Source organism: Sphingobium sp. SCG-1 (genome assembly GCF_002953135.1).
GTDB lineage: Bacteria > Pseudomonadota > Alphaproteobacteria > Sphingomonadales > Sphingomonadaceae > Sphingobium.
The window spans coordinates 4,222,127-4,276,307 of record NZ_CP026372.1; the positions used below are offsets into that span (position 1 = coordinate 4,222,127).

54 protein-coding genes (1 of these 54 only partly in view) are annotated in these 54,181 nt (G+C 61.6%); 31 read left to right on the plus strand and 23 right to left on the minus strand.

Translation table 11 applies throughout. The features are described from left to right. From C1T17_RS19465 to queA, 4 genes are all read left to right on the plus strand, one after another. Nucleotides 1-580, plus strand: partial view of a polyprenyl synthetase family protein gene (locus tag C1T17_RS19465; protein ID WP_104955376.1) — the 3' portion only. It extends 302 nt beyond the left edge of the window; the window shows 580 of its 882 coding nt (coding positions 303-882); its start codon lies off the left edge, out of view; the stop codon is at nt 578-580. Then, nucleotides 577-1,095 carry a pantetheine-phosphate adenylyltransferase gene (coaD, locus tag C1T17_RS19470; protein WP_104954858.1) on the plus strand — a complete coding sequence of 173 codons (519 nt, stop codon included), beginning with the start codon at nt 577-579 and terminating at the stop codon, nt 1,093-1,095. Before C1T17_RS19465 ends, coaD begins: the two co-directional genes overlap by 4 nt. 87 nt (nt 1,096-1,182) lie before the next feature. Further along, nucleotides 1,183-1,932: a peptidylprolyl isomerase gene (locus C1T17_RS19475; RefSeq protein ID WP_104954859.1), complete on the plus strand. Its 750-nt coding sequence runs from the start codon at nt 1,183-1,185 to the stop codon at nt 1,930-1,932. A gap of 43 nt (nt 1,933-1,975) precedes the next feature. Next, a complete protein-coding gene (queA, locus tag C1T17_RS19480) occupies nt 1,976-3,007 on the plus strand; it encodes a tRNA preQ1(34) S-adenosylmethionine ribosyltransferase-isomerase QueA (RefSeq protein WP_104954860.1) in 1,032 nt (343 codons plus the stop codon). On the opposite strand, the gene C1T17_RS19485 is transcribed toward queA, so the two are convergent. After that, nucleotides 3,004-3,684 carry a GNAT family N-acetyltransferase gene (locus C1T17_RS19485; protein ID WP_104954861.1) on the minus strand — a complete coding sequence of 227 codons (681 nt, stop codon included), beginning with the start codon at nt 3,682-3,684 and terminating at the stop codon, nt 3,004-3,006. The genes queA and C1T17_RS19485 overlap by 4 nt on opposite strands. Before the next feature lie 157 nt (nt 3,685-3,841). Here C1T17_RS19485 and C1T17_RS19490 point away from each other — a divergent pair, with 157 nt between their 5' ends. Further along, nucleotides 3,842-5,815, plus strand: a complete 1,974-nt coding sequence (locus tag C1T17_RS19490; RefSeq protein WP_223262712.1) for a putative bifunctional diguanylate cyclase/phosphodiesterase — start codon at nt 3,842-3,844, stop codon at nt 5,813-5,815. Between the two features lie 51 nt (nt 5,816-5,866). Beyond that, nucleotides 5,867-7,009, plus strand: a complete 1,143-nt coding sequence (gene tgt / locus C1T17_RS19495; protein WP_104954862.1) for a tRNA guanosine(34) transglycosylase Tgt — start codon at nt 5,867-5,869, stop codon at nt 7,007-7,009. Here the strand turns inward: tgt and C1T17_RS19500 are convergent. From C1T17_RS19500 to C1T17_RS21085, 3 genes are all read right to left on the minus strand, one after another. Then, nucleotides 7,006-8,511: a sensor histidine kinase gene (locus tag C1T17_RS19500; protein ID WP_104955378.1), complete on the minus strand. Its 1,506-nt coding sequence runs from the start codon at nt 8,509-8,511 to the stop codon at nt 7,006-7,008. The genes tgt and C1T17_RS19500 overlap by 4 nt on opposite strands. Nucleotides 8,512-8,597: 86 nt before the next feature. After that, a complete protein-coding gene (locus C1T17_RS19505; RefSeq protein ID WP_145959038.1) occupies nt 8,598-8,858 on the minus strand; it encodes a NepR family anti-sigma factor in 261 nt (86 codons plus the stop codon). Nucleotides 8,859-8,909: 51 nt separating this feature from the next. Continuing rightward, a complete protein-coding gene (locus C1T17_RS21085; protein ID WP_145959039.1) occupies nt 8,910-9,149 on the minus strand; it encodes a hypothetical protein in 240 nt (79 codons plus the stop codon). 21 nt (nt 9,150-9,170) lie between these two features. On the opposite strand from C1T17_RS21085, the gene C1T17_RS19510 reads away from it, so the two are divergent. From C1T17_RS19510 to C1T17_RS19515, 3 genes are all read left to right on the plus strand, one after another. Beyond that, nucleotides 9,171-9,965: a response regulator gene (locus C1T17_RS19510; protein ID WP_104954864.1), complete on the plus strand. Its 795-nt coding sequence runs from the start codon at nt 9,171-9,173 to the stop codon at nt 9,963-9,965. Between the two features lie 105 nt (nt 9,966-10,070). Further along, nucleotides 10,071-10,202: a hypothetical protein gene (locus C1T17_RS21950; RefSeq protein ID WP_262982712.1), complete on the plus strand. Its 132-nt coding sequence runs from the start codon at nt 10,071-10,073 to the stop codon at nt 10,200-10,202. Between the two features lie 108 nt (nt 10,203-10,310). After that, nucleotides 10,311-10,961, plus strand: a complete 651-nt coding sequence (locus C1T17_RS19515; RefSeq protein ID WP_104955379.1) for a sigma-70 family RNA polymerase sigma factor — start codon at nt 10,311-10,313, stop codon at nt 10,959-10,961. Nucleotides 10,962-10,977: 16 nt separating this feature from the next. Here the strand turns inward: C1T17_RS19515 and C1T17_RS19520 are convergent, their stop codons facing one another. Then, nucleotides 10,978-11,115, minus strand: coding sequence for a hypothetical protein (locus C1T17_RS19520; protein WP_223262713.1), 138 nt, complete (start codon nt 11,113-11,115; stop codon nt 10,978-10,980). 150 nt (nt 11,116-11,265) lie between these two features. Here C1T17_RS19520 and C1T17_RS19525 point away from each other — a divergent pair, with 150 nt between their 5' ends. The 6 genes from C1T17_RS19525 to C1T17_RS19550 all read left to right on the plus strand — a co-directional run bounded on the left by C1T17_RS19525 (nt 11,266) and on the right by C1T17_RS19550 (nt 18,058). Next, the gene (locus C1T17_RS19525) at nt 11,266-13,965 is read left to right on the plus strand and encodes a bifunctional [glutamine synthetase] adenylyltransferase/[glutamine synthetase]-adenylyl-L-tyrosine phosphorylase (protein WP_411269250.1); all 2,700 of its coding nucleotides are present in this window, start codon (nt 11,266-11,268) and stop codon (nt 13,963-13,965) included. Beyond that, a complete protein-coding gene (bcp, locus tag C1T17_RS19530) occupies nt 13,965-14,432 on the plus strand; it encodes a thioredoxin-dependent thiol peroxidase (protein ID WP_104954866.1) in 468 nt (155 codons plus the stop codon). Before C1T17_RS19525 ends, bcp begins: the two co-directional genes overlap by 1 nt. A 327-nt stretch (nt 14,433-14,759) precedes the next feature. Next, nucleotides 14,760-15,497, plus strand: a complete 738-nt coding sequence (locus C1T17_RS19535) for a M23 family metallopeptidase (protein WP_411269202.1) — start codon at nt 14,760-14,762, stop codon at nt 15,495-15,497. 101 nt (nt 15,498-15,598) lie between these two features. Beyond that, nucleotides 15,599-15,925, plus strand: a complete 327-nt coding sequence (erpA, locus tag C1T17_RS19540; RefSeq protein WP_104955382.1) for an iron-sulfur cluster insertion protein ErpA — start codon at nt 15,599-15,601, stop codon at nt 15,923-15,925. A gap of 64 nt (nt 15,926-15,989) precedes the next feature. Continuing rightward, nucleotides 15,990-16,760: an exodeoxyribonuclease III gene (xth, locus tag C1T17_RS19545; RefSeq protein ID WP_104954867.1), complete on the plus strand. Its 771-nt coding sequence runs from the start codon at nt 15,990-15,992 to the stop codon at nt 16,758-16,760. 317 nt (nt 16,761-17,077) lie between these two features. Further along, nucleotides 17,078-18,058, plus strand: a complete 981-nt coding sequence (locus tag C1T17_RS19550) for an alpha/beta hydrolase (protein ID WP_104955383.1) — start codon at nt 17,078-17,080, stop codon at nt 18,056-18,058. A 232-nt stretch (nt 18,059-18,290) separates the two neighbouring features. Here the strand turns inward: C1T17_RS19550 and kdgD are convergent, their stop codons facing one another. Beyond that, on the minus strand, nt 18,291-19,217 hold the full coding sequence (gene kdgD, locus C1T17_RS19555; protein WP_104954868.1) for a 5-dehydro-4-deoxyglucarate dehydratase: 927 nt from the start codon (nt 19,215-19,217) through the stop codon (nt 18,291-18,293). Between the two features lie 175 nt (nt 19,218-19,392). On the opposite strand from kdgD, the gene C1T17_RS19560 reads away from it, so the two are divergent. Both C1T17_RS19560 and C1T17_RS19565 read left to right on the plus strand, forming a co-directional pair. Next, the gene (locus C1T17_RS19560) at nt 19,393-20,826 is read left to right on the plus strand and encodes a glycoside hydrolase family 28 protein (protein ID WP_104954869.1); all 1,434 of its coding nucleotides are present in this window, start codon (nt 19,393-19,395) and stop codon (nt 20,824-20,826) included. 43 nt (nt 20,827-20,869) lie between these two features. Then, nucleotides 20,870-21,766, plus strand: a complete 897-nt coding sequence (locus C1T17_RS19565) for a LysR family transcriptional regulator (protein WP_104954870.1) — start codon at nt 20,870-20,872, stop codon at nt 21,764-21,766. A gap of 22 nt (nt 21,767-21,788) precedes the next feature. Here C1T17_RS19565 and C1T17_RS19570 read toward each other — a convergent pair whose 3' ends face one another. From C1T17_RS19570 to C1T17_RS19580, 3 genes are read right to left on the minus strand one after another with little or no spacing between them, the layout of a single operon-like run. Then, the gene (locus tag C1T17_RS19570) at nt 21,789-23,642 is read right to left on the minus strand and encodes a hypothetical protein (RefSeq protein WP_104954871.1); all 1,854 of its coding nucleotides are present in this window, start codon (nt 23,640-23,642) and stop codon (nt 21,789-21,791) included. Next, nucleotides 23,639-24,967, minus strand: coding sequence for an MFS transporter (locus C1T17_RS19575; protein ID WP_104954872.1), 1,329 nt, complete (start codon nt 24,965-24,967; stop codon nt 23,639-23,641). Before C1T17_RS19575 ends, C1T17_RS19570 begins: the two co-directional genes overlap by 4 nt. Next, nucleotides 24,967-25,152, minus strand: coding sequence for a hypothetical protein (locus tag C1T17_RS19580; protein WP_104954873.1), 186 nt, complete (start codon nt 25,150-25,152; stop codon nt 24,967-24,969). Before C1T17_RS19580 ends, C1T17_RS19575 begins: the two co-directional genes overlap by 1 nt. A gap of 153 nt (nt 25,153-25,305) precedes the next feature. Between C1T17_RS19580 and C1T17_RS19585 the strand changes: the two genes are divergently transcribed. Both C1T17_RS19585 and C1T17_RS19590 read left to right on the plus strand, forming a co-directional pair. Beyond that, a complete protein-coding gene (locus C1T17_RS19585; RefSeq protein WP_104954874.1) occupies nt 25,306-28,161 on the plus strand; it encodes a TonB-dependent receptor in 2,856 nt (951 codons plus the stop codon). Nucleotides 28,162-28,273: 112 nt separating this feature from the next. Next, a complete protein-coding gene (locus tag C1T17_RS19590; protein ID WP_223262714.1) occupies nt 28,274-29,530 on the plus strand; it encodes a family 43 glycosylhydrolase in 1,257 nt (418 codons plus the stop codon). 728 nt (nt 29,531-30,258) lie between these two features. Here the strand turns inward: C1T17_RS19590 and C1T17_RS19595 are convergent. The 9 genes from C1T17_RS19595 to coxB all read right to left on the minus strand — a co-directional run bounded on the left by C1T17_RS19595 (nt 30,259) and on the right by coxB (nt 38,759). After that, entirely contained in the window at nt 30,259-31,128 is an 870-nt protein-coding gene (locus C1T17_RS19595; protein ID WP_104954875.1) for a class I SAM-dependent methyltransferase, read from the minus strand. Nucleotides 31,129-31,136: 8 nt separating this feature from the next. After that, entirely contained in the window at nt 31,137-32,537 is a 1,401-nt protein-coding gene (thrC, locus tag C1T17_RS19600; RefSeq protein WP_104954876.1) for a threonine synthase, read from the minus strand. Between the two features lie 43 nt (nt 32,538-32,580). Next, a complete protein-coding gene (locus tag C1T17_RS19605; RefSeq protein ID WP_104955385.1) occupies nt 32,581-33,222 on the minus strand; it encodes an SURF1 family protein in 642 nt (213 codons plus the stop codon). 136 nt (nt 33,223-33,358) lie between these two features. After that, nucleotides 33,359-34,189 carry a cytochrome c oxidase subunit 3 gene (locus C1T17_RS19610; RefSeq protein WP_104954877.1) on the minus strand — a complete coding sequence of 277 codons (831 nt, stop codon included), beginning with the start codon at nt 34,187-34,189 and terminating at the stop codon, nt 33,359-33,361. Between the two features lie 68 nt (nt 34,190-34,257). After that, entirely contained in the window at nt 34,258-34,827 is a 570-nt protein-coding gene (locus C1T17_RS19615; protein WP_104954878.1) for a cytochrome c oxidase assembly protein, read from the minus strand. Next, nucleotides 34,827-34,955: a hypothetical protein gene (locus tag C1T17_RS21955; protein ID WP_262982713.1), complete on the minus strand. Its 129-nt coding sequence runs from the start codon at nt 34,953-34,955 to the stop codon at nt 34,827-34,829. Before C1T17_RS21955 ends, C1T17_RS19615 begins: the two co-directional genes overlap by 1 nt. Beyond that, entirely contained in the window at nt 34,952-35,884 is a 933-nt protein-coding gene (locus tag C1T17_RS19620) for a heme o synthase (RefSeq protein WP_223262715.1), read from the minus strand. Before C1T17_RS19620 ends, C1T17_RS21955 begins: the two co-directional genes overlap by 4 nt. Nucleotides 35,885-36,004: 120 nt before the next feature. Continuing rightward, nucleotides 36,005-37,681: a cytochrome c oxidase subunit I gene (gene ctaD, locus C1T17_RS19625; RefSeq protein ID WP_104954879.1), complete on the minus strand. Its 1,677-nt coding sequence runs from the start codon at nt 37,679-37,681 to the stop codon at nt 36,005-36,007. A 19-nt stretch (nt 37,682-37,700) separates the two neighbouring features. Beyond that, the gene (gene coxB, locus C1T17_RS19630; RefSeq protein WP_104954880.1) at nt 37,701-38,759 is read right to left on the minus strand and encodes a cytochrome c oxidase subunit II; all 1,059 of its coding nucleotides are present in this window, start codon (nt 38,757-38,759) and stop codon (nt 37,701-37,703) included. Nucleotides 38,760-39,000: 241 nt separating this feature from the next. On the opposite strand from coxB, the gene pyrE reads away from it, so the two are divergent. From pyrE to C1T17_RS19655, 5 genes are read left to right on the plus strand one after another with little or no spacing between them, the layout of a single operon-like run. Beyond that, nucleotides 39,001-39,579 carry an orotate phosphoribosyltransferase gene (gene pyrE / locus C1T17_RS19635; RefSeq protein WP_104954881.1) on the plus strand — a complete coding sequence of 193 codons (579 nt, stop codon included), beginning with the start codon at nt 39,001-39,003 and terminating at the stop codon, nt 39,577-39,579. 54 nt (nt 39,580-39,633) lie between these two features. Beyond that, nucleotides 39,634-40,389: a pyridoxine 5'-phosphate synthase gene (locus tag C1T17_RS19640; RefSeq protein WP_104954882.1), complete on the plus strand. Its 756-nt coding sequence runs from the start codon at nt 39,634-39,636 to the stop codon at nt 40,387-40,389. Then, entirely contained in the window at nt 40,386-40,787 is a 402-nt protein-coding gene (gene acpS / locus C1T17_RS19645) for a holo-ACP synthase (protein ID WP_104951647.1), read from the plus strand. The genes C1T17_RS19640 and acpS overlap by 4 nt, the downstream gene beginning before the upstream one ends. A 45-nt stretch (nt 40,788-40,832) precedes the next feature. After that, nucleotides 40,833-41,759 (plus strand): signal peptidase I, encoded by a 927-nt coding sequence (lepB, locus tag C1T17_RS19650; RefSeq protein WP_104951648.1) that lies wholly within the window; start codon nt 40,833-40,835, stop codon nt 41,757-41,759. Further along, the gene (locus C1T17_RS19655; protein ID WP_104951649.1) at nt 41,756-42,838 is read left to right on the plus strand and encodes an AI-2E family transporter; all 1,083 of its coding nucleotides are present in this window, start codon (nt 41,756-41,758) and stop codon (nt 42,836-42,838) included. The genes lepB and C1T17_RS19655 overlap by 4 nt, the downstream gene beginning before the upstream one ends. A gap of 244 nt (nt 42,839-43,082) precedes the next feature. Here the strand turns inward: C1T17_RS19655 and C1T17_RS19660 are convergent, their stop codons facing one another. After that, nucleotides 43,083-44,252, minus strand: a complete 1,170-nt coding sequence (locus tag C1T17_RS19660; RefSeq protein WP_223262716.1) for a serine hydrolase — start codon at nt 44,250-44,252, stop codon at nt 43,083-43,085. A gap of 173 nt (nt 44,253-44,425) precedes the next feature. Between C1T17_RS19660 and C1T17_RS19665 the strand changes: the two genes are divergently transcribed. Next, nucleotides 44,426-45,274, plus strand: a complete 849-nt coding sequence (locus tag C1T17_RS19665; RefSeq protein ID WP_104951650.1) for an alpha/beta fold hydrolase — start codon at nt 44,426-44,428, stop codon at nt 45,272-45,274. Nucleotides 45,275-45,352: 78 nt separating this feature from the next. Continuing rightward, nucleotides 45,353-45,781, plus strand: a complete 429-nt coding sequence (locus C1T17_RS19670) for a hypothetical protein (protein ID WP_104951651.1) — start codon at nt 45,353-45,355, stop codon at nt 45,779-45,781. A gap of 6 nt (nt 45,782-45,787) precedes the next feature. Here the strand turns inward: C1T17_RS19670 and C1T17_RS19675 are convergent, their stop codons facing one another. The 3 genes from C1T17_RS19675 to C1T17_RS19685 form a co-directional block, all read right to left on the minus strand. After that, nucleotides 45,788-46,480, minus strand: coding sequence for a Crp/Fnr family transcriptional regulator (locus C1T17_RS19675; protein WP_223262717.1), 693 nt, complete (start codon nt 46,478-46,480; stop codon nt 45,788-45,790). Further along, nucleotides 46,477-48,081: an L-aspartate oxidase gene (gene nadB / locus C1T17_RS19680; protein ID WP_104951652.1), complete on the minus strand. Its 1,605-nt coding sequence runs from the start codon at nt 48,079-48,081 to the stop codon at nt 46,477-46,479. Before nadB ends, C1T17_RS19675 begins: the two co-directional genes overlap by 4 nt. 145 nt (nt 48,082-48,226) lie before the next feature. After that, the gene (locus tag C1T17_RS19685; protein ID WP_104954888.1) at nt 48,227-49,162 is read right to left on the minus strand and encodes an ABC transporter ATP-binding protein; all 936 of its coding nucleotides are present in this window, start codon (nt 49,160-49,162) and stop codon (nt 48,227-48,229) included. 83 nt (nt 49,163-49,245) lie between these two features. On the opposite strand from C1T17_RS19685, the gene C1T17_RS19690 reads away from it, so the two are divergent. Continuing rightward, nucleotides 49,246-49,473: a zinc-finger domain-containing protein gene (locus C1T17_RS19690; RefSeq protein WP_104951653.1), complete on the plus strand. Its 228-nt coding sequence runs from the start codon at nt 49,246-49,248 to the stop codon at nt 49,471-49,473. Between the two features lie 9 nt (nt 49,474-49,482). Here the strand turns inward: C1T17_RS19690 and C1T17_RS19695 are convergent, their stop codons facing one another. Beyond that, nucleotides 49,483-50,889, minus strand: coding sequence for an HlyD family type I secretion periplasmic adaptor subunit (locus tag C1T17_RS19695; protein ID WP_104951654.1), 1,407 nt, complete (start codon nt 50,887-50,889; stop codon nt 49,483-49,485). 87 nt (nt 50,890-50,976) lie between these two features. Between C1T17_RS19695 and C1T17_RS21450 the strand changes: the two genes are divergently transcribed. From C1T17_RS21450 to C1T17_RS19710, 4 genes are all read left to right on the plus strand, one after another. Continuing rightward, the gene (locus C1T17_RS21450; protein ID WP_189338436.1) at nt 50,977-51,372 is read left to right on the plus strand and encodes a hypothetical protein; all 396 of its coding nucleotides are present in this window, start codon (nt 50,977-50,979) and stop codon (nt 51,370-51,372) included. Next, nucleotides 51,357-53,237 carry an ATP-binding cassette domain-containing protein gene (locus tag C1T17_RS19700; protein WP_189338437.1) on the plus strand — a complete coding sequence of 627 codons (1,881 nt, stop codon included), beginning with the start codon at nt 51,357-51,359 and terminating at the stop codon, nt 53,235-53,237. Before C1T17_RS21450 ends, C1T17_RS19700 begins: the two co-directional genes overlap by 16 nt. 95 nt (nt 53,238-53,332) lie before the next feature. After that, nucleotides 53,333-53,662, plus strand: a complete 330-nt coding sequence (locus C1T17_RS19705) for a hypothetical protein (RefSeq protein WP_104954884.1) — start codon at nt 53,333-53,335, stop codon at nt 53,660-53,662. Nucleotides 53,663-53,743: 81 nt separating this feature from the next. Then, entirely contained in the window at nt 53,744-54,058 is a 315-nt protein-coding gene (locus C1T17_RS19710) for a hypothetical protein (RefSeq protein ID WP_104954885.1), read from the plus strand. Nucleotides 54,059-54,181: the final 123 nt, after the last annotated feature.

Here is a 54,181-nt window from a genome sequence, read left to right on the forward strand (position 1 = left end):
CAAAGCGTTTGACGATGCGACGGCCATTCTTGCAGGCGATTGCCTGCACGACTTGGCATTCGAGGTTCTGGTCGACCCGCGCACGTACGCCGATCCCTTCGTGCGCTGTGAATTGGTCCAAGCACTGGCGGCATCGAGTGGGCCGTCCGGTATGGCGGGCGGGCAGATGATGGATCTCGAAGCGGAAAAGTCGGGATTCGATCTGCCCACGGTGACGCGGCTCCAGCAATTGAAGACCGGCGCGCTTATCGGCTTCTGTGTCGAAGCGGGTGCGATCCTCGGTCGCATTCCGCCCGAAGGTCGCACGAGCCTGCATGGATACGCCCGTGATATCGGCCTTGCCTTCCAGATTGCCGACGATCTGCTCGATGTAGAGGGAGACGCAGCTCTGGCAGGCAAGGCGCTGGGCAAAGACGCAGCCGCGGGCAAAGAAACCTTTGTCTCATTATTGGGCATCGACCGTGCACGCGAGCAGGCACGACTGCTAGTCGATCAGGCGAAAGCGCATCTGCATGGCTATGGTGCTGAAGCGAATCTGCTGCGCGCAATTGCGGACTATGTTGTGGAGAGGGACCGATGAGTGAAGCGCGGCCAGCACGGGTAGGTGTGTATCCTGGCACGTTCGACCCCGTGACTTTGGGACATATGGACATCATCCGCCGTGGTGCGAAGCTGGTGGACCGGCTCGTCATCGGCGTCACCACCAACCCCAGCAAGTCGCCTATGTTCACGCTCGACGAGCGGATGCAGATGGTGAAGCGCGAATGTGCCGATATCGACTCCGAGATACACGTGGTGGCGTTCGACGCGCTGTTGATGACATTTGCCGAACGCGAAGGGGCGAGCGTCATTATCCGGGGCCTCCGCGCGGTGGCGGACTTCGAATATGAGTATCAGATGGCCGGCATGAACCAGCAGATCAATGCGTCGATAGAGACGGTGTTCCTGATGGCGGATGTCTCGCTGCAACCGATCGCCAGCCGCCTGGTGAAGGAGATCGCCCTGTTCGGCGGTCCCATTCATAAATTCGTGAGCGCAAAGGTTTGCGAGGAAGTCGCCGAGCGCGTAGAGCGCCTCGGTCGAAAGGGTTCCTGAGCGGTCGCTCATGGTCCGTTCATATCATCATTCCTAACCGCGGGGCATTGCGGGCAGATGCAATCCTCTGCTGGAGACGAGGCGATCATGGCGTTGTATAAGAGTTTCAGGACGATGTGCGCGGCGGGTACGATGATGCTCGCATTGGCGGTCGCTTCGCCTGCAATGGCACAAGGCGGTGGCGGGGGCCGTGCCGACGAGCTTAAGAAGGCTGAGTCGGCCGCAATCGCCGCCGAAAATGCCAAGAAGCTGGGTCAGCACGGCGTTCAGAAGATCCCGCCTGCCGTGGTCCCGGTCGAGGCCGAAAATGTATGGGATCTCGATCTGTCGACTGGCGGTCGCGTGCGTATCCAGTTGCGTCCCGACATTGCGCCCAATCATGTCGAGCGGATCAAGACGCTGACGCGCCAGGGCTTTTACAACGGCCTCAAATTTCATCGCGTGATCCCCGGTTTCATGGCGCAGGGCGGCGATCCCAAGGGTGACGGCACCGGTGGGTCGAGCCTTCCGGACCTGAAGGCCGAATTCAACGTGATGCCGCATCTGCGCGGCACCGTATCGATGGCGCGCGCGGCGAGCGAGGACAGTGCAAACAGCCAGTTCTTCGTCGTCCTGCTGCCCCGCATGCAACTTGACAAGAAGTACACCGTGTTTGGCCGCGTGATCGAAGGCATGCAATATGTCGACAGCATTGCGCAGGGCGAACCCCCGGCGAACCCGTCCGTGATTGTGCAGGCATCGATCGAGAGTGATGGCAAGCCGCGCCCGGCCGTGTTGCCCCAACCTGCACCCACAGTTCCCAGCGCTGCCGAATTGAACGCGCCGATCAAGAAGTAAATGCTGGATCTGCGCGCCTGATGACGGCGCAGGATATGTACCGATGCGCGTAGACCTTTTCGATTTCGATTTGCCGCCCGAACGGATCGCCCTTCGCCCGGCCGTACCGCGCGATGCTGCGCGTATGCTGGTTGTCGAAGGCGCGGAAGGTCTGCACGATCACCGCGTATCTGATCTTCCTTCTCTATTGCGCGCAGGCGATTGTCTTGTGTTCAACGATACGCGCGTCATTCCTGCACAGCTTGAAGGGACGCGTGGCGAGGCGCGCATCGGCGCTACCCTGCACAAGCGGTTAGGACTTCGGAGTTGGCAGGCCTTCGTTCGCAATGCCAAGCGCGTGCGGACCGGTGATCGCATTGATTTTGGTGCGGGCGTCGCCGCTATAGCAGGATCGCGCGATGCGGACGGCACGATTACGCTGGATTTCGAAGGCGATGAAGCCGTCGAAGTCTTGCTGGAGCGGGCCGGGCGGATGCCGCTGCCCCCTTATATCGCAGCCAAGCGTCCGACGGATGAAAAGGACCGCAGCGATTACCAAACCATGTTCGCGCGAGAGGACGGCGCCGTTGCCGCCCCCACTGCTGCCCTGCATTTCACGCATGGCCTGATCGAAGCACTTTCTCAGCGAGGTGTCCTAAGCGAGACGCTGACCCTCCACGTCGGGGCGGGTACGTTCCTCCCGGTCAAGGTCGACGACACCGCCGAGCATCGTATGCACGCTGAATGGGGAAGGATCGAACCAGCAGCAGCGGACCGCTTGAACGCGGTGCGCGCCAATGGCGGACGCATCATCGCCGTGGGGACGACCAGCCTGCGCCTTCTGGAAAGCGCGGTGGATGCCGATGGCATGATCCGCTCGTTCGCGGACGACACACGTATCTTCATCACGCCGGGATACCGTTTCCGTGCTGTGGACGGACTGATGACCAACTTCCATCTGCCCCGATCGACGCTGTTCATGCTCGTTAGCGCCCTTATGGGACGCGAACGGATGCAGGGCGCCTACGCCCACGCTATCGCGCAAGGGTATCGGTTCTACAGCTACGGGGATTCCAGTCTGCTGCTGCCAGGCTAACGCGCAACGATCTTGAGGTGCATGGATCGGCGGAACACGAAACCGAGAGACTCGTACAGTCGTATCGCCGACAGGTTGCTGGCATAGCAATGCAGGAAGGGCGTTTCGCCTAGGGCCAACATGTTTTGCGCCACGGCTCGCATCAATGCCGCCGCATAGCCTTTCCCGCGATGATCGGGATGCGTGCACACGCCGCTGACTTCCGCATATCCAGGAAGCCGCATCCGCTCGCCGGCCATCGCCACCAGCCTTCCACCTTCCTTAACGCCTAGGAAGCGGCCAAGCTGATAGGTGCGCGCGGCGAAAGGGCCGGGCACGGTCAAATGAGCCAGCGCGATCATGTCCGGCGCGTCATCGGCGGTAAGTAGTACGATTTCGGAAGAAGCTGGCGACACAGTGATAGTCGAAGCCGTCATCTGATGAAGCGTCGCTTCCCGGCGTATCTTCAGACCTGCCGGGAGGGCTGGCGGATCGGCTTCCACCAGCCACAACTCCTCCTCACCGGACAACAAGGATGAAAGCCTGGCGGCATTATGCGGCGAACCATCGACCGCAGCAGCAAAGGGACCAAAATCGCCATGCAGCCGCATCGCGTAATGATCTCCCACGGCCATTGACGCCCAGCCCGATTGCAGCGCGGACCACACCGGTCGGTCAAGGGAGTGATGTTCTGTCATAGTCAGCCGGCATCATAATTGCGTCGGCGTAACAAAGGCAATGCCGGTTGCATCGTTGCGCTGCATATAATCGGTCCGGAACATGAGCTGCGGCCAACAGAAATTTACGAAAAGACAATAGGTTCGCGTGCATGGAGGGTAAGAACGGAGCATCTGCTTGAGGCAACTGGCAAAGCATTGGCTAACACAGCTACTGGGTGTATCGGCGATCGACGCCGGTGCGCGAAGAAGCCTTGCTGCCTCGCTCACAGCGTCAACAGGCACAATAGCCCTAGGCGCCATCGTCAGCGTCACGCTCAGCTTTGTCATTGCCCGGCAGTCGCACGACTCCCTCCTCCTGACGCTCGTTGGCGGTTTCGCCTTTCTGTCGGCACTGCGAATCGGCCTCAGGTCATGTCTCAAGCCAGATCCCGATCCCCGCTCACGCTACAAAGAGAAATTGTTCGAGGCAGCTTCCTGGTCTTTTGCCGCGCTGACTGGCTTATTCACCTTTCTCACGCTGACGCGCGTGGATGACGCAACACTGCACGTACCCGCCGTCGCGCTTGCAGCGGGTTACGCGAGTGCAACTGCTTGCCGCAACGCCGGTCGGATCAGGGTGCCGATCGGCCAGCCGTTGCTCTGCATCGTGCCAGCCGCTCTGGGATTGTGGATGGTAGGTGCACTTGCCTATCAACTGCTGGCGCTCGCGTTAGTAATAATGCTCGTAGGACTTGTCGAAATCAGTGCAGGCACGCATCGCATCGTGGGGAACGCGTTACGAGAGGAGCATGAAAAGTCTCTGCTCGCGACGAAGTACGAGCGGCTTGCCCGGTTCGACAGCCTGACGGGCGTCGAGAATCGGATGGCCATGCAGATTCGTCTGCGTGAGATATTCGAAAATAACCGTCGGAGCAGCGATGCTGTCGCGATTCTGTGGATGGATCTGGATAGATTCAAGGAAATCAATGACTCGATAGGACATCTCATTGGCGACTATTTGCTGTGCGCGGTGGCGGAGAAGCTGTCCGAAGCGCTCGATGGCCGCGGCCATGTCGCCCGGTTCGGGGGTGACGAGTTCATCCTGATCTGCCCTGGCGTCAATCGCGCTGGCGCGCAGGCCATCGCGGCCGACGTCCTCGACTACTTCAGGGACAGCTTTGAAATCGCCGAACATACGCTGTCCGTCACCGCTTCCATCGGCATAGCCGTTGCGCCACAGGATGGACGCGACGTTGATGAGTTGATGCAGCACGCCGACATGGCGCTATACGAAGCCAAGGGAAGCGGCCGAAATCGCGCCACAAGTTTCACTTGGTCGATGAAGGACCGATTCAGCCGCATTCATGACCTGGAAACCGGCCTTCGCAAAGCGATCGCCAATCGGGAGTTCTCGCTCCAGTTTCAGCCGATCTTCGACTACACTTCCGGCAAGGTGGTCGCCTGCGAAGCGCTGATCCGCTGGGTTCATCCCAAGCTCGGCTCCATTCAACCAAAGGAATTCATCCCGATCGCCGAGAACATCGGCATCATTACGGAGCTGACTGACTGGGTATTGGCCCACGCCTGCGCCGCAGCTCTCGATTGGCCCGAGGACATACGCCTCACCGTCAATATGTCGCCTGCACTGTTTCAGTCCACCGATTTGCCGCGCATGATTATCAGTCATCTGATGGCCACAGGGCTCCCCGCCCGGCGCCTTGAACTGGAGGTGACGGAAAACGTCTTTCTTGTCGACCAGCCCCGTACCAGCGCGATGTTGCTCGACTTGCGCAAGATCGGCTTGCGGCTGGCGCTCGACGATTTCGGGACAGGGTATTCATCGCTCAGCTATTTGAGCGCCTATGCCTTCGACACTATCAAGGTCGACCAGAGTTTCATGCGCGACGTCCGAACCAGCGCAGAAAATCAGGCCGTCGTTCAATCGATCATCTTCCTCGCAGAGAAGCTCGGCATGGATACCGTGGCGGAGGGGATCGAGACGGAGGATCAGCAAGCTTATACCCGCGAAACGGGCTTCAACTTCGCACAGGGATTCCTGCTCTGCCAGCCGGTGCGTCGTGAGGAAATCGCCCGGCTGTTGCGCGAGGAGATGGAGATCGACACTCAGCGCAGCCGCCGCCCATCCAAGATAATGCGCCGGATCGCCTGACGCCTTTGGCAGGGGCTGACAAGCGGCTGGTAAAGCGCCTATTGGCCCCGCATGACAACTCGACCGCGCTTCTCCTTCCATATTGCTGCCACTGACGGGAAAGCCAGGACAGGCACTCTCTCGATGCGCCGCGGCGATATCCGCACGCCCGCCTTCATGCCGGTCGGAACGGCGGCAACCGTAAAGGCGATGCGTCCGGCCGAAGTACGCGCTGCGGGTGCCGACATCATCCTGGGCAACACCTATCATCTGATGCTGCGTCCGGGCGCGGAACGCATGGCGCGGCTGGGCGGTTTGCATCGGTTCATGGGCTGGGACCGGCCGATCCTGACCGACAGCGGCGGCTATCAAGTGATGAGCCTTTCGGCATTGACGAAGATGAGCGAGCAGGGCGTCGCCTTTTCCAGCCACATTGACGGCTCAAAGCATATGCTGACGCCGGAGCGGTCGATGGAGATACAAAGGTTGCTGGGCAGCGACATCGTCATGGCGTTCGACGAATGCACCAAAAACAATGCGACGCGGGACGAAGCGGCATCATCGATGGAGCGGTCGATGCGATGGGCGCGCCGCTCCCGCGAAGGTTTCGATGCGGGTGAAGATCATGCGGAACGGTCCGCATTGTTTGGCATCCAGCAGGGTTCTCTCGACCAGGATCTGCGCCTGCGGTCCGCACAGCAGCTCATGGATATCGGCTTTGACGGCTATGCGGTAGGCGGGCTGGCCGTTGGCGAGGGGCAGGAGGCGATGTTCGCGACGCTCGACTTCGCGCCGGGTCAACTGCCTGCGGACCGGCCACGTTATCTGATGGGTGTCGGTAAGCCCGATGACATCGTGGGTGCGGTAGAACGCGGGATTGATATGTTCGATTGCGTGCTGCCCACTCGCTCAGGTCGCAATGGCCAGGCGTTTACCTGGACAGGTCCACTCAACATCCGCAATGCCCGTTTCGCTGAGGACCAGACACCGTTGGACGGACGCTGTGAGTGTCCTGTGTGCATGACATGGAACCGCGCCTATCTGCATCATCTGGTGAAGGCAGGCGAAATGCTGGGTGCCATGCTGATGACGCAGCATAACATCCACTTCTACCAGGCGCTGATGCAAGCCATGCGCGATGCCATAGCCGAAGGCGTGTTCACGCCATTCGCGCGGCAGTTCCGTGCGGACTATCTCGTCGGCAACCGCGCTTAATCGAGCACGGCGATTTCAATACAGAAGACGCCCTCTTCTTCATCTCGATCCAGCGGTGCGCGCAATTGACGGGACAGGCCGGTCAGTACTCGGTCGAATCGTCCGTTGAGGCGCTCCTGCAACTCGGACGTGGTGCGCAGGGCGGAGGAGGAAACGCAAAGTTGCGCCCGGTGTGGCGGCTCGGCAACGCGTTGGACAGAGATGCGCACGATGGCATTGGGATCGCTCAGCATCGCCAGCTCCACCAATTCCGTAGTCAGAAAAGCGACCGGGACCGCGACATCCTGGCTGACGTGTAGATCCGCGCTATCGATCTGGATATTCAGCCTTGCTCCGTTCGCTGGAGCGCTGGCCCGCAGGCTGGCAGAGAGTTCGCTGACGAGCGCCCTGATACCTACACCACGGTTTTCTTCCAATTCGGCGTAGTGGTTGCGATGAACGACGGAAAGCGCATCGACGCGCCGCTGAATCGAGCCATAGGCTTCCGTCGCATCCGGCGTCGCTGCGGATCGGCTGTGGAGATTGATGAGGCTGGATATGATCTGGAGGTTGTTCTTGACGCGATGATGGACCTCGCGAGTCAACTTGCGCTGGCGGACCAGGCTTTCCGCCATTTCCGCCTCATGCGTCGCGACATCCTCGCTGATCGCATGAAAGGTCTCGCCAAGGTCGGTGATCTCCTGCGCCGGGGTACGCACCTTTTCCAATGGATGTAAGACAATGCCCGGCTGGTAGGTAGCGACCACTCGGCGCAGCATCACGAGCGGCTGGATCAGGAGGCGATTGACCACAAACCACCCAATTGCCGCTGCGGAGAACCACATCAGGATCGGCAGGAGTAACAGCAGGACGCGCGCAAAAGTCCGGGGCGGCTGCTGCGCGGTCAATTTAAGTATGAGGTTGGTTCGATCGAGTGAGGTGGAAACGCTCTCGACCGTCCCTCCTCCGCGGTTGGCCCGCTCCGGATCGAGCGCAAGTTCCTTGCTGCCCTGCGTCAGGGCGATCCGATGATTGGGCTTGGTTGCCGTGGAATGGACGATCTGCCGCAGGTGGTCGCGACCATAATAGACGACAGCGACAAGCGCTCCATTCTGCGCTGGTCTGCGGACCATGAGCATGTTGCGCTCTGGAAGGAGGTCAACCGAGGACGAGGCGCTGTCGCTATCCCGGGGAAGGTTGGGAATGGACTTCCCGAAGCTGGTGCAGACATGATCGCCGTCGTTCGAATATACGGCAAAACGTGTGTCGAGTGGCGTGTGGGGACGCATTATCGCTTCGAGACGCGGGCAACTCGCAGCAATGCTCCCTGAAAACGCATTGACCCCGACCTGAAGCGCCATCTGGTCGGATGCGATCAGCGATGCCAGCGTACGCGCGCTCTGTACCGAGTCGATCTGGAGAACCGCCCGGCGTTCCGCGTCGGCGGTACGAATGGCCTGAACCGACGCCATCAGCGCCACCAAACCAAGCGGCAATAACGCAAGCGCCAAGATGAGGAACATCTTGACGTCCGTCGAGCGTATCGGAAAAGATCCTATCGACTGCTTACGCGCCGATACTTCGGCGGTGTCATCCACATCTGTGCCGATCAGTCCAGTTTGCTTAGCAGATCGAGCATTTCTGTCGGAATGTCTTCTTGCACTGCGGTCTGGTATACGGAACGCAGGACATTGCCGACATTATGATCGCCCGTCCGTCCGCCGCCCTGGCCCCGGCGTGCGCCCTTAGTATTCGTGCGCCGTTTAGCTGTCGTCGGTGCTCCAGATACTGCCTCCACCGACACTTCTCCCGCTGTCGCCGGCGCGTCCAGTGGTGCAATGGCATCCGGCCGCATGTCAGAAGAACCCAAAACTCGCCCCTTTTACCTAATCAACAATCAACCACACGGAAGACGTTTGCGTCATTCAGTTGCCGCGTCAACGAAAAAGCCCGCGAAATATTGTCCAACAAAAAACTTACCGGCTGTGAAACAAATCGCTTTCTGGTTGGTTCCGGCAATCAGATATTTTTTCACCGGCTCGCCATCGGGAGGCGATGCCGTGGTGTGGCGCGGGAACGTTTTGGGGGGCGGGGTTGCAATAATGCAGCCGGGTATCCATCCTTTGAAACGCGTCTTGCCTACATTGCGGGCCGGTCGCACTTAAGGGAGACACCATAGATTATGTCGCTAGGCCAGCAATTGCATCCGCACCTACCCTTTCTCCGCCGTTATGCGCGCGCGCTGACGGGAAGCCAGGCGCATGGCGACGCCTATGTCCGCGCTACCTTAGAAGCGATCGTCGCCGCGCCGGATGAGTTCCCCCGCGATGTCGATGCGCGGCTGGGCCTTTACAAGACATTTCATGCCATCTGGTCATCCTCTCATATCGAGGATTCACCCGTGTCCGTCTCTGGCGACGATCATGAAGCCATTGCACGCGCGCGTCTTGCACGCATTACCCCATTGCCGCGTCAGGCTCTATTGCTGACTGCCATGGAGGGCTTCACCACGGAGGACACTGGCTATCTGATCGAGATGGACGCCACGGACGTGGAAACTCTGGTGAATGAAGCATTGGCCGAGATCGAAGCGCAAACGCGGGCCAAGGTCCTGATAATCGAAGATGAGCCGATCATCGCAATGGATATCGAGACGATCGTTCGCGATCTGGGGCATGATGTAACGGCCATCGCGGTGACCCGCGACGAAGCCGTGCGGGAAGCCATGGCTGAACGGCCGGGGCTGGTACTTGCGGATATTCAGCTTGCCGATGATTCCAGCGGCATCGACGCCGTCAAGGACATCCTAGCCGAATTCTCGGTCCCGGTGATCTTCATCACGGCCTTCCCCGAGCGCCTTCTTACGGGCGAGCGGCCTGAGCCGACATTCCTCATCACAAAGCCGTTCCAGCGTTCAACAGTCAAAGCCGCGATTGCGCAGGCGCTGTTCTTCGATGAGGCGACTGCACCAGCTTAGGATAATGTGAGCGGTCCATCTTGCCGCTATCGGTCCAATCGTGTTCCTCTGGGAACATCGTCCGGCGGCAGGTGTTATTGATGCGTAACGAACGGGAGAATCCATATGCCGGACAACCAGCAGCATGTTGATACGGACAATGCAAGATCCGGGTCCACGCCGCATATCGTCCGCTACGTCCTCGCAATATCCCTTATTCTTGTTATTCTCGGCATGGGTTTGATATTGCTGCTGTGAATTTATCGCTGTTCTGCCGCTGTCTGGCGTTTTCAGGAAGTCTGTTTTGAACCAGTTGAGTATGTGTTCCGCGGCACCGATCATTTATCCTACGGAAGTCCGCGCATGATGGCTGCTGCGAATAGTCCCGTTGGAGAAGTCGTGGAGATTGACGAGATCGCTATTCCCGAAGAGCGGGAGGCGCTTTCCGACGCCGACTTCAAGAAGGAGTTGGCGGCGGTTATCCCGCATCTCCGTGCCTTCGGCAGATCGTTGTCGGGCAATCGTGATCTTGCCGATGACCTCGTTCAGGAGACCTTGTTGAAAGCTTGGGCGGCGCGTTCGCGCTTTCAGGCCGGGACCAACATGCGCGCGTGGACCTTCATCATCCTGCGCAATCACTATCTGTCGCAGATGCGCCGTTCGCGGTTTCGCGGAGAGTGGGACGATCTCACCGCGGATCGCCTGCTTGCAGCACCCGCAGGTCAGGATAAGCATATTGAGCTGGCCGACATGCAACGGGCATTGCTCCAACTACCGCAACCCCAACGCGAGGCTCTCATTCTAGTGGGCGCTGGCGGCTTCGCCTATGAAGAAGCAGCCGAAATCTGTGGCGTAGCCGTCGGTACGATCAAGAGCCGTGTGGCGCGTGGCCGCGCAGCCCTTGAGCAGATGATGGACAGCGGCGACCTCCCTACTCGTCGCGGACAGATCACTTCGCCCAGCGGAGTGCTGGATGAAATAATGGGTGACGTGGATAAGCTCAGCCGGGGCCGATAAGAGTCGGACGAGGACTTTAGTTGCGGTCCAGCTTGCTCAACAGACCGAGCATGTCGTCAGGCAAGGATTGGCTACGCGCGTCGAAGACCGACCGTAAAGCGCGTGCGACGCCGTCCTTTGCGGACGGCATCTGAACAGTCACAAAGCGCGACACAGGAGCATATTCCTTCTGTTGCAACAATTTGCCGTTGTATCTCATATCAATGTAAACGGTTCGAGTTCACAAAGGTTGCGCATTGTTTTGACAGGCTGTGTCCAGCCATGTTGACAGGCCAAAGATACAACGGTGGCGGAACAACATAGCGTGACAAAATGCATCGACACATCAGCAGCATTGGTGCGTGCGCACGCGCACTCGCCATTTCTAGCTCGAATGCTCACGCGATATCCTCATATTGCGGCCTCGCTTTCAGAGGGTGACGTCGATGCAGCGATGGGAATGGCCCATGCCGAAGGCGTCCAGACCGAAGTGGTGGCGCAGTCACTACGGCGACAACGCGGCGCTCTTGCTCTTGTAACGGCAATTGCCGATCTGTCCGGCGCCTGGAATCTCGACACGGTAACGCAGACGCTGTCCGATTTTGCAGACATAGCCCTCGAACGGGCGATAGACGCGGCGTTCGCCGAACGGTTTCCAGGCGAAGCGCCGCGCGGATTCGCCGTGATTGCACTTGGCAAGCATGGGAGCCGGGAGCTGAATTACAGCTCCGACATCGATCCGATCCTGATCTTTGACCCCGAAACCTTGCCGCATCGGTCTCGGGAAGAACCTGTCGACTCTGCCGTTCGTCTGGCGAAGCGCGTGACAGAATTACTCAGTGCGAGAGATGGCGACGGCTATGTCTTCCGCGTCGACTTGCGCCTTCGCCCATCGCCCGAGGTGACGCCGATCGCGTTGCCCGTGGAGGCGGCGATCGGATATTATGAGTCCATGGCGGTTGGTTGGGAGCAGGCCGCGTTCATTCGCGCACGCGTCGCAGCCGGAGATGGCCCTCTGGGCGATTATTTCCTTCGCTCCATCCGGCCATTCGTCTGGCGACGCTCACTCGATTTCGGCGCGATCGATGCGATCACCGATATCTCCCGGCGTATTCGCGACCATTATGCGCAGGGACAGGCATTCGCACCGGGCTATGACCTGAAGCGCGGACGTGGCGGTATCCGTGAAGTTGAGTTTTTTGCCCAGGTGCATCAGCTTATCCATGGCGGACGCAACGCAGCCTTGCGATCCGGCTCGACGCGTGAAGCAGTGAAGGCTCTGGCAGACCATGGCATCATCGAAGCGGAAACGGCGCAGCGGCTCGACGAGGCTTATGTGCTGCTGCGCACGATCGAACACCGGTTGCAAATGGTGGACGACCGGCAGACGCACGAATTGCCAGCGAGCATTCCGCAGCTGGATAACGTGGCGCACCTGCACGGCCTTGCCGATGGCGGCGCGTTGCTGGCACTGCTTGCGCCGCACGTCACCTGGGTTGGCGGCAACTACGACAGGCTCGTTCGCGAAGACGCTGCCGAACAATTGTCGCAGAACGGCACCGTGTTGGAAGGGCAGTTACGCGACATGGGTTTTGCGGACCCAGCCGTTCCTCTCGCGCGTATCGCCCATTGGCGCGAAGGAACGATCCGCGCGCTCCGTAGCGCACCGGCACGCAAGGCGCTGGAGGAGCTGCTGCCGGTATTGATGAAAGCGCTGGCCGACGCGCCAGATCCGGCCACGGCACTCAATAGGCTCGACAGCATGGTCGCGCGTTTGCCGAGCGCCATCAATTTCTTCAAGCTGCTCACGACGCGGCCCGCCGTGGTGCAATTGCTAACCGAGATATTAAGCCATGCGCCCACGCTTGCCGAAGCTTTGGCTCGTCGGAGCGAATTGCTCGATGGACTGATCGATGCCAGCGCTTTCGATCCGCCGCCATCGGTGCCTGAACTGGCAAAGCAACTGGGCGCGCTGGAGCCGGGCGACGATTATCAGATGTTGCTCGACCGCGTACGGCAACGCGTTGGGGATAAACGCTTTGCTTTGGGCGCCCAGATTGTGCGGGGCCATAGCGATCCGCTGAAGGTGGCGGCAGGCTATTCGCGCCTTGCGGAATCCGCGATCGACGTGCTTGTGCAGGGCACCGTCGCGGAGTTCGAGGCGGCGCATGGCCAGGTTCCGGGCGGCGAGCTCGCCATATTGGCGCTGGGGCGGCTCGGCGGCGGGGCGCTGACACATGCGTCGGACCTTGATCTTATCTATCTGTTCTCCGGAGACTTCGCGGCGGAATCCGCTGGCCCCAAACCGCTAGGGGCAACGCAGTATTTCAATCGCCTCGCGCAACGCATCACCAATGCACTCTCCGTGCAGACAGGGTCCGGGCCATTGTACGAGGTCGATACCCGCCTGCGTCCGTCCGGTGCGCAAGGCCTACTCTGTGTCAGCTTCGAGAGCTTCGCCCGTTATCAGCGCGAGGCGGCATGGGCGTGGGAGCATTTGGCGCTGACGCGTGCACGCCCGATCTATGGATCCGATGTTGCCCGCACTTCCCTACGGAAGATCATCGCCGAGACGCTGGAAATGCCCCGCGATGGAGAGGCGCTTGCCCGCTCCGCCGTGAAGATGCGGAGCGAAATCGCAAAACATAAGCCGCCGGCGGGTCCTCTGGACGTCAAGCTGGTGGAAGGCGGCCTGATCGATCTTGAGTTTCTGATCCACGTCACGCAGTTCCTGACGCAGAGCGCCTTCACGCCGGATTTGCGCGAGGCGCTGCGGCAATTGATCGCATCGAGCCATCTCCCAGCTTCGCTGCTTCCCGCGCATGATCTCCTTGCGCGCTTTCTCGTCGTCTCCCGCCTCGTCTCACCCACATCGGCGGAACCGGCTCCAGCCACCCGTCCGCTGGTGGCGCGCGCCTGCCAGGTCGCAGATTGGGATGCACTGCTTGCAAGCTACATGGCGGCAAGGCAGGAGGTATCTGAACGGTGGAGCGCCATCGTGGATCGCTACGCAGGGGAAGTCTGATGTTGAACGCAGGTGATAAAGCGCCGGACGCCGCATTGCAGACCAGTTCAGGCGAGAGCTTTACGCTCAAGAATTATGCTGGAAAGCCCCTCGTCCTCTATTTCTATCCCAAAGCGGACACGCCCGGTTGCACCAGCGAGGCGCAGGCGTTCACAGAACTTGCCGACGACTTTGCAGCGGCAGGTCTGGCCGTTATCGGCGTGTCCAAAGACAAGCCCGCCAAGCTCAAGAAGTTTGCGGACAAATACGGTTTGAAGGTCGTTCTCGCTTCCGACGAGACTGGCGACTTTTGCGAGGCGTTCGGCACCTGGGTCGAAAAGTCGATGTATGGTCGCAGATATATGGGGATCGAACGGTCGACTTTCCTGATCGACGCAAATGGCACCGTCGTCCGGGTCTGGCCGAAGGTGAAAGTGAAGGGGCATGCAGAAGAGGTTCTGGATGCCGCTAAAGCGCTTTCGTCATAGCCGCGACCATTGCTGTCCCGAATCGTTACAAGGGCGTTCTTTGATCTGAACATGACAAATGGCGTCATCATAGCGACGAAACGAGTGCCATTCCGTGACGCAAATCACTAAGAAAGGCTTAAAAACCGCCATTTTCGGGCTTAGGTTAACCCTCAGTTCAACGCTTCAACCCGTCATGGGGCCGGTTGGACGCGCTAAAATGTGACAACGCTTGCTTAATGCGCCGCGATTTGCAGACATGATGAACGGGGGCAGTTCAATCTGCTTTTAAAAATAGGATTTACGTCTCGCTGCCACCGGCCGTGCGACGGCAAAGTCGGGGTTCGCATGTCGCATCGTCAAGTAAGCAACGATACCAACAATCTTTTGTTCCAACGTTTTCCTTCGTCGTTTGCAAAAACGGCTTTCATCGCAGCAGCAGCCCTGATGGCTTGTGCCGCTGCCCCCGCGTCTGCCGCTGAAGAAGATGGCCCCTATGCCGATGTAACGGCTGCGGACCTCGCACCTGCTGCCAAGGCAACAAACGATGCGGGCTTCTCTTCCCTGTTTTCCAGCTGGAAGAAGATGGACAATGTCGCACAGTCGTCGGTGTTCATCCCTTCAGGCCGTCCTGTCGCGAAGCTCAGCCTGACGAGTAACTTCGGCGTCCGCTCCGATCCGTTCAACGGCTCGGCCCGGATGCATAAGGGCATCGACATCCCCGGCCCTTCAGGGACTCCGATCTATGCGACCGCCGACGGCATCGTCAGCCGCGCCGGATGGGCCAGCGGCTATGGCAATCTCGTTGAAATCTCGCACGGGAACGGCATGGAAACGCGCTATGGCCATATGTCGAAGCTGATCGTTGCGCCTAACACGCATGTGCGTCGTGGCCAGCTCATCGGCCTGATGGGTTCGACGGGTCGCTCGACCGGCAGCCATCTTCATTATGAAGTGCGGGTCGCGGGTAACGCCGTCAATCCGCTGCCTTTCGTGGCGGGTGCCGATTATCTGATGGCGTTGAATACCAAGCCGCCGGTCGCCATGGGTGGTCCGACGCTGCGCGAAGAAAAAGACGCCGATTAATGGGCGATGATCGCGGCGTGAGCCGTGATTAGAACGCTACCTTTGCAAAGGCCCGGAGCGAAAGCTTGCCGGGCCTTTTGCTTGTCCCTATCTATAGCGGCATGACAGAGATTGACCTTACACCATCCGCAGCGTCCCGCGTTGCCGCTATCGCCCAGCGTCAGGGCAAGGCGGCGATATTGCGGCTCGCCGTCGAAGGTGGAGGCTGCTCGGGTTTCCAGTATCGCTTTGGCCTGGCCGATGGCGTGGATGCGGAGGATGTGTCGGTGGAGCGTGATGGCGTGACGCTGGTGGTCGATCCGATGAGCCTTGATCTGGTGCGCGGCGCTGCCGTCGATTATGTCGAGGACCTGGTCGGCGCGGCATTTAAGGTGACGAACCCCAATGCCACGGCTGGTTGCGGCTGCGGGTCCAGCTTCTCGGTCTGACGAATTTCAAAGCAAGTGCGGCTTTAGCTGGCCCGGTGCGCCCAGCTTGGCTAACAGTGTCGTCATGCGTATCGCGACTTTCAACATCAATGGCATCAAGGCCCGCCTGCCGCGGCTGATCGAATGGCTGAACGAGACACAGCCGGACGTCGCCTGCCTTCAGGAAATCAAGACCTCCGATGAGACCTTCCCGGCGAAGGATATCGAAGCGGCGGGCTATGGCGTGATCTGGCATGGGCAGAAGGGGTTCAACGGCGTTGCGATCCTGGCGCGGGGGCAGGTGCCGCAGGAAGTCCGGCGCGGGCTGGAGGGCGAACCAGAGGACGAACATAGCCGCTATCTGGAAGCCGAGGTGGGCGGCGTGCGCATCGCCAGCATCTACCTTCCCAACGGCAATCCGCAGCCGGGGCCGAAGTTCGATTACAAGCTGCGCTGGATGAAGCGCCTCCGTACGCGAGCGGCGGAAATCTGGGCGGAGGAAGTCCCTGCGGTGCTCGCAGGCGACTACAACGTGATCCCGCGCGACAAGGACACCTATTCCGTGAAGGCCATGGCCGACGACGCGCTGATGCAGCCCGAAAGCCGCGCCGCCTATCGCCGCCTATTGGCGGATGGGTGGACCGATGCGCTGTTGAGCCGCCACCCGCAGGGCGGCGTCTGGACCTATTGGGACTATCAGATGAACGCATGGCCGCGCGACGCGGGCTTTCGCATCGACCATCTGCTGCTGAGCCCCGCCGCCGCCGACCGCCTGTACGATGCGCAAGTGGACAAGGACTTCCGCGGCCGCGAGAAGGCGAGCGATCATGCGCCGGTGTGGGTGGAATTGCAGTAGCTTTGGAGCGGTAAATCTGGTCCACGCGTTGCGTCTTCCATTCAGTACGCTTTAAAGGAAGCGGAAAGCGCCGTCCGATACAAGACGGCTGCGGACTAATCGGATTTGGCCGAAAACCTTGGTGTAAGACTCTCCGTTGCAGAACGGCGCTTTACGCTCTTTGATCTTCTAATTGACCATAGCGGTTTAGGACAGCGCAGTCCTATACGCAGCGCATCCCTCCTTGCAGACGGATGCTTGACAGCAATCGGGAACTGCTACACTTCCAACATGACACCGGTTTCCAAAGCCGTCTGTATAATGAGGATGCCAGCTTCATGGACATCGACCGCAGAACCCTGTTCGTTGGGGGGCTTTCTTTCGCCGCAACTCTGCCAGTTCCGGCGCATGCAGCGATGGCATCAATCATCAATCCCCGAAGTCCCAATGAGATCATCGATCTGTGGCCCAATATCCCCCCAGGCGCGCCGAGAACCATGCCGGTGGAGACGATCGAGGAGCGGTCGGCAGTGGCGGACCGACCGGATCGCATAATTACCGGCGTCGCTCGCCCGCGTATGTACCTCTTTAAACCCGACCGCCCAAATGGCGCGGCGGTGCTCATCATGCCGGGGGGCGGCTATAGGCAGGAGGCCTTCGACAATAGCGGCTTTCAGATCGCCCATTGGCTCGTCACCCATGGCTACCACGCCTTTGTGCTGATCTATCGCCTCCCCGGCGAAGGGTGGGCAGACCGCACAAACGCGCCTCTGGCCGACGCGCAGAGAGCGATGCGCCTGATCCGGCAGAAAGCAGGCGCACTCGCCATTTCACCAGAGCGAGTAGCGGCAATGGGCTTCTCGGCTGGCGGCCATGTCTGCTCCGACCTTTCCACGCGCTTTGCTACGTCCAGCTACACCCCGGTTGACGCGGCAGACAGCCTGTCGGCCCGCCCTCACTGCGCGGCACCCATCTATCCTGTGGTCAGTATGGACCCGGCGATCGCCCATGCCGGATCACGTGACAAGCTGCTCGGCCCTAACCCCACCAAAGCAATGGAAGTGGCTCATTCCTCGGACCGCAACGTCTCCTTACAATGCCCGCCGCATTTCCTGGTCCACGCTGCGGATGACGAAACCGTGCCTGTGGAAAACACGCTGCGGCTGAGTGCCGCGTTGCGGGCTGCGGGCGTGAAGGTCGATACTCACATCTTCGCTGAGGGAGGGCACGGCTTTGGCGTGTCCAGAATCGCAGGCATGCCGGTTGCTGCCTGGCCTGAGCTTTGGCTCGGCTGGGCGCGGCGAACCGGCCTTGCGTGACAGCATCCTTACGATACGTTCCGTCTCTCAGGTCCGGCCTCGCTTCTGCCCTGTCGCCTGTCTGTCAGAATGCCTGCCAGCCCGCCGACGCACGCGAGAATTCCACTCTAAATGCGGGATTGGCGATCGCCAGCCGCACCGACATCTCGACCCGCCTGAAGTATGGTCAGACATCGAACCGGATCAAGAAAAGCGTGAGCGGCAGGGGTCGGCCAAGTCCTCGCCGCAATTTTCAGGCTGCTGCCTTCAGCCCCGCGTTAGCGCCTTCAATGAGCGCTGTCAGTTCCTGCAGTTCGGCATCGTCCAGATCGGTGAGTGGCGGACGCACCGCGCCGGCCGGTCGGCCAATCGCAGTCATGCCCGCCTTTACGATGGACACGGCATAGCCCGCACCGCGATTGCGAATGCGCAGATAGGGGAATACGAAGCCGTTAAGCATGTCGAGAATGGTCGCCTTGTCCCGCGCCCGCACCGCCGCATAAAAGGCCAGCGCCCATTCCGGCATGAAGTTGAAGATTGCGGAGGAATAGGTGGTGACGCCCATTTCCAGATAGGCTGGCGCGAACGTTTCCGCTGTCGGCAGGCCGCCGACATAGGTCAGTCGGTCACCCATCTTGGCATAGATGCGCATCATCAGTTCTACATCGCCCACACCGTCCTTGTAGCCGACCAGATTGGGGTTGCGATCGCACAGCCCGGCCAGCGTATCTTCATGCAGGATGGCATTGTCGCGATTATAGACGATGATACCGAGCGATGTCGCCTTGCATACGGTTTCGATATGCGCGGCGAGACCCTCTTGCGTCGAATGGGTCAAGTAGGGTGGCAGCAGCAATATACCTTTGGCGCCCGCCTGCTCGATGGCCCTGGCGAGGTCTGTGGCTATCGCCGTGCCATATCCACACCCTGCCAGCACCGGCACCGCATCCCCTGCTTCTTCCACCGCAGCCCTGACGATTGTCGGCACTTCCTGCGGGCGCAGCGAGAAGAACTCGCCCGTACCGCCTGCTGCGAACAGGCCAGCGACGTCATAGCCGCCCAGCCATGCCAGATGCTCACGATAGGCCGCCTCGTCGAAATCATGATTCTGGTCGAAATGCGTCACCGGAAACGACAACAGACCTCCACCGATACGCTTGGCCATTTCCTCAGGCGACATCGAACCCTCCCAACTAGATCGTGTATCCTGGGTAGCCGTCCGGGCGCACCATACCCACCGCTCAGAGTGGATCGATTCATGTCCACGCGGCATCGATTTTGCCGGGCAAGGCCATGCTATAGCTGGCAGAACCAACGGAAAAACGAGCCATAATGTAGCAAGGAGAGACAAGATCATGCACGAACATCCGCCATTCTCCCGCCGCGACCTGATGCGTTCTTCGGCCGGCGCGGCGATCGCCACCGTGGCGGCCGACCGCGCCATGGCAGCGACTGCGCCCGATCCCTGGACGCGGGGGACGTCGATCGCCCAATCGATCAAGCCCACGCATTTTCCAGATGCGGATTTCCCGATAACGCGCTTTGGAGCGCGGGCGCGGGCGGGCCATGACAACAGCGCGGCGATCGCCGCTGCCATCGCTGCCGCCCATGCCGCCGGCGGCGGCCGCGTCATCGTGCCGCCGGGCATATGGGAAAGCGGTGCGATCCACCTCAAGTCAGACGTCAACCTTCACGTCGAGGCAGACGCAACGATCCGCTTTTCCACCAACCCCGGCGACTATCCGATCGTCTTCACTCGCTGGGAAGGCATCGAACTCATGAACTACTCTCCGCTCGTCTACGCCCATGGGCAGAGCAATGTCGCCCTGACCGGCGGCGGCACGCTGGATGGCCAAGCCGATGCCGCCCATTGGTGGAGCTGGAAAGGCCCATGGGGCGGCACTGTCGATCATGGCTGGAAAGAAGGAATGCCCGACCAGCGCCCCGCCCGCGCCAAGCTGTTCGCGATGGCAGAAGCGAACGTGCCCCCGTCACAGCGCATCTTCGGTGACGGCCACTATCTGCGGCCTGCCTTCGTACAATTTTACGCCTGCGACCGCGTGCTGATCGAAGGGGTTAAGCTGCGCCGCTCTCCCTTCTGGCAGGTACACCCGGTGCTGTGCCGCAACGTGGTCGTACGTGGGCTGGATATTCACGGACTTGGCCCCAACAATGATGGCTGCGATCCGGAATCGGTCGACATGATGCTGATCGAGGATTGCACATTCGAAACCGGTGACGACTGTATTGCCGTCAATTCGGGGCGCAACGCCGACGGACGCCGGCTTGCTGCGCCGTCGCAGAACATCCTCATCCGCAATTGCCATATGAAGGAAGGGCATGGCGGCGTGGTTGTGGGCAGCCAGATCTCGGGGGGCGCCCACCACATCTTTGCGGAAAACTGCACCATGGACTCGCCGGACCTCTGGTACGCCCTGCGCTTCAAGAATAATGCCCTGCGCGGTGGCTTGCTGGAACATTTCTACTTCCGCGACATCACCGTGGGGCAGGTTGCGCGCGCCGCCATTGCCTGCGACTTCAATTATGAGGAAGGCGCAAACGGGCCGTTTAAGCCGGTCCTGCGAGATGTCGTGGTTCAGCGGCTCAAGGTCACGAAGGCACGCCGCGTACTGGATAGTCAGGGCTTGCCCAATGCGCCGATCGGCACACTGAGACTGGAGGATTGCAGCTTCGACGGTGTGACCGATCCGTCGATTCTCGTTCATAGCCCCGACCTCAACCTGTCGCGTGTTCGTGTGAACGGCGCTGCTGTCGATCGGCTGACATAGCTTGCCGCTTTTCCCGCCGCTCGATAGCCTGTAGATATCGACAATGTTCGAATTGACCCATCTGCGCTGCTTCGTGGTCTTGGCCGAGGAACTTCACTTCGGTCGGGCCGCAGAGCGCCTGCATATGACGCAGTCACCGCTCAGCCGCCAGATTCAGGTGCTGGAACGGATATTGGGAGTCGAGCTGTTCAATCGCACGAGCCGCAGGGTTACGCTGACACTGGCAGGCGAAACCTTCCTGCGCGAGGCCCGGAGGATCGTGCGCCTATCCGAGAGCGCAGCGCTCGCCGCGCGCCGGGTGTGGAAGGGCGAGACGGGGCGCATCTCCATCGGCTTCACCGCTGTATCGGGCTATGTTCTGCTACCCCGCATCGTAAAGCGCGCTGCAATCGAATTGCCGGGGCTTGAACTCCAATTGCACGAGCTGGTTTCGGGCGACCAGTCCGAAGCGCTGCACACCGGCCTGATCGATCTGGCGCTCGTGCGGCCGCCGCTCGACCGGGTACAGTTCGATTCCGCCCCTCTGCTTCTCGAAAAACTACTTGTCGCCTTGCCGGAAAATGACCCTCGGTTGGAACAGGACGGCTTTGTGCCTCAGGATTTCGACGGTCAGGATCTGGTCATGTACACACAGCGGGGCGCGGGCTATTTCCACCAGCTGCTTACCCATCTGTTCGAGCGGGCGGGCGCGGCGCCCAACTATGTTCAGCATGTCACGCAGATCCATTCGCTGCTGGGACTGGTCGGCGCGGGCCTGGCAGCAGGGATCGTGCCGGAAGCGGCGGCTGGTCTTCATCCACGGGGCGTCATCTTCCGTCCCTTCGCCAGCGAGCCAGAGACGCCCGTCGAGTTGCATCTTGCGTGGCGCCGCGAAAGTGAGAACCCCGCTCTGCCCGCCTTTCGCGAACTGTGCCTTAATGCAGTCGAAGAAGCTGGCTGAGCCAATGACTACGGTAAAGCGATCAGCTCATTCCGTCCGGCCATGCCAAGCTTGGCTGTAAGCTAAAGCACTGCATCTCAAGCGTGATGCGCGCCCCTGACCCCGGCTCCAGCCGGATCGCGACATCGCGGTTGCCCACCAAGATGCGCCGGTCACCTAATCGAACCGCCTCGATCCGATGTTCCCCATAGCCCCCGCCTCGCACGATAAGGCGTCGGGTCTGCGCAGGATTGATGTTGACCAGCGATAGAGTCGTGCTGTTCCTGCTGAGCTTTTCGACCAGCAGGGCTACGTCGTCCGGCAGCCCCGGCCGTCTGGCGTCGGCATCGAAATGGCGCAGCCGCGCGAAAAGCAATGTGCCGCCCTGATTGGGTGAATTCTTCGACCATGGCGGGCGGGCGACATGGATCGCACCCATCGTCTGGTGGAGCAGCGCCGTCACGGATACCGGGTTGCGCTCAATGGGATTGTCGGCCAGCCGCGTCTGCGCGGTCGTCTTGTCCTCACGCACGCGCACCATCTGTGTCCGCACGCGGTCCATGTCGTCCATCAGCGCCTGCTCGGCCCAGTCCGGCGACTTGCCATCGAGGAAGTCTGTCCAGGGCGTCGCGGCCATGGCAGCCCTGTCGCTCTCCCGCATCGAGAGATACCAAATCTCGCCCGTGTTGTACCGATAGGGTCCAGGCTTGAAGCTGTACCAGCCTTGCTTGCCGAACATGGTTGGCGCGCTGTCCACGCCATCGATTTTTTTCGATGCGGCATTGATCCGGGCATTCTGGTCGCGCCAGACCTGAAGATACCGGTCGTCACCTGTTGCCAGATAGGCGTTCATGAAGCCCATGATGGCGCGCGGAATGCGGTTACGGTCCTCGCGCTTTCCAGTCACCGGCGAGACGGGGCTGAAGCCCCAGCCATAGGCGCCGCCGTACCAACGCCCGCCCGCGCCTCCGCCAATCCTGCCATCGGGACCGATGTTACTGGGCAATATGCCGCCATTAGCCTTGGCGCGGCTCATCCATGCCTCGACATATTCGAGCATCCAGTCGCGGAATCGCGCCTCGCCGGTAAGCATCCAGGCATTGAACCCCAACGCCGTCGAGTGAAGGTTCAGCGGATTGTCACCAACCGTCTCGGTATATTCGCGATAATGTTCCAGCGTGTCAGCATAACTCGATTCGCCGTGCACCATCTCGAACGGCTTGGTATCGAACGGGTCGCCGGCCCAGTCCAGCATCGTCGCGGGCCGCATCAGCGGGCCGATACTGCCATTGAACATGGACCGGATCAGCTTCAGCTTCGTATCATAGTTCCTGGCGATCGGGTCGCGCCCGGTATAGAAATCCGCAAAGCGCCGTGTCCGTTCGATCAGCTTGGCGTCCTTGGGCGTGCACAGGCCCAGTTGGTTGAAGGTCGTCAGCCCCTCGCTGATATGTTGCCAGTCCATCTGCGGTGGGAACTCGCGCACATACATGCCGTTGCGGCCCATCGGCACATCGCGCGTCCGGGCAGCCGAATATTGCAGGAAATGCGCCTCCTGCACTGCCCTCGCCAGGTCGAGCAGCCCGGCATCGGCGCCGATCAGGTAGAGATAAGGCCAGTCGTTAATCGCCTCTATTGCATCGTCCGGTCCGTCGTTCGCTCCCCAACGAAGGAACGCCTCGATTTCATGCCGCGCGTTGAAATAGCGGTCATGGAAGGCACGGGCCGCGTCGCCCTGCATCGCGATCAGGTGCCGTTGGAGCACAGCCCAGCGGGGCGCTGCCATCGGCGTATCGACCACGATCTCGGACTGCGCGGCCCGCGCAACTCCCGGCAGGCCAGTGGTCAAGGCCAGCGCGCCACTACCCACCAAAAGGGTGCGCCGATCCACCTTCATGCCGTAAGCTCCAGACGTTCGAGTTTCTGTACCACTACGAAATAAGCCACGATCGTCAGCAGGCAGTGGATGCCAACGAACAGGAGCGCCGTGTCGAAAGATCCCGCCTGCGCGACTAGCAGGCCCACAACGATGGGCGTTACGATGCCGGCCGCGTTGCCGAAGGTGTTGAACACCCCTCCGGCCAACCCGGCAAGCTGACGTGGCGCGACGTCGGACATCACTGCCCAGCCCAGCGACGCCACGCCCTTGCCGAAAAAGGCAAGGGACATCAGCAGGATCACGCCCCATTGGCTTTCGACATAGGCCGCCGCCATTATCAAGCTGGCGAGCAACATGCCGCCCAGCAACGGCGCCTTCCGCGCCAGGGTGATCGATCCGGTTCGCGCCAGGAGCCGGTCGGACACGATACCGCCGACCAGCCCGCCCAGGAACCCGCAGATCGCCGGGACAGCCGCGACAAAGCCCGCATGCAATATGTCAAATCCCCGATCGCGCACCAGATAGATCGGGAACCAGGTCACGAAGAAATAGGTGAGCACGTTGATGCAATATTGGCCCAGATATATGCCGATCATCATGCGGTTGGCGAGCAACTGGCGCACATTATTCCAAGTGAATGTCTTGTCCCGCGCCTTATCAGACGGTGTGTCCAGCTCGACCAGCCCGCCTCCCTCACGGATCAAGTCAATTTCCGCTCGGTTGACCCAAGGGTGGTTGACCGGGTTGCGGATGAACGCGGCGAAGGCGATCGCAGCCAATATTCCCAGCGCTCCCATGACGAAGAACACACTGCGCCAGCCGAAGACATGAACGATCCAGCCCATTAAAGGCGCGAAGGCAACGAGCGAGAAATACTGCGCAGAATTAAATATCGCCGAAGCAGTCCCTCGCTCGCGCGCCGGGAACCATGCCGCAACGATCCGTGCATTGCCGGGAAAGGAGGGCGCCTCGCAAAATCCAACGAGGAAGCGCAGCACGAAAAGCTGCACGATTACCGACGCGCCAGTCAGGAAGCCCACAAAGCCTTGTACCGCTGTGAAGGCCGACCATGCGGCGATGGCGGCGATATACACCGGGCGTGTGCCGAAGCGGTCCAGCAACGCGCCGCCCGGAATCTGCGCAGCCGCGTAGGCCCATGCGAAGGCGGAGAGGATGAAGCCGGTCTCAATGGTGGTCAGCCCCAACTCGTCGGAGGCTGACGCGCCTGCGATCGAAAAAGTCGAGCGATCCGCATAGTTCAGCGACGTGATGACGAACACCAGCGCGATGATGAGATACCGCACCCTGGTCGGTATTGCGGCTGCTTGCGGTCCACCGGACATCAACTGGCTCTCCCCACCGCCATTATGGCTTCTTGATTGCTTGATACGCTGGCCAAGCTGTCCGCTTCCATGCCGCAAAGCCAATCGATCGATGCCAGTACAACATCATAGCGAGAAAGACGGACGATCTTGCCGATTTTCCTTCGAATTGATGCCTGATCGCCCGACCGATGCAGCAACGGCATCGATCAAGCCCTTTTTCTTGGAGGAAGCCGCCGACGGCTTCTGCGTAGGTACAAGACAATGGTTGTCATCTATTGATACCGGTGTCACGCAAGTGTGGGTTGTTCACGGAACGTCGTGAATGCCTTTATAAACAAAGATGGGGAGGTCTAGAAATGCAGCCTTATACAGTCTCGATCCGTCATCGCTTGGCCTGGAGCGTTTCAACCGCGGTGCTCGCCATCGCGGGGGTGACACCTGCCATAGCACAGGATGCCGCCGCGCAGGACAGCGACCCGGGCGTCGCCGACATCATCGTTACGGGTTTCCGCAATTCGGTGGAAAGCGCGCAGCTTGAAAAGCGCGAAGCTTCCGGTGCGGTGGATGTCATCAAGGCCGAGGATATCGCCAAATTTCCCGACAACAACCTCGCCGAGTCGCTTCAGCGCATCCCGGGCGTCGCCATTTCGCGTGAGGGCGGCGAAGGTCGCGCCATTTCCGTGCGTGGCCTGGGGCCGGAATATACCCGTGTGCGCATCAACGGCATGGAAGCGGTAGCGACGACTGGCGGATCGGACGCAGGGGGCGGCGTCAATCGCGGCCGCGGCTTCGACTTCAACGTCTTCGCCTCGGAACTGTTCAACTCCCTGACGGTGCGCAAGACGGCCTCGGCGTCAGTTGAGGAGGGTTCGCTTGGTGCAACCGTCGATCTGCAGGCCGCCCGCCCTCTCGACTACAAGGATCGCTTCGTGGTCGCCGGATCGGCCCGCGGCGGTTATAATGACCTGTCGAAGAAGTGGGACCCGCGCGTGGCCGGCCTTGTCAGTTGGCAGAATGATGCCGGCACGCTGGGCGCGCTCTTCTCCGGCGCCTATTCTACCCGCACGATCAACGAAAAAGGCCACTCGACTGTGCGCTGGAGCCCGGCAGGGGCGAATGGCGGCTTCAACGCCGCCTCCACCCTGCCCGGCTACACTGCCGCGCAGCTCAATACAGTGCCCGCCGCCAACGGCTCGAACTGGGGCGACCTCGTTTATCACCCGCGTATTCCGCGTTTCGATAGCTGGTCGAACGACATCAAGCGCCTTGGTCTGACCGGCGCCATCCAGTGGCAACCATCGGACCGCACCGAGATCATCGTCGAGGGTCTCTATTCCAAGTCCAAGACCAAGCGCGATGAAAACTATATCGAGGCGATATCGTTCAGCCGCACCGGCGCCTCCGGAAAGGCGCAGAGCATCATCCGCACGGGCGAAGTGAACGACGAGAACGAGCTTGTCTATGGCGTGTTCGATGACGTGGACATGCGCATAGAATCGCGCCACGACGAATTCAGCACCACGTTCTATCAGTATAACACCGTGCTCAAACAGGAGTTGAGCGACCGCTTCCGCGTGAACGGCTATGCGGGTTACTCCAAGTCCAAGTTCGATAGTCCCGTCCAGACTACGATTGTCCTCGATCGACTTAATTCGGACGGCTACAGCTGGGATTATCGCGACAACGAACGCTCGCCAGTCGTCAACTGGGGCTTCGATCCCAGCAATGCAGCCAACTGGTCCTTCATCAACGGTCAGTCGGATGTCCGCCTGCGTCAGAATGCTGTGACCAACGACTATCTGTCGACCAAGCTGGGCGGTGAATGGGACGTCACGGAAGGCTTCAAATTGTCCTTCGGCGGTGAATATCGCCGCTTCCGCTATGAAACCTTCGAATCACGGCGCTTCGTGGCGGAAACAGCGTCCGGCACCTTAACACCGGCACAGATCGTTTCGCTCACCTCCCCGTTCAGTGGCGTGACGGGCGATCCGGCGTATAGCGGCTATGTCGTACCCAGTCTTCAGGGCTTCATCGACACCCTCGACATCTACTGCAACTGCGTGACCAACATAAACGGCCAAGCAGTCGATTTCCGCGTGAACGGTCGCGACGTTGCGGGGACCAACCCCAATGTCACTGCGGCGGGCAATACCGGCAACATCAAGGAAGTCGACAAGGCGCTGTGGTTCCAGATCGATTTTGAACGCGAACTGGGCGGCATCACCTTCCGTGGCGACGCAGGTGTGCGCTATGTCAAGACCAGGCAGACCTCGTTCGGCTATGGCCTCGCGAGCGGCACCGCCGTACCGATCACAGTCAAGCGCTCGTATGAGAACTGGTTGCCGTCGATGAACCTGGTCGCGGAAGTGACGCCGGACTTCCTGCTCCGCTTCGGCGCGGCGCAGGTCATCACCCGGCCCGGCCTGGGCGCCCTATCGCCTGGCGGCAACCTGACGCTTCAGGCGGCGAACCAGGTCTTCAATCAGGGCAATCCGTTCCTGAACCCCACGGAAGCCTTCAACCTCGATGTTTCGGCAGAGTGGTATTTCGCAAAGGGTTCGCTGCTGGGCGTCAGCCTGTTCCAAAAGGACATCGGATCACTTAGCGGCACGCAGATCTCCACACTGGTTCCCTTCAACCAGCTTGGCTTCCCGCTCAACCTGGCGACCGATCAGGGGCTGGCGCCCGACGTGCCCGTCACCGTGCGCCGCACGATTAACGGCGAAGGTGGCAAGCTCAAGGGCTTCGAAGTGAATTACCAGCACCAGTTGTCGTTCCTGCCGGGCTTCCTCAAGAATGTCGGCATCCTGGCGAACTACACCTATGTGAAGGCGGACCTCAAATATCCCGGCCCCGGTGGCTTTGGAACCGTTGTCGGCCCGCTCACCAACCTGTCAAAGCACACGGCCAACGGCACGCTCTTCTACGAAGACAGGCTACTCAGCCTGCGCAGTTCGGTCTCCTACCGTTCCGGCTACGTAGAGGCGTTTGGCGGCGGTGCGCGCGATCAGAACAGCGAAGAAGGCGTGAACAGCGCGATCAACGTCGACGCCTCGATCGGCATTAACGTCAACGATAATCTGACGCTGACAATCGAAGGCAACAACCTGACGAACGAGCGCAAGGATCAGTATATCGATGCGAACGATCGCGTCGTGCTGAACCACACATTCGGACGCCAGTTCTACTTCGGCGTCCGCTTCAAATACTAACAGCAACGTTCAGGGCCGTTCCGCACACAGACTGAAATGTGCAGGACGGCCCTGCCGCCTGAATGCTCTGCGTCCGGATGGTGAAGGCAGAGTCAAACGAGGAGAGACAGGCTTGACCTCAAGTCCTTATTTCAGCCGCAGGACAGTTATTGCGGGGAGCGCGGCCTTGCTTGGCACAGGCAGCAATCTGTTCGCGCAGTCGGCATCTCCTACGCGCAGACCTCCCTTCCCGCTTGAGGACGACAACGGCCGGCCCATCGATCCGCCGCCGCCCGGCTATTACACGATCAATGGCCGCAGTGGCCCTGGCCTGCCGGTCACGAAGGAAACCGAACGAGGCGGCTGGGTTACCAGCGAAGCCGCCGTGGATCGCAAGGGCGTGCGCTTCAAAGGTCCAGGCCGACCGCCCGCCAATGCGCTTCCCTGGGGCGATTCCGACTCTGGCCGCGTGGTGACGCAGGGCCTTATCCCACCGGTTAAGCCTCTACTTCACCTCCATCTTCGCGACACGATCATCTGTCTCGGCGGCGACGGTAATTACTATATGACCGGGTCGACCGGGGATGACATCTGGAAGACGACCGACGGCATCGAACTGTGGCGCTCGCCCGACCTGAAGCGCTGGGACTATCTCGGTCTCATATGGAGCATGGAGAAGGACGGCGGCTGGGAAAAACAGTGGACCGTGCGCAAGGGCGACTATTTTCGCGCCATCTGGGCGCCGGAAATCCACTTCATCAACGGCAACTACTATATCTGCCATTCGGTCAGCCGATCGGGCATTGCAGTGCTGCGCAGCACGAGCGGTAAGGCGGAAGGCCCCTACGTCCATGCGTTCTCACCCGACAAGCCGCTGCGCAATGGTATCGACGCGACGCTGTTCGGGGACGATGACGGCGCGGTCTACCTCACTTATGGCGGTGCATTCGAAATGGTGCGGCTGAAACCCGACCTGTCCGGCTATGGTGGCGAGTGGACGCCTGTCACCCTGGACACGCCGGACCTGAACCCCGTGCATCACAACAAGAAATGTGTACGCCACGGCTACAGGGACATCGGCTTCGAAGGCGCGACGATGTTCAAACATGCCGGTAAATATTATCTTGGCGCAGTCGATCGGTTCGAGAACAACCGCTATTCCTTTGCCCTCGCTACCTCGGACAAGCCCTTCGGGCCTTACCGCGACCGGTATGAAAGCGTGCCCTGCGGCGGCGGCGGAAATATCTTCAAGGACAAGGAAGGCCGCTGGTGGTGCACCATCTTCGGCAATGACGACGAAGCCCCTTTTCGCGAAAAGCCCGGCATCGTGCCCGCGCGCATGGATGAAAAGGGACACCTGGTCGCCGATTTCCGCCCGCGTAAATTATAGCTTCACTGCAATGTGGACGCAGGTTCTGGGTAGTCGCTGCGGACATCTCATTTCGCGCATCGGCTGGCTTCAGGATGAACAAACAGCGATCTTGACCTTCGTCCTTGGCGTCTAGAGGCAGGGCAGCTTTTCGAGAACTGGCATTGCCTGACTGAGTAACCGTTTCCGGCGTCAGCTTGGCAATGCCCAGGCGAGCCCAATAGCGGTCCGATCATGGTATTCAGTCGGGGTGCTAGGTCTTGGCTGCGACTCTTTGGCATCGCCAGATAGCTGGCATCCGATCCAATGCGCTTCAGCGACTAACATCCTGTCTGCCGCGGTGTTGGATTGCCTTTTTCAGGCGCGCGGGTGCGGGCTTCGGAAAGAAGAAGAAGGATTACGGTCGGCGCGTCCTTGCCTCGGTCACCCAGGCTCGACGACTTGGTAGCCTATAGTATGTATAAAGCGTCGAGGCTTTATGTTTTGGCGATCCGGCGGGTCTGCTGCTCCCTTTCGGGCATTTGGAGGCAATTACTGGTTGGCCGCTGACGCGACGCCCCTACAGTCCACGGTACCAGAACGCCGGCAGTATGCGGATATCCGTCTTCTTATGCTGGATGGTTCCGCGCCGACCGCTCCTGCACGACAGCCAAGCCGCCAAGCAGGAACCTTCACTTGCCTTCGCCTCGATCAGGTGCGTTGGAAGTGCTGTGGCGTCTAACCTAATTGGTTCGTTTTGTCAAGAATATTCAGCGCGACCAGCGTGCCCAGATCGCCGTGGGAAGCGCGAGTCCCCGCGCCTCTTCGCGCACGGCGAGTTCGCCCGCCTCCACCTTGCCGGGGAGGTCGGCGAAGGCTTGCGAGAGGAGTTCGCCAATGGCGAGCGCGGACATGCGGACGGCGTAGACGGTAAGGAACAGGAAGCGGCTGTCGGCGTCGAGAAGCTGGCGGCAATCGGCGATCAGCTTGGGTAAGTCTTCCTCCAGTCGCCAGACTTCGCCGTCCGGGCCGCGTCCATATTTGGGCGGATCGAGCAGGATGCCATCATAGCGGCGGGCGCGACGGACTTCGCGGGCGGTGAACTTGGCGGCGTCGTCGACGATCCAGCGGATAGGCTTATCGGCCATGTTGGACAGTTCGGCATTGGCGCGGCCTGCGGACACCGATTTCTTAGACGCGTCGACGTGGACCATCTGCGCCCCTGCCGACGCCATGGCGAGCGTGCCGACGCCGGTGTAACCGAACAGGTTCATGACCTGCGCGTCAGGCTTGTCGGCGATCCGTTCGCGCATCCAAGTCCAGACGGGGGCCATGTCCGGGAAAAAGCCGAGGTGGCGGAAGGGCGTGCAGCTTGACTGGAACGTCACGTCGTCCCAGCGGAGCGGCCAGCCGTCCTTTGGCACAGGCTTCTCATAATACCAGCGGCCGCCGCCTTCGTCGTCCGATCCGGGGATGAATTCGCCGTCCGCGCTCCAGTCGGTGGTGGCGGGTGCCCACATCGCCTGCGGTTCGGGGCGGATGAAGCGATAGCTGCCGTAGCGTTCCAGCTTTCGGCCATGGCCGGAGTCGATCAGACCATAGTCGGCCCACGGTTCTCCAGTCAGGGTGAGCAGGCTCATTGCGGCCGTTAACGCCGGGGCGTCGCGTGATCCGCGACATAGGCGGTGACGGCCTCGAACGTGGCGGGCAGCTTGGTGAAGGCTTCCTCACGATCGAACAGGCTGCCGACGCGGGCGGGCAAGCCGGGGCGCGTGCCAGTAGCGCGCTCTACGGCGTCGCGGAACTTGGCGGGGTGCGCGGTCGCGAGGGTTACGACCGGGATGCTGGGATCGAGATCGTCGGTGCGCGCGGCGGCGAGGCCGATGGCGGTGTGCGGATCGATGATCTGCCCTGCGCCTTCCTGTGCCCAGCGCATCGCCATCGCCATGCCGTCTGCGTCTACGCTGGCGGAGCGGAACAGAGCGGCGGCGCCTTCGCGCTGGGAATTGGTGAGGCGCATGGCCTTGGTGGATTCGAAGCCCGCCATCTGTTCGGCGAGGGCTGCACCGCCGCGACCGCCTGCGTCGAACAGCAGCCGCTCGAAATTGGAGCTGACCTGAATGTCCATGCTGGGGGTGGCGGTGGGCATCACTGTACCCTGGCTGTAGTCGCCCTGCGAAAGCGCGCGGTGCAGGATGTCGTTGACGTTGGTGGCGACGATCAGGCGGGCGACGGGGAGGCCCATCTTGGCCGCCGCATAGCCCGCGAACACGTCGCCGAAATTGCCGGTGGGCACCGCGAAGGCGACCGGGCGGTCGGGCGCGCCGAGGCGGACGGCGGCGTAGAAATAATAGACGATCTGCGCCATCAGCCGCGCCCAGTTGATGCTGTTGACGGCGGAAAGGTTGAAGCGCGACGAAAAGTCCGCGTCGTTGAACATGCGCTTCACCAGCGCCTGTGCATCGTCGAAACTGCCCGAGATCGCGATGTTGTGGACATTGGGCGCGCGGACGGTCGTCATCTGGCGGCGCTGGACATCGGACACACGGCCATCGGGGTGGAGCATGAAGATGTCGATCTTGTCGCGACCCGCGACGGCATCGATGGCTGCAGACCCCGTGTCGCCCGACGTCGCGCCAACGATGGTCAGGTGATCGTCGCGGCGGGACAGGAAACGCTCGAACAGTTGCCCGAGCAGTTGCAGAGCCACATCCTTGAACGCGAGCGTCGGGCCGTGGAAGAGTTCGAGCAGCCAGTGGCGATGATCGAGCTGCACCAAGGGCGTGATCGCCTGATGGCTGAAGCGGCCATAGGCGGCGGTGCAGAGGTCGCGCAGTTCGTCTTCGCTGAGCGATCCGGCGACGAAGGGGGCCATCACGCGGACGGCGGTCTCGACGTAGGAGAGACCCGCCAGCGCGGCGATGTCGGTGGGTGAGAATTGCGGCCAGGACTCGGGCAGGTACAGCCCACCGTCGGATGCGAGGCCCGCGAGCGTCACATCTTCAAAACCCAGCGCCTGCGCGCGTCCCCTGGTGCTGACATATTGCATAATGGTTGGCGCGGTAGCGGGCGCGAGGCCCAAGAGCAAGGTTTTAGGATGCCGAAGGGGGTGGCGGCATAAGCCTTTTGCGCACGGCGATGATGTAGATGATGAGCGCGACCCCGGCGAACAGAAACCATTGCACGGCGTAGGCGAGATGGTTGTTAGGAATGTCCTCCGTGTGCGGTGGCGCAGCGGCCTTGAGGCCCGGCGCAGGCGTGCGGGCGATCAGCATTGGGCGGAGCGGCACGGTCTCGCCGGTTGCGCGGGCGAGGAGCGAGCGGTGGTCGGGCTCCTCTGAAATCCAGCCTTCGATCTGACCTCCGGTCCAATTGGTTTTCGCGTTGGCGCGTGCGGCGACGCCGACGTTGACGAGGACGCCGGGGCCTTCCGCGCCGGTGGAGCATTGCGCGATCTGGCGGAACCCCACCGAGCCATCGGCGGCGCGCCCGGCTTCCTCGCGCCAGCCTACGACGCGCAGGCAATGGACGGATGATCGACGGAACATCAATTCGGGATCGACCGGGGGCAGTTTGGGAAAGGCGACGGAAGGTTTGGCGGGATTGGCGCGCAGGATCACGATCGCCGCTTCTTTTTCATGGCGGCGCTGAAGCTGCCAGACGCCGAGCCAGATCATCGTTGCGACGGCGAGGAGGACGACAACGGTCGGGATGACGGGCAAGCGGCGGATCATGATGCGGACCTGCATGATTCAGCAAAAAGGGCCTGTGCACCGCATGACGGACACAGACCCTTTGCCAAAGAGATAATGGGAGGCGGCATTACGATCTCCGCTCTCCGTGCGCCTCCCCGAAAAGAGGCGCGATCAATCAACCCGCGTGAACCGGCGCGCCCCAGCCGCCCCATACATAGACGGCGATGAAGAGGAACAGCCACACCACGTCGACGAAGTGCCAATACCAGGCAGCGGCTTCGAAACCGAAATGCTGGCGCGGCGTGAAGTCGCCCTTGTACGCACGAATCTGGCAGACGATCAGGAAGATCGTGCCGACCAGAACGTGGAAGCCATGGAAGCCGGTCGCCATGTAGAAGCCCGAGCTGTAGGGCGTGCCACCGAATTCGAACGGCGCGTGGGCATATTCATACGCCTGGATGCTGGAGAACAGCAGGCCGAGAATGATCGTTGCCCACAGGCCTTTTTTCAGGCCGTCGCGATCGCCGTGGATCAGCGAATGATGCGCCCAGGTGACGGTGGTGCCCGAGCAGAGCAGGATCAGCGTATTGAGCAACGGAAGCTCGAACGCGTTCATGACCTCGATCCCCTTCGAGGGGAACAGCCCTTCGATCGGCGCGAGCGCCGAGGGGAAGAGCGAGAAGTCGAAGAAGGCCCAGAACCAGCCGACGAAGAACATGACTTCCGAGGCGATGAACAGGATCATGCCGTAGCGCAGGTGAAGCTGAACAACCGGCGTGTGATCGCCTGCATGGGCTTCGGCAATCACCTTCGACCACCAGCTGTACATCGTATAGAGAACGCCGGCGAGGCCCATCAGGAAGATCCAGCCGCCATGCGCGGGCATCGCGTCAGGATGCATCCACGACACCGCGCCGAAGGCCATGACGAGCGCCGACATGGAGCCGAGGAACGGGACGATGTCCGGCGGAAGAATGTGGTAATCGTGGTTCTTGGCGCCTGCCATCTTGCGGGTTCCCTGTACTTACGGCCTGTTGCTTGCGCCTGCCGGCGGTTTGCTGCGTTAAACGTCCCTTAGCTTGGCTTTTTCCCGTTCTCAACCGGGTAGAAGGTGTAGCTCAAGGTTATTTCCTCAACATCCTTGTTATCGGGATCGTCGAGGATCTTCGGGTCGACATAGTAAAGGACGGGCATACGAAACTGCTCACCGGGTTTCAGGGTCTGCTGCGTGAAGCAGAAGCACTGAATCTTGGTGAAATATTTACCCGCCTGCGTCGGCGTGACGTTGAAGGTGGCGGTGCCGGTGACGGTCTTGTCCGACAGGTTCTTCGCGATGAAGATCTGCATATCGCGCGCGCCGACCGTCACGGTGTCGGTCTTCTGCTCGGGATAGAACTGCCAGGGCATACCGGGCGTGACGTTCGAATCGAAGCGGATCGAGAGATTATGACCGACCTGCGGTTTCACTAGTACCGTGCCATCCGCGCGCTGCGTGGTGCCGTCGAAGCCTGTAACCTGACAGAAGATGCGGTAGAGCGGGACCGACGCAAAACCGAGCGCCAGCATCCCGGCGGCGACCAGCGCCATCCACAGCATCACGCGGCGATTGCGGGCGGCGAGTGCCGGACCGGGCGCGGTCGCCATCAATACATGCCCATCTTCGCGATCGTGATCGCGTAGAAGAGGATCACGAGGCCACCCAATATGATGCCGGTGACGATCGCACGGGACTTCTGCCGCGCCCGAACCAGTTTCTCTTCATCGGGTGTCATGCGAATACCCAGCGGTCGACGACCAGCGCGCCGAACAGGAGGAAAAGATAGAGGATCGAGAATTTGAACAGTCGCCGTTCGGGCAGCATCTTGGCTGGATCGCTCTCGCGGCGATGGCCGACCTGGAACGCCATGACGGCGAAGATCGCGGTGCAGAGGAATGCGACGGTCCCGTAGATCGGGCCAGTGAGGCGCAGTAGTACCGGCGTCATCGCGGCCGCGGCCATGATCGCGGTGTAGAACCAGATCTGGCGGCGCGTCGCAACTTCGCCGGAAACGACTGGAAGCATCGGGATGCCTGCATTGGCGTAATCGAGCTTCACGAACAGCGCGAGCGCCCAGAAGTGCGGTGGGGTCCAGAAGAAGATCAGCGCGAACAGGGCAATGGGAAGCGCCGTGACATCGCCGGTGACGGCCGCCCAGCCGATAACCGGCGGGAACGCGCCCGCCGCGCCGCCGATGACGATGTTCTGCGTGGTGCGGGGCTTCAGCCACATGGTGTAGACGATCACGTAGAACAGGATCGACGCGGCAAGGATGCCCGCCGCCAGCCAGTTGGTCGCAAGGCCCATCAGGACGACCGAGAAGACCGACAGCCCAACTCCGAAGTGGAGGGCGGATTGGCGATCCATGCGTCCAGCGGGAAGCGGCCGGTTTTCGGTCCGCTTCATCTTGGCGTCGATGTCTGCTTCGTACCACTGGTTGAGCGCGCCAGCCGCGCCAGCGCCGAGTGCGATGCAGAGGATCGCGGTGAAGGCAAGTACGGGGTGGATGCTGCCGGGCGCGGCAAGCAGGCCGCAGAGGGCCGTGAAGACGACCAGTGTCATCACGCGTGGCTTCGTCAGCGCCAGAAAGTCACGCCACTCCGCCGGCAGCTTCGTGCCCGACGCGGCTTGTTGAGACTTCATTTCGATCGGCGAACTTGCCATTTTTTCCTCATGCGTCACCCCGGCTCATGCACAGCATTGGGCCGGGGTTCGGACCGGGAACAATTACCCGGATTAGCGAGGCTCCGGATTATACCGGAACCTCGCCTTTATATTTGCGCCTCAGTCGATCTTCGGCAGCGTCTCGAACTGGTGGAACGGCGGCGGGCTGGACAAGGTCCATTCCAGCGTCGTCGCGCCTTCGCCCCAGGGATTGTCCCCTGCCTTCTTGCCTGCGGCCAGCGACCAGAACAGGTTGATGAAGAAGATAACCATGCCGCCTGCCATGATCTCATAGCCGTGGCTGGCAACGCTGTTCCAGTAAGCGAATGCCGAGTTATAGTCGGGAATACGGCGCGGCATACCCGAAAGACCCAGGAAGTGCATCGGGAAGAACAGCACGTTCACACCGACGAAGAACACCCAGAAGTGCAACTGGCCGAGGAACTCGTTGTACATCTTCCCCGACATCTTCGGGAACCAGTAGTAGAAGCCCGCGAAGAGGCCGAACACAGCGCCAAGCGACAGCACGTAGTGGAAGTGCGCGACGACATAATAGGTGTCGTGCATCACGTCGTCGACGCCGCCATTCGCCAGCACCACACCCGTGACGCCGCCGACGGTGAACAGGAAGATGAAGCCCAGCGCCCAGACCATCGGAGTCTTGAAGCTCATCGAGCCGCCCCACATCGTCGCGATCCAGGAGAAGATCTTGATGCCGGTCGGCACCGCGATCACCATGGTTGCGGCAGTGAAGTACATCTTGACGTTCACCGACATGCCGGTCGTGAACATGTGGTGCGCCCACACGACGAAGCCGACTGCACCGATCGCGACCATGGCATAGGCCATGCCGAGATAGCCGAAGACGGGCTTGCGGCTGAACGTCGAGACGATCTGGCTGATGATGCCGAAACCCGGCAGGATCATGATGTAGACTTCGGGGTGGCCGAAGAACCAGAACAGATGCTGGTAGAGCACCGGATCGCCGCCGCCGGCTGCGTCGTAGAAAGTCGTGCCGAAGTTGCGGTCGGTCAGCAGCATCGTGATTGCAGCAGCCAGAACCGGCAGTGCGAGCAGGAGCAGGAACGCGGTGACCAGCACCGACCATACGAACAGCGGCATCTTGTGCAGGGTCATGCCTGGCGCGCGCATGTTAAAGATGGTGGTGATGAAGTTGATCGCGCCCAGGATCGAGCTGGCGCCCGCGATGTGCAGCGAGAGGATCGCGAGATCGACCGCCGGGCCTGCCGAACCGCTGGTCGAAAGCGGCGCATAGACCGTCCAGCCGGTGCCGGCGCCGTTGCCGGTGCCGCCGGGGACGAAGGTCGAACCCAGGAGCAGCGTGAAGGCGGGGATCAGCAGCCAGAAGGAGATATTGTTCATGCGCGGGAACGCCATGTCCGGCGCGCCGATCATGATGGGCACGAACCAGTTGCCGAAGCCGCCGATCATCGCGGGCATCACCATGAAGAACACCATGATGAGGCCGTGCGCGGTGATGAGCACGTTCCAGAGATGATAGGCCTGATCCAGCGTCGCGCCGGGGCCGTCCATCATGGTGGCCCAGGTCTGAAGATACTGGATACCCGGATGCGCAAGCTCGGCGCGCATAAGGCCCGAGATCGCACCGCCGATGATGCCCGCGACGATCGCGAAGATCAGGTAGAGCGTCCCGATGTCCTTATGGTTGGTGGACATGAACCAACGCGCGAAGAACGCCGGCTTATGCTCGGCATGATCGTCGTGGTGGGCGTGTGCGCCGGAGAAGTCGTCCGGATTGGCAGTTACGGTTGTCATGACTGGCGGACCTTATGCATCAAATCTTGGCAGCTTCGCCCTTGGGGGCGTCAGCGGGAGGACCGGGCAACGTGCTGCCCTGCTGCGGACCAGCTTCGCCCGCCGGAGCGGCGGTGCCGGCAGCGGCGCCACTGGTGAGCTTGCCACCCTGCGAGAGAACCCACTGGTCGAACTGAGCGGGCGGCAGGGCTTCGATGGCGATCGGCATGAAGCCATGACGCGCGCCGCAAAGCTCAGAGCACTGACCGTAATAGACGCCCGGCTGCTCAATGGTGAACGTCTTCTCGTTGAGGCGACCAGGCACCGCGTCCATTTTGAGCCAGAGCGAAGGCACGCCGAAGCTGTGGATGACGTCCGCGCCGGTGATAATCATCTTGATCGGGCGGCCCACGGGCAGCACGAGGCGATTGTCCGCACCCAAAAGATAAGGCTCGCCATTGGCCAGCGCCTTTTCCGGGGTCAGCATGTTGGAGACATATTCGCGGATGCCCGCGTCAGGATATTCATAGCCCCAATACCATTGATAGCCCGTGACCTTGATAGTCAGCGCATTCTTGGGCGCGGGTTTGTACTGATCGGCCAGCAAGCCAATCGAGGGCACCGCGATCGCCAGCAGGATCACCACAGGCAGCACTGTCCAGAGCACTTCGATCGTGGTATTGTGCGACGTCTTCGAGGGCACCGGATTGGCCGAGCGGCGATAGCGGAACATCACCCAGAGCATCAGGATCAGCACGAAGATCGAGATCACGGTGATGATCGGCAGCAGCATCACGTCGTGCAGCCAGCGGGCCTGACGGCCAAGCGGCGTGAACTGTTTTTGCAGCGTATATTCGCCGGGCATCGGCATTCCGATGCCTTCAGTCGGCTTCATGCGAGGCGGCGCAGCGACTTTGGCAGCGTCCGGCGCAGCGGCAGTCGCCGCCGGAGCCGCTGCATTCGCGGCAGCTGCGGCCGAATCAGCAGCGGCGGCAGCAGGAGCAGCCGCAGCTGCGTTGTCCTGCGCCAGGGCCCCCTGCCCCAGCACCGGCGCAAACGCCAGCAATCCTGCAAGTACGACCGATTTCACCATCTTCATAAGCGTCTCGACACCTTGTATCCCCGAACAGCCGACGAACGTCACGGAAACGGGTCCGGCAGCGTCTGACTTGGGGCGGCTTATAGGCACGGTTATGCCGCGCCTCAAGCACCTATAAACTGATTTTCTTCGCTGTTGCAACGGGCGGTCCCGCCGCCTATCTGCGGGCGGCTGTGCGAGGATCGGATGCCGGGCTTGCGGGCCGTTGCGCATCTGCCGCGACAAGGGGAACGGGCTGGAAATGACTGACGAAGAAGTGCTGGCGGAATTCAGGGCGGCAGGTGCGCTGCTGGAGGGGCATTTCGTGCTGTCTTCGGGGCGGCACAGCGCTAATTACCTGCAATGCGCGCGCGTTCTGATGAATGCGGAGCGCGCGGGGACGCTGGCGCGGGCGCTGGTGCAGACGCTGCCGCGCGAGATACGCAATGAAATCGAAGTGGTGGTGTCGCCTGCGATGGGGGGCGTTATCATCGGGCACGAAGTCGGCCGCGCGCTGAATGTCGACGCGCTGTTCCTGGAGCGGCCCACCGGCACGTTCGAGTTCCGGCGCGGCTTTGCGTTGAAACCGGGGCAGAAGGTGCTGATGGTGGAGGACGTGGTGACGACCGGCCTGTCGTCGCGGCAGGCGATGGAGGCCGTCGCGGCGGAAGGCGGCATCGTCATTGCCGAAGCGGCGCTGGTGGACCGCTCCGCAGGCGAGGCGGATTTGGGCGTACCCTTCTATCCGCTCGTGAGCATCAATTTTCCGGTCTATGATGCCGATAATCTGCCGCCTGAACTGGCAGCGGTGCCGACCACCAAGCCGGGAAGCCGGAAATAGCGGCCTCGCGCCCCATCGCGGACGCCGCAGCAGCCCGGATCTGAGGGAGAAGATATGAGCGGACATCTGAGGCTGGGCGTCAACATCGATCATGTGGCGACGATCCGCAACGCGCGCGGCGGGGTCTATCCCGATCCGATCCGGGCGGCGCTGGTCGCACAGGAAGCGGGCGCGGACGGCATCACCGCACATCTGCGCGAGGACCGCAGGCACATCATCGACGAAGATATAGGCCATTTGATCGGCGCGATCTCATTGCCGCTCAACATGGAAATGGCCGCGACCGAGGAGATGGTGGAGATCGCGCTGCGGCATCGCCCGCATGCGGCGTGCATCGTGCCAGAGCGGCGCGAGGAAGTGACGACCGAGGGCGGGCTGAATGCGGCAGGGCTGCATAACAACCTGAAGCCGCTCATCACGCGATTGAAGGATGTCGGTATACGCGTCAGCCTGTTCATCGAACCCGATCCGCGGCAGATCGAGGCGGCGCTGTCGCTAGGCGCGCCTGTGGTCGAGCTGCACACTGGCAAATATGCGCATAGCGAGGGCGAGGATCGGGCGGTGGAACTGCGCCGGATTGCCGATGCAGCGGCGCTGGCGGCGAAGAACGGGATAGAGGCGCATGCGGGGCATGGGCTGACGTTCGACAATGTCGCACCGATTGCCGCGATCCCGCAGATCGCGGAACTCAATATCGGCCACTTCCTGATTGCCGAGGCGATTTTTGATGGGCTTGGTCCGGTCGTGCAGCGAATGCGTGCGTTGATGGATGCATCGCGTCCTTCGACAGGCTCAGGATCAGTTGGATGATAATCGGGCTCGGCTCCGACCTGTGCAACATAGAGCGCATCCAGAACTCGCTCGATCGGTTCGGGTCGCGGTTCGAGCAGCGAGTGTTCACGCAAGTCGAGCAGGCCAAGGCGGCGCGGCGGCCCCTCACCAAGGCGGGCGCGCTGGCGAAGCGCTTCGCCGCCAAGGAGGCGTTTTCCAAGGCAGTCGGAACCGGCTTCAAAGCTGGCGTGTTCATGAAGGACATCGGCGTCGTCAATGCACCCTCCGGCGCGCCGACCTTGCATCTGACAGGAGGAGCGGAGGCGCGGTTGCTCTCGCTCATTCCTGCCGGCCATCGGCCCGTCATTCACCTGACGCTCACGGACGATCATCCATGGGCACAGGCATTTGTAATTATCGAAGCCTTGCCGCAATAAGAACGGGCGGGGCGACCTGCAGGCATTAAGACTCCAAGGACGCAGATGACGGCTACTCCGATAGATGCAGGACAGGATACTAGCGTCCGGCTGGACTTCGATTCCACCGCCGATCATAGCGGCCACGAGACGGGGCCGGAGGGCGGCGCGCCGTCGCGGCACGGCGTCGATTGGTGGCAGGAGATCAAGAGCATCGTCGTGCTGGTGCTGGCCGTGCTGTTCTTCCACAGCTTCGTTGCCAAGCCGTTCTACATCCCATCGGAATCGATGATGCCGGTGCTGCTGACCGGCGACCGGCTGGTGGTGAGCAAATATCCCTATGGCTGGTCGTTCGTCTCGCCTAGCTTTCATCCGCTGCCGTTCATCAAGGGGCGGATCTTCGGACGGCTGCCGGAGCGGGGCGACATCGTGATCGTGACGCCGCAGGCGCGGAACGAGGATTATATCAAGCGGGTGATCGGCCTGCCCGGCGACATCCTGGAAGTGCGCGACGGCATCGTCATCCTGAACGGCATTCCCGTGCCGCAGAAGTGGATACCGCCGCTGCGCATCCCGGTAGACGCCAACGCCCCCTGCCCGCCCGACCAGTTCCCCGGCGCGCTGGTCGAGGATCGCAGCGGCAAGCGCTGGTGCGAATTGCCGGTGAAGCAGGAGACGCTGCCCAATGGCAAGACCTACAAGATCATCGATGTCGGCGCGCGGACGCTCGACTGGTACGGGCCGGTGCGCATCCCCGATCACCACGTGTTCCTGATGGGCGACAATCGCGACAACAGCGCGGACAGTCGCGCGACGCTGGCCGATCGCGGCCTCGGCGGGCCGGTGCCGTGGGAAGCGATCGGCGGACGCGCGGAGTTCATCACCTTCTCGCTGGATGGCACCGCCAGCATCAATCCCTTTAGCTGGTTCGGAGCGCTGCGCAGCGGCCGGGCGGGAAGCAGCCTGCGCCCTGCGACGGAGAGCGGCCAATGAGCGACGGCGAGCGACATATCGAACAGCCGGGTCCGGCGGAGCATCAAAGTGCGCTGGTACGCAGTGAAATGCAGCGCGCAGGTGTGTGGATCGGCCTGGTGGTCGCAATCGCATTGGCGTGGTTGCTGGCGCAGCCGATCCTCCTCATCCTTGCAGCGCTGGTGCTGGCGACGATGATGGATGGCGGCGCACGGCTGCTGGGGCGCGTGTTTTCGGGCGGCCGCGGCTGGCGGCTGGCGATCATCATCTTCGGCGTGTTCGGTTTTCTGGCATGGACGGTCTACCTGACCGGATCGCAGATGGCGGGGCAGGCCGTGGCAATGCGCACCATTGTCGAAACACAGATCAACCGCATTGGCGACTGGGCATCGCAGCTCGGCATCACCGCAACCCCGGCCGATCTCAAATCGCTCGGCAATCAGGTGATGAGTTCGCTCGGCCGCGTCACGGCGGCGCTGATGACGACCGTGGGTGTCGTCACCAGCCTGGTCATGATGCTGGTGCTGGCGATCTTCATTGCAATCGAACCCAAGCTCTATGAGCGCGGCGTCGCGTGGATGCTGCCGATCAACAAGCGGCAGAATTTCTACCGGATCGCCGACAAGATGGGCTGGACTTTGCGGCGGCTGATGGCCGGGCGTCTTATCGGGATGCTGGTCGAAGGCATCGGCACCTGGGTGCTGCTGGCGGTCGGCGGGGTGCCGATGGCCGCGCTGCTGGGCGTATTGACGGGGATATTGGCGTTCCTGCCGAACATCGGCGCGATCATATCGGGCGCACTCATCATCCTTGTGGGCTTTTCGGGCGGCGTCGATTCGGGGCTGTACGCCGTGGGCGTGTATCTGGCGGTGCAGATGATCGACGGCTATCTGATCGTGCCGATGGTGGCGAAGCGGGCCGTCGATCTGGCTCCGGCGCTGGTGCTGGGCGCGCAGATCCTGTTCGGCGCGCTGTTCGGAATATTAGGGCTGGCGCTGGCCGACCCGATCGTCGCGATGATTAAGGTATATCTGGAAGAACGGGCCAAGGCGCAGGACGCGGCGCAGGGCGAGCGCTTGCTTGGGGTGCCAAAGGGTTAGCGGCTGGGAACGGGTAAAAGCAATCGCCGCCTTCTGACTCTGGAAAGTCGTATCTGGTGGTGGAAACGTCTTGGAGCCTAGCCGCCCGCGTAGCGATCCCAGGCAAGTGGTTCCAGTCTTCGACTGACCAACGCGCGGCGAAAGTCATTTCCACCGCGCCAGTCAGTTCATTCTGTCGAACCAGCGAGATTTTCCGGCGACGATATCCGTGCCCCTAGGGGACAAGGCCGTTAAACAAGCAGGATTATCGCTTGTCGTGGTTCGCGGCGATGGCCCGCGCGACCGACTGCATCAATTGCCATCGCTCGGGGATCGAAACCGTCGTGCTGCCGATGAACACGGCGACCGCATAGCTCGTCCCATCCGGCGCGGTCATGATGCCGATGTCGTTGAAGCCAGTGGCGCGGGGGCCAAGCTCCTGCCCCGTGCCCGTCTTGTGCAGATAGCTCCAGCCGGGTGGCACGCCGCCCTTGATGCGCTGTGGGCCGGTTTTCGCACGATGCATCACGTCGAGCAGCAGGCTCGTCGACGATGGCGACAGCATTTCGCCACGCTTCAGCTTGGCGAGCGCCATCACCACGGAACTAGGCGCGGCACCGTCCGGTGGGTTCGCAAGATAGGCGTCTAGCGCCCTTTGCCGCACTCCCATCGGTAGTGCCGCGCGCGCAGTGTAGAAATTGCGCCCCTGTGCGTAGCTCGGGTTCCAGCTAAGCCCTGCCGTCGTGCTTTGCAGAATGCGCTCGCCGGGACCAAAGCGGATGTTGCTGACGAAGCGCCGCGCCAGGAAACTGCGCACCGCCTCCGGCCCGCCAACCTTGCGGAGCAGCATGTCGTTCGCGGTATTGTCGCTCTGCGCCATCGCGCGGGTCATCAGGTCTTCGATCGTGGTTGTGAAGCCATCGCTATCCACCATCGCCGCCAGCGGCTGATTGAACAGCGTCAGATCCTCGCGCCGGATCGTCACGGAGTCGGACAGGCGCAGCTTGCCGCGATCCACTGCGTCCAGCATCGCCATCGTTACCCACAGCTTCGACACGCTCTGCTGCGGGAACAGATCGGTGCCGTTCCACGCGACCGTCCAGTCGGCATCGACACGGCGGACCGCGATACCGACCTTCCCATTGAAATTCTGCCCCAGCGACCGGATGATGCTAACCAGCGCAGGTGAGGGCACGCTGCGCGGGTTGTAATCGGGTATGGCTATCGGCGGATTGGCGACGGGCTTGATCGGCTCGCGCGGCTTTTGCGGCGTCGTGACGGGTCCCGTATGGCGCGGGACCGCTGCGGCGACTCTCATCGGCCGGGGTTCGCCGCTGCCTACGCACGCACCCAGCGCCGCCAGCACGAGAGTAAGGCCAAGCCGCCGTCGCACGCGCTCCCTCCGGTCCATGGGAGCGCGGCGCTTGATCTTCATGTGCACGTTTTGCTCTTTTCCCCGCATTTTCAATTCTCTGAGTGTCGAGGCGGACCCTGCCAAAAAGCAAGGTCGATGCGGCGAATGATTCCCCACATGCGATGTAAGGAAGCTGAACGGGGCAACGGAACGCGTCATTGTGCGTTCAGGGCGGCTGCTTAAAAGGCGCGGGAATGACAGAGACTCCTTTTTTCGATCGACGTGCCTGTCTGGCAGCGGGCCTGACGGCGCTCACGCTGAGTGGAATGCCCGCCATGGCCGCGCCTTTTGCATCGCGCCGGATCAGCGTAACGGTGCGCGGCAACGGGCCGGATGTGCTGCTGATACCCGGACTTGCGAGCGGTCCCGGCATCTGGAACGGTACAGTCGCCGCCGTGCCGGGCTATCGCTATCATCTGGTTCAGGTGCGCGGCTTCGCAGGCCTTGCGCCCGACCTCAATAGGAGCGGTCCGTTGCTGGAGCCGCTCGTGGGGGAGATCGCGGCCTATATCACGCAAGCAAAGATCGCTCGTCCAGCGGTCGTCGGGCATTCTATGGGCGGTACGCTGGCGATGTTGCTGGCGATGCGTCCCGCGCCCGCGATTCGCAAAGTCATGGTCGTCGATATGCTCCCCGACGGCGCGAGCATGGTGGGCGGCACGGCCAGCGGAATGGGCTACCTTGCCGATCAACTGAGCAGCTACTTCACCTCCACAAAGGCAGGGCGGCAGCTGTTCATGCAGATGATCGCGCAGCAACCCGGCGCAAAAGGCAGCGATCCTGATGTCATCGCAAGCGCGCTTCGCGAACTGGCGCATACCGACCTTGGTCCGAAGCTGCCGCTGATCCGCGCGCCGATGGAAGTGGTATACGCGCTGGGCGGGGACGCGGCGACGCAACGGGCGCAAGTACAGCGTTACCGCACAGCTTATGCCGCCGCGAAGGCGATGAAGCTGGTGCCGATCAGCCCCAGCGGCCACATGGTCATGAGCGATCAGCCCGCGAAGTTTGCGGCGGCGCTGCGGAATTTTTTGACGGGCTGATCCGAAGTTTGACAACCGTCAAAGTTATCCACCCGGTCCCACACTACACAGGCTCCAGAACCCGAAAGGAGCCTCGCCATGACCGCACAATTTCCCGCAGAGACATTTACGAACGCACGCATCGTGCCCGCACCGGCAGCGCCCGCCCGCGGTCAATATGGTCGGGTGTTCGATCTGCCGCCGGCCCTCTTCTGGCTGACCGTCGGCGCTTATATGACCTATCTCGCGGTGATGGCAGTGGCGTTCCGCGATCCGCAGATCGCCATCCCGATGGTGATCTGTGTCATCAGCTTCGCGGCGGGTTTCGGCGTTCCTGCACTCTGGGCCGGCACTGCGCCGACTCCCGCTGGCCGCAAGCAGAGCTGGGGTCAGTTCATGGCGAACGGCTTCGAATGTGCGACCGGCCATGTGACTGGCGGCGCAGCGACCGCGCAGGTGCTGATCCTTCCTGGCCTGATCCTGCTCTGGGGCGTGTGCATCGCGATCATCGCCGCAGCCGTGCGCTGATCGCGTCTAGTCGACCATCTCCTCCAAACTGGGCACGTCGAGGACTTCCATGCCTCGCGTGCCCGTTCTTTTGATGATGCCGCGCCGCTCCAAAATGCCGATCTGGCGGCTGACCGTTTCTATGGTTAGGCCGAGCAACGCTGCCATCTCGCCCCGCGTCAGAGGCAAGTCGAAGCGCGCCGCGACGCCGCAGGGTGTATTGGAAGCCCCTCGCCCGAAGATCAGGATCAGCCCCGCCACGCGCGCCAACGACGTGCGGCGCCCGATCAAATCGATCAGCGCGCGCGTCTCCGCAAGATCCGCTGTCGAGCGGCGCAGCAGGGCCGTCGCCAGCCGGGGATAGCGTTCCACGGCCCGTTCGTAATCCATCCGTGGGAACAGGCACAGCAGGCTATCCGTCAGCGCCGTCACATGATGATGCGCGCGCGGCGCGAACAATTCGCCGACGAAGCCCGCCGGGTGCACTAGTGCAACGATCCGTTCCGTTCCATCCGCATCGATCGCGGCGATTTTGAGCGCGCCAGAGATCAGAGTGGCGCAGGCGTAATTATCGTCCCCTGCATCGACCAGTGCCTCACCCCGATGCAGCGTGCGATGCGTGCCGATCCGCGCCAACTCGCTGCGTTCCGCTTCGGACAACGCCGCGCATACCGCTTGCTCGCGAACCGAACATGCGGCGCAATGATCCGTCGGGATCACGGCACCAGCACCGTATCCACCGCCTCCGATAGCATCTCCGGGTAGTCCAGCGTGTAGTGCAGCCCGCGGCTCTCCTTGCGATGCAGCGCCGATCGCACGATCAGCCGCGCGACTTCCAGCAGGTTGCGTAGTTCGATCAGATCCGGCGTCACACGGAAGTTGCCGTAATAGTCGTCCACTTCCTGCGCGAGGAGGTCGATGCGGTGCTTAGCGCGTTCCAGCCGCTTGGTGGTGCGCACGATGCCCACATAGTCCCACATGAAGCGGCGGATTTCGCGCCAGTTGTGCTGGACGATGACTTCCTCGTCCGAGTCGGTGACGCGGCTTTCGTCCCAAGCGCGGATCAGGGGCGACACGGGTAATTCGTCCCAGTGGGCGAGGATATGCTTCGCCGCCGCCTCCCCGAACACGAAGCATTCAAGGAGGGAGTTGGACGCGAGGCGATTTGCGCCGTGCAGACCGCTTTCGGTCACTTCGCCCGCCGCGTAGAGGCCCGGTAGATCCGTGCGCCCGTCGAGGTCGATCACCACGCCGCCGCAGGTGTAATGCTGGGCCGGCACCACAGGAATCGGTTCCTTCGTGATGTCGATGTCGATGTCCAGCAGCCGCGCGTAAATGGTCGGGAAATGCTCCTTGATGAATTCGGGCGGTTTGTGGCTGATATCGAGGTGCACGTAATCGAGGCCCAACCGCTTGATCTCATGATCGATCGCGCGCGCCACCACGTCACGCGGCGCCAGTTCGCCGCGTGGATCATGCTTGTCCATGAAGCGCTTGCCGCCGCCGGGCACGCCGGGGGGCAGCTTCAGCATGCCGCCTTCGCCGCGCATCGCCTCGGTAATCAGGAAGTTCTTCACCTCCAGATTGTAGAGGCAAGTCGGGTGGAACTGGTTCATTTCCATGTTGGAAACGCGGCACCCCGCGCGCCAGGCCATTGCGATCCCGTCACCGGTCGCCCCACGCGGCGCGGTCGAGAACAGGTACGTGCGCCCTGCCCCGCCCGTCGCCAATATCGTCGCACGACCCAGCAGCGCGTCGACATGCTTGGTGGCCTTATTGAAGGCATAGACGCCCCACACATGCCCGTCGCCCGAGTAGCGCTCGCCATGGCGGCTGGTGATGAGGTCGATGGCGACCATGTCGCTCATCAGCGTGATGTTGGGGTTCGCCTGCGCCGCCTTTACCAGCGCCACCTGCACCGCTGCGCCGGTCGCATCGTCGACATGCACGATGCGGCGATGGCTGTGCCCGCCCTCGCGCGTCAGGTGCCAGCGTTCGCCAAGGCCGTCGCCCGCGTTGAACGGCACGCCGAGTTGCGCGAGGCGCTCGATCGCGGCGGGCGCGTTTTCCACCACGAATTCCACGGTCTCGCGATTGTTGAGGCCCGCCCCCGCGATCATCGTGTCCTCGACATGCTGCGCGAAGCTGTCGCCCGGCTCCAGCACTGCGGCGATCCCGCCCTGCGCCCAGTTGGTCGATCCGCCGTCCAGCGCGCCTTTGGCCAGCACCAGCACCTTCTTGTCCTGCGCCAGCGTAATCGCCGCCGTCAGCCCCGCCGCACCGGAGCCGATGATGATGACGTCGTATTGGTGTGTGGGCATCGTCGTCCTGGCGCTGTCTTTTATTCCGTTCGCCCTGAGCCTGTCGAAGGGCCATACCGAACGCAGTGAGGGGGTATTGCCTTCGACTACGCTCAGGCGAAGGCTTCGACAAGCTCAGCCCGAACGGAGGTGGGGGGCAGTTTGGTTAAGCCGCCGCCGCAGTCAGGTTGAGGAATACATCCTCCAGGTCCGGGTCGCGCGTCACCACGTCCACGATCTGCAACCCCATCGCCTGCACCGCGCTCAGCACGTCGCCAGCATTGGCCTTGTCCTTCGAATAGGTGATGCTGAGCACGCGCTCCCCTTGCAGTTCCACTTTCTCGAAACGTAGATGCGATGGCGCATCGGTAAGATCGCGATCGACCGTCACCTGCACCACCTTCTCCTGTGCCATGCCCACCAGTTCGCGAGTCGGCTTGTCGGCGATGACGCGGCCATGGTTGATGATCGCGATCCGATCGCAAAGCTGTTCCGCTTCCTCAAGATAATGCGTCGTCAGCACGATCGTCACGCCCTGATCGTTCAACTGCTTCACATAGGCCCAAAGTTGCTGGCGAAGTTGAATGTCCACGCCCGCCGTCGGCTCGTCCAGCACCAGAATCGGCGGCGAATGCACCATGGCCTTTGCCACCAGCAACCGCCGCTTCATGCCGCCCGAAAGAGTGCGGGCATAGGCGTTGGCTTTATCCTCCAGATGCACCGCGCGCAGCAGCTCCATCGTCTTGCGCGCATCCTTGGGCACGCCATAGAAACCCGCCTGATTCTCCAGCGTCTCGAACGGCGTGAAGAACGGGTCGAACACGATTTCCTGCGGCACGATACCGATCGAGTTCTTTGCATTGCGCGGGTTGGCGTCGATATCGAAGCCCCAGATGCGCGCATGGCCGCCGGACTTGTTCACCATACCGGACAATATGTTGATAAGCGTCGATTTCCCCGCGCCATTCGGCCCCAGCAGCCCAAAGATCTGCCCACGCGGCACCTCGAACGACACATGGTCGAGTGCGAGCTTTCCGCCCTTATAGACCTTGGTCAGATTGTCGATGGCGATGGCGGGTATGGGTGTCGGCGTGTCGATCATGCGCGTCTCATAGCGTGGCGGAACCGGCAGGTCGAGCAAGCGCTATATTGCGGCGCACCAACTGCGATGATACAGGCGATGCCATGATCCAGCCGCCCGAACTTTTCCGTGTATCCAAGACTCGCGTGACCTGCGACGGGTCGGGCGACATTCCTGCCGCCCTTGGCCATCCGCGCGTCTATCTGGAGATCGACGAGAAGGGCTATGTGGATTGTGGCTACTGCGACCGGCGCTTCGTGCTGATCGGCGGGCCTGCCGATGGTGCGGACCAGAGCAGCCTGCCGGACGTTCCCTCCGGCGCGAGCCTCTAGGCTTACGGATTATTCCCGCAGCGCACTGTCGCGAATGCGGATGAGCGGCCCCAAGATATAGTCCATGATGCTCTGACGGCCGGACTTGATGTTCACTTCGGCCGTCATGCCCGGAATGACCGGCTTGCCTGCACCGAATTTTGACGTCTCGGCCCGCAGGCGCACACGGTAATAGACTTCGCCCTTGGCATCCTGAATGACGTCCGGCGACACATCGACGACTTTTCCGTCCAGCCCGCCATAGATCGCCGAATCATAGGCGGAAATTTTGATATTTGCCGGAAGGCCCGACCAGACCTGACCGCGATCCTTGGGCATGATCCGCGCTTCGATCATTACCACCTTGTCGACGGGTACGATTTCGATGATCGGTTCGCCGCCGCGGATCACGCCGCCGACTGTCTGAACATAGAGCTTGTTGACGATGCCATCCATCGGCGCGCGGATTTCCTCGCGCGATTCCTTGTCGGAATAGGCGTCCAGCGTCTCGCCGGCCTTGGCGAGTTCCATGCGGAGCTTGGCGGCTTCCGCCTTCGTTTCCTGCACCGACTTGGTCCAGACTTCGCCGCTGCGGGCCGATGTTTCGCTCATTTGCGCCCGGACCTGGGGAATCTGGCTTTCCACGTCGGCGATGCGCGTCTGGAGCGCCAATAGCATCGATCGCTTGTCGAGCACTTCGCGTTCGGAGATCGCTTCGGCTTCATAGGCGCGTTCCAGCTTGTCGAGCTGCGTCATCATCAGCGTCTGTTCGCTGCGCAGGTTCTTGAGGCGCGATTGCAGACCGGCGAGTTCGGCGCGATGCTGGCGCGACTGTTCCGAGATGATGCCGGTTTCCTGACCCCGTTGATTGCGACTCGAATAGAATAGCGCCTCTTCGGATGCGGCGATGTCGGGCGCGGCTTTCGCCAGATCGGCAGGCACGGTGAAGCTGGACGCGCCGCTGACGGTCGCATCCATCCGCGCCAAAGCAATGCGCTTGGCAACGACATCGGTACGGGCGTTTTCGAAGTCGGCGGTCGTGAATTGATTGTTGATGCGCATCAGGATCTGCCCCTTGCGGACGCGCTGGCCTTCGCTGACGAGTAGCGCCTGCACGATGCCGCCTTCGAGATGCTGGACGACCTGATTTTGTACCGAAGGCAGGACACGGCCTGATCCCCGCGTGACCTTGTCGACTTGAAAGAACACGGCCCAGGCGAGGAACGCGATGACGAGGAACGCCAGTACCTTCAGCACGCGGCCCTGACGGTCGGTGCGGATGCGCGCGCTCCATGGCGCAATGCCGTCGATCGGGGCGCTGGCGACCTTGATGTCGCCTGCAAACGCTGCCGCCAGTTCACGGCTGCTCACGCCTTCGAACAGGCTGGCCCCGCCGAGCGACCGGATGATTCGGTCTCTGATTGCGCTGAATTTCATGTCGTGGTCCCCGAAAATCTCAGCGGCGTTTACCACTCATTATCCTTAAGAATGTTTAATGATCCCCGCAAACATATGGGGACTACCATGACGCGGGCTTCAGACGAGCAGACGGGGATCAGCCTTTTCGGGCGGATAGCGGCGGCCATTGGCATGGCGCCGTCACCCGAATCACGCAGCGAGCGCGCGCGCCACGCGGCCAATGCGGCGCGGCAATGGAGCGGATCGGTAGAGCCTGCATCGCTGGTGACATGCCTGGAGCGCCTCAGCGCATTATGCGGCAAGCCGACGCCGCGCGACATGCTGATCGCGGCGCTGCCGATGCCCAATGGCTTCATGGACCCTCGCCTAGCGCCCATCGCGATGGCCCGCGCGGGGCTGGACGCACGATGGGACATGCGGCCACTCGCCAGCCTGACGCCGCAGGATCTGCCGATCGTCATGCAGTTGCGCGAGGGGGCTCGGTATTGCTGGTCGGCCTGAGCGACGATCCCCATGCCACCATCATCGACGCAACTGGCGAGAAGCTGGTGCCGCTCCCGATCCTGAAGGAACTGGTGAGCGAGGACGTCCTCGTCTGCGGCCATGTCGACCCGGCAAACGGGTTGGAACTGGACGATGAGCGCAGTTTCGTGCGCCGTAATCCGCGCCTCTGGCTGCTCGGCACGTTCCTCAGCGAGCGCAAGCGACTCGGGCAGTTGCTGCTGGCGGCGGCCTTCCTCAATCTGTGCGCGCTGGCTATCCCCCTCTATATGCGCGCGGTTTACGACCGGGTGGTGCCCAATTTGGCGATCGAATCGCTTTGGGCGCTATCGGCCGGCGTGATGATCGTTCTGGTCTTCGAATTTGTCTTCAAACACGTCCGTGGCGGCTATATCGACGCCGTGGGCGTGCGCGTGGGACAGGCGATCCAGAACCGGGCGATGGCGTCCTATCTGCACGCGCGGATGGGCCATGCGGAAAGCAGCGTCGGCGGACTAATGACGGCACTGCGCGATGTCGAGGCGCTGGCCCTGCTCGTGCCGCAGGCGGTCGTGACATTCTGCATCGATGTGCCGTTCTTCTTCGGATATGTCGCGCTCATCATGCTGATCGGCGGCTGGGCCGTTGCAGGACCGATCGTCGGCGCAGGCGCGATGGTGCTGGTGGGCATCACCGCTGCTTACGCCCTGAAACTCTCCAGCCGCCGTTCGTCGAAGCTGATGCACGCCCGTAGCAACCTGGTCGTCGACGTGACCGAGGGGTTGACCACAATCAAGGCCAACCAAGCGGAGCGACATTTCCTGCGCCAGTGGGACATCGTGTCCGATCACATCGGCATCAGTTCCAAGGTCGCACGCAAATGGAGCGACCTGCCTGCCTCGATGGCGGGGCTGCTGGTGCAGATGGTGACGGTGCTGGTTGTCATTATCGGCGTGTTCCAGATCAAGGCCGGGATCATGACGACGGGTGCGCTCGTCGCCGTGACGATGCTGACCGGCCGTGCGATGGTGCCGGTGTCCGCCGCGATCTCGGTCGTGTCGAAGGGCTATCAGAGCCTGTCGCAGTTCGCGGCGCTCTCCAAAATCCTTGGTGCTGAGCCTGAGCGGGAAACATCCGATCCAGCCGTCAAGACGCGCGCGATCAAGGGTGACATCCGCCTGCAGAACGTCGTCTTCTCTTATTCCGAAGCCGCGACGCCAAGCCTCAAGGACATCACCCTTTCGATCAAGCCGGGCGAGAAAATCGCCCTGATCGGCCGTTCGGGGTCGGGCAAATCTTCGCTGCTGCAACTACTTGCCGGGCTGCGTCAGCCACAGGGCGGCGCGATCACCGTTGATGGCAATGCGATCGACCAATATGCCGTCAGTCACTTGCGTCAGAGCATTTCCTATTCGGCGCAGGACGCGACTTTGTTCAATACGTCGATCTGGGGCAACATCCTGCTCGGCCTTCCCGAACCGGAAGCGGACATCGTGGAGCGCGCCATCGCCGCGTCGGGCCTTGATCGCTTCGTCAGCCGCAGTGTCGAGGGCTATGGCCGCAATGTTGGCCCCAATGGCGTCAAGCTGTCGGGCGGACAGCGGCAGTCGGTTATCCTGGCGCGCGCACTGCTGCGCGATCCGCCGATCCTGCTGCTGGACGAACCTACTGCCGCAATGGACATCAATAGCGAGCAGGCGGTGATGGAGGGCCTGCGCGATGTGGCGAAGGACCGGACGCTGGTGATTGCGACGCATCGCATGGCGCTTCTCGATCTGGTCGACCGGGTGATCTGGCTGGAGGAAGGCAAGGTGTTCGCCGACCGCCCCCGCGCCGAGATCCTGATGATGATGCGCAACCAGCAGGCCGCCAACCGCGCGGCATGATCGCTGTTGGTGAGGGTTTGTTAAGGTTAATTCACTACCAACGACGATGAAACGGGATCGCGCGCAAGCCGCGCGGCTAATTTGGGGAACGTTACGTGGCGGGTGCTTCAGCAGAAGGCGAAGTCAATCACTGGCCGGCATTCGTCGACGTGCTGACGACCGTCATCATGGTCGTCACCTTCCTGCTCGTCATCATGAGCGCGGCGGTGATGGTCCTTTCGCAGCGCACGCTTCAGACTGTCAAGGCGCAGCTCGAAGCGAAAGAGCATAAGACTGCCGATCCCAGCGCTGCCACATCTGCCAGCGCCAAGGATCAGAACAGCAGACCAACAACCATCAGGTCACGGCCGAAGCGGGCAGCTCGAATGCAGAGCTTGGCGCGGTGCTGCGAACCGATAAGCCGATCAACGGCAGCGAGGCGCTGACGATCCGCACGCGCGAAACGGCTGACACGCTGAAGCTCCAGGTCAAGGCTATGGAACAGCCCGACGAGCAAGGGGGTCGAGGTGAAGACTGCCGATGTGTTGCTGCGCGTCACGTTCGAGCCGCTGGCGGTGCGCTACAACGATGACACGTCAAAGCAGGTGATGGACTTCCTCAGCACGCGGCAATCGCCCGGCATGAAGTATGAGATCTGGTCCTTCGCACCGCAGACATCCTCGATCACCGAGGCGCAGCGACTGGCCTTCTATCGCGCCGCGATGACGCGCAACCTGCTCGTGCGCGCCGGGATCAAGCCTGCCGACATTTACACCCAGATTCGCGTAACGGATGCGGCCGCCAAGGATGGCCACAACGTCCGTGTCGTTCTGAAACCCTGACGCCGCAGCACCAGCGAAAGTATCCGCGATGGAACAGAAAATCCGATCCGAACTGCTGAAGATGACCATGGTCATGCTCGTGCTGCTGGGTCTTGGCATCTACGCGCATCAATTTGTGATCGC

Coding starts and splice junctions, on each gene's coding strand:
- coaD (WP_104954858.1), top strand. CDS start 577: ATGAGTGAAGCGCGGCCAGCACGGGTAGGTGTGTATCCTGGCACGTTC.
- C1T17_RS19475 (WP_104954859.1), top strand. CDS start 1,183: ATGGCGTTGTATAAGAGTTTCAGGACGATGTGCGCGGCGGGTACGATG.
- queA (WP_104954860.1), top strand. CDS start 1,976: ATGCGCGTAGACCTTTTCGATTTCGATTTGCCGCCCGAACGGATCGCC.
- C1T17_RS19485 (WP_104954861.1), bottom strand. CDS start 3,684: ATGACAGAACATCACTCCCTTGACCGACCGGTGTGGTCCGCGCTGCAA.
- tgt (WP_104954862.1), top strand. CDS start 5,867: ATGACAACTCGACCGCGCTTCTCCTTCCATATTGCTGCCACTGACGGG.
- C1T17_RS19500 (WP_104955378.1), bottom strand. CDS start 8,511: ATGTTCCTCATCTTGGCGCTTGCGTTATTGCCGCTTGGTTTGGTGGCG.
- C1T17_RS19510 (WP_104954864.1), top strand. CDS start 9,171: ATGTCGCTAGGCCAGCAATTGCATCCGCACCTACCCTTTCTCCGCCGT.
- C1T17_RS21950 (WP_262982712.1), top strand. CDS start 10,071: ATGCCGGACAACCAGCAGCATGTTGATACGGACAATGCAAGATCCGGG.
- C1T17_RS19515 (WP_104955379.1), top strand. CDS start 10,311: ATGGCTGCTGCGAATAGTCCCGTTGGAGAAGTCGTGGAGATTGACGAG.
- bcp (WP_104954866.1), top strand. CDS start 13,965: ATGTTGAACGCAGGTGATAAAGCGCCGGACGCCGCATTGCAGACCAGT.
- C1T17_RS19535 (WP_411269202.1), top strand. CDS start 14,760: ATGTCGCATCGTCAAGTAAGCAACGATACCAACAATCTTTTGTTCCAA.
- erpA (WP_104955382.1), top strand. CDS start 15,599: ATGACAGAGATTGACCTTACACCATCCGCAGCGTCCCGCGTTGCCGCT.
- xth (WP_104954867.1), top strand. CDS start 15,990: ATGCGTATCGCGACTTTCAACATCAATGGCATCAAGGCCCGCCTGCCG.
- C1T17_RS19550 (WP_104955383.1), top strand. CDS start 17,078: ATGGACATCGACCGCAGAACCCTGTTCGTTGGGGGGCTTTCTTTCGCC.
- kdgD (WP_104954868.1), bottom strand. CDS start 19,217: ATGTCGCCTGAGGAAATGGCCAAGCGTATCGGTGGAGGTCTGTTGTCG.
- C1T17_RS19560 (WP_104954869.1), top strand. CDS start 19,393: ATGCACGAACATCCGCCATTCTCCCGCCGCGACCTGATGCGTTCTTCG.
- C1T17_RS19565 (WP_104954870.1), top strand. CDS start 20,870: ATGTTCGAATTGACCCATCTGCGCTGCTTCGTGGTCTTGGCCGAGGAA.
- C1T17_RS19570 (WP_104954871.1), bottom strand. CDS start 23,642: ATGAAGGTGGATCGGCGCACCCTTTTGGTGGGTAGTGGCGCGCTGGCC.
- C1T17_RS19575 (WP_104954872.1), bottom strand. CDS start 24,967: ATGTCCGGTGGACCGCAAGCAGCCGCAATACCGACCAGGGTGCGGTAT.
- C1T17_RS19580 (WP_104954873.1), bottom strand. CDS start 25,152: ATGCCGTTGCTGCATCGGTCGGGCGATCAGGCATCAATTCGAAGGAAA.
- C1T17_RS19585 (WP_104954874.1), top strand. CDS start 25,306: ATGCAGCCTTATACAGTCTCGATCCGTCATCGCTTGGCCTGGAGCGTT.
- C1T17_RS19595 (WP_104954875.1), bottom strand. CDS start 31,128: ATGAGCCTGCTCACCCTGACTGGAGAACCGTGGGCCGACTATGGTCTG.
- thrC (WP_104954876.1), bottom strand. CDS start 32,537: ATGCAATATGTCAGCACCAGGGGACGCGCGCAGGCGCTGGGTTTTGAA.
- C1T17_RS19605 (WP_104955385.1), bottom strand. CDS start 33,222: ATGATCCGCCGCTTGCCCGTCATCCCGACCGTTGTCGTCCTCCTCGCC.
- C1T17_RS19610 (WP_104954877.1), bottom strand. CDS start 34,189: ATGGCAGGCGCCAAGAACCACGATTACCACATTCTTCCGCCGGACATC.
- C1T17_RS19615 (WP_104954878.1), bottom strand. CDS start 34,827: ATGGCGACCGCGCCCGGTCCGGCACTCGCCGCCCGCAATCGCCGCGTG.
- C1T17_RS21955 (WP_262982713.1), bottom strand. CDS start 34,955: ATGACACCCGATGAAGAGAAACTGGTTCGGGCGCGGCAGAAGTCCCGT.
- C1T17_RS19620 (WP_223262715.1), bottom strand. CDS start 35,884: ATGGCAAGTTCGCCGATCGAAATGAAGTCTCAACAAGCCGCGTCGGGC.
- ctaD (WP_104954879.1), bottom strand. CDS start 37,681: ATGACAACCGTAACTGCCAATCCGGACGACTTCTCCGGCGCACACGCC.
- coxB (WP_104954880.1), bottom strand. CDS start 38,759: ATGAAGATGGTGAAATCGGTCGTACTTGCAGGATTGCTGGCGTTTGCG.
- pyrE (WP_104954881.1), top strand. CDS start 39,001: ATGACTGACGAAGAAGTGCTGGCGGAATTCAGGGCGGCAGGTGCGCTG.
- C1T17_RS19640 (WP_104954882.1), top strand. CDS start 39,634: ATGAGCGGACATCTGAGGCTGGGCGTCAACATCGATCATGTGGCGACG.
- acpS (WP_104951647.1), top strand. CDS start 40,386: ATGATAATCGGGCTCGGCTCCGACCTGTGCAACATAGAGCGCATCCAG.
- lepB (WP_104951648.1), top strand. CDS start 40,833: ATGACGGCTACTCCGATAGATGCAGGACAGGATACTAGCGTCCGGCTG.
- C1T17_RS19655 (WP_104951649.1), top strand. CDS start 41,756: ATGAGCGACGGCGAGCGACATATCGAACAGCCGGGTCCGGCGGAGCAT.
- C1T17_RS19660 (WP_223262716.1), bottom strand. CDS start 44,252: ATGAAGATCAAGCGCCGCGCTCCCATGGACCGGAGGGAGCGCGTGCGA.
- C1T17_RS19665 (WP_104951650.1), top strand. CDS start 44,426: ATGACAGAGACTCCTTTTTTCGATCGACGTGCCTGTCTGGCAGCGGGC.
- C1T17_RS19670 (WP_104951651.1), top strand. CDS start 45,353: ATGACCGCACAATTTCCCGCAGAGACATTTACGAACGCACGCATCGTG.
- nadB (WP_104951652.1), bottom strand. CDS start 48,081: ATGCCCACACACCAATACGACGTCATCATCATCGGCTCCGGTGCGGCG.
- C1T17_RS19685 (WP_104954888.1), bottom strand. CDS start 49,162: ATGATCGACACGCCGACACCCATACCCGCCATCGCCATCGACAATCTG.
- C1T17_RS19690 (WP_104951653.1), top strand. CDS start 49,246: ATGATCCAGCCGCCCGAACTTTTCCGTGTATCCAAGACTCGCGTGACC.
- C1T17_RS19695 (WP_104951654.1), bottom strand. CDS start 50,889: ATGAAATTCAGCGCAATCAGAGACCGAATCATCCGGTCGCTCGGCGGG.
- C1T17_RS21450 (WP_189338436.1), top strand. CDS start 50,977: ATGACGCGGGCTTCAGACGAGCAGACGGGGATCAGCCTTTTCGGGCGG.